We start from the raw sequence: 56,548 nt of genomic DNA, 5'->3' as shown, positions 1-56,548 counted from the left end.
CTCGGGGCTGGGCGCGCGGAGCCTGGTGGCGGATCGCGAAGTGCACCCGGTACAGGGGCAGTTGGTGATCGTGGAGAACCCGGGTGTGCGGGAGTGGTTCGTGGCCGCGGACCAGGGAGCAGCGGAGACCGCTTATGCGCTGCCGCAGCCGTACGGGCTGGTGCTGGGCGGTACGGCATGGGAGGACGCCTGGTCGCGGGAGCCCGATCCGGAGGTGGCCGACGCGATCGTGGCGCGCTGCGCGCGGTACGTCCCGGAGGTGGCGCGGGCCCGGGTCCTGGCCCACAAGGTGGGGCTGCGCCCGGCCCGGCCGTCCGTGCGCCTGGAGGCGGAGCGGCTGCCCGGCGGAGCGCTGTGCGTGCACAACTACGGCCACGGCGGTGCGGGCGTGACCGTGGCGTGGGGCTGCGCGGACGAGGTGGTGCGGCTGGTGCGGGACGCCTGAGGCGGCCCGGATGCCCGCGGCGGGGGCCGGACGGCCTGCGGCCCGTCCGCGGCGCGCGGCCCGAAACCGCAAGCCCGGAGGTCCGTGGAGGGCCGGCGGCATCGGCCACCGGCCCTCCACGGAAAGCCCACGGGCTCGCCCGACGGAGCTTTAGTCGCCTTCCTTCACCTCGATGGTGGCGCCGCTCGTGCCGGCGCCGGGCCGGATCTGGAACTCGAAGTCCCCGTCGTACCGTTCATGTCCTGCGATGACGGCCATCTCGACGGCCTCCTCGCCCTTCTGGCCCCGCACGATCAGCGGATCGCTGCGCAGATCCCGCATCAGCGCCCAGCACATGACGATCATCACGAGCAGGAACGGCACCGCGACCAGGATCGTGAGGTTCTGCAGTCCGGTCAGCGCGTCGCCCGAACCACCGCCGATGAGCAGCATGATCGCGGCCACCGCGCCGGTCACCACGCCCCAGAACACCACCACGAGCCGGCTCGGTTCGAAGGTTCCCCGCTGCGAGAGGGTGCCCATGACGATGGAGGCGGCGTCGGCGCCGGAGACGAAGAAGATGCCGACCAGGATCATCACGAGGAGGCTGGTGAGCGTGGCGAGCGGGTACTGGTGCAGCACGTCGAAGAGCTGCCCCTCGGGAGTGCTCGACCCGCTGAGCTGCTTGGAGTCCTGCAGCTTCATGGCCGAGCCGCCGAACACCGCGAACCACAGCAGGCTGACCACGCTCGGCACGAGGATGACCCCGCCGATGAACTGACGGATCGTCCGGCCGCGGCTGATCCGGGCGATGAACATGCCCACGAAGGGCGTCCAGGAGATCCACCACGCCCAGTAGAACACCGTCCAGCTGCGCAGCCAGCCGCCCACGTCGCTGCCGCTGCTGGCCTCCGTACGGCCGGCCAGCTGCGGCAGCTCGCCGATGAACGAGCTGATGGAGGTCGGCACCAGGTTGAGGATGAGGATGGTCGGTCCGACCACGAAGACGAAGACCGCCAGGATCAGCGCCAGCACCATGTTGATGTTGGACAGCATCTGGACGCCCTTGGCGATGCCGGATACCGCGGACAGGATGAAGGCGATGGTCAGCACGGTGATGACGCCGACCAGCAAGGTGGTGCTGACGCTGTCCATCCAGCCGAGCACCTTGATGCCGCTGCCGATCTGCAGCGCGCCGAGCCCGAGCGAGGCCGCGGAGCCGAAGAGGGTGGCGAAGATGGCCAGGATGTCGATGACCCGGCCACCCCAGCCGCTCGCCCGCCGCTCACCGATCAGTGGGCTGAACACCGCGCTCATCGTCTGCCGCCTCCCCCGCCGGAAGCAGCTGTACGCGATGGCCAGACCCACGACGGCGTAGATGGCCCATGGATGCAGCGTCCAGTGGAACAGCGTGGTGGCCATCGCCGTGTCCATCGCCTGGGCGGCGTCCTTGGGATCGGTGCCCGGTGGTGGAGTGGTGAAGTGGCCCAGCGGCTCACTGACGCCGTAGAACATCAGGCCGATGCCCATGCCGGCGCTGAACATCATCGCGATCCACGACACCGTGCGGAATTCGGGCTCCTCGCCCTCCTTGCCGAGGGTGATCCGGCCGTACTTGCTGACGGCCAGCCAGATCGCGAAGATCACGAAGCCGGAGGCGGAGAGCACGAAGGCCCAGCCGCCGTTGTCGATCACCCAGTTCAGCATCGTGGTCGACACGTTCTTGAGCGATGCGGTGGAGGTCGCTCCCCAGGCGATGAACGCCAGGGTGAGCAGTGAGGTCACACCGAAGACCACACGGTCGGTGTGTGGGCGCCCGGTCCGCAGCGGGTCGTCGGGGAGGTCCGCCACCGATGACGCGCCACCCCCGTCTCCCGTCCCCTTGTCTGCGTTCGACACGTAGTCAACCTTTCAATAGCCCATATTTTCCTTACCCGTTACCCCCTACCACACCTCGGCAGACGTCCAGGGGCGTCGCGACCGTAAGGTGATAATCGGCCCGCCGGTCCAGCAGCAGCGGGACGAGTCCGCGCAGCGACTGGCGCAGCGGGACGACCGCGCCGCCGTCCCGGCCCCGCCGGTAGGCCACGCCGTGCAGGTCCAGCTCGTCCTTGATCCCGGCGAACTGGGCGGCGTCCAGGCGGTAGGCGCAGGGCGGGTCGGACAGGATCTTGTCGTCGGGGGCGGGTTCGTTGTCCGCGCCGCCGAGGTAGACCGGGCCGTGGTCGGCGTATCCGGCGAGCCGGGCCGCGGCGGTGGCCGCCTCGACGCGGGCTCGGTGCTGGTCGGCGAAGGTGAACAGGCCCTTCAGCGCGGCCCGTTGGGAGGCGACCCGGCGTCGGTTGTTGAGCGCGGGGTCGGCCTTCTCGGCGTCCGTGAGGGGGTCCACACGGGTCTCGACGAGCAGCCCGACCGATCCCTTCACACCGGCGGTGTTGCGCAGAATGCGCTCCTGGCCGTCACCCGCGACCTGCTGGACGGGGTCGCCGGTCTCCGGGTCGGTCCAGATGCCGTAGACGCCGGTGCTGAATCCGGCCCTGCGGACGGCGGGCCCGAGGAAGTCGGTGAAGAGCGAGCTGGCTTCGCGGTGCACCGCGTCCGAAGTGTTGAGGTTGCGCGGCCACAGCGACAGCACGTCCTTCATGTAGTACGGGACGGTGGGGCCGTACTCGTGCAGGTCGTAGATGGTGTCGGGGCGGTGGTCGCGGATGACCGCGGCCATCGCCCGGCCCTCGGCGGTGCGCAGGGCGAGGTGGTCTCGGTTGATGTCCACCCCCTCGGAGTTGCCTCGGGTGTCGGCGGCCCGGCCGTCGGGGTTGGCGGTCGGTACGACCAGCACGGTGGTGCGCTCCAGGAAGCGCCGGGTCGCCCGGTCCTCGGCGTAGGCGAGGTCGCGGACGGTGGCCAGGCAGGCCTCGCGGCCGGAGGGCTCGTCGCCGTGCTGGGAGCAGATCAGCAGGACGGAGTTGCCGCGCCGCACCTCCGCCGGGCCCCCGGGGGCCGGGGCGCCGATGCGTACCAGCTGCAGCGGGCGGCCCTGCCGGGTGCTGCCGATCCGCTCGATCCGTACGCGCGCGGTGGCGCGGTCGACGGTGGCGAGGAACTCCTGCTCCTCGTGCTGACTGGTCCAGCGGGCGCCATGGCTGGTTTCGAATCCCGTACGGGGCGTCCGGGGTCCGGTCGCACCGGCGGGCGAGGCCGACAGGGCGGCGCTGAGCGCGGCGGTCAGAGCGAGGGCCAGGGGCCCGAGGGCCAGGCGGCGGGAGCGGAGTATCACGAGGAGGTGCCTCCCTTGGTGGAGCGGTGTGGGGGTGGGGGTGCGGTGGGGGTCGGGCCGGGCCGCCCGCTGCGGGGCGGTCCCGGTCATCCGGCGTTCGGCAGCCGGCTGATCGAGTGCGGCGGGGCGATCCCGTCATGCGGCCCCGCGCCGTCCGTCTGCCGGGGCGCGCCCCCGGTGGCCCGTGCGAAGGCCGGGGCGCCGCCGGTCAGCGGCAGTTCGGCGAAGGTGCGGGCCATGTCGAGGGCGAGCCGCGGCCGGGAGGAGGGCGGGTCGATCAGGCCGGCGTCGGTCCCGGCCACGATCAGCGCGAGCCGGTGTCCGGCGGGCACGATGTGGTCACTGGCGGCCAGGTCCAGGGTGATGGTGTAGGGCTTGCCGGGGGTGAGCGGGCGGCCCTTGTGCGGGTCGGCGTAGTTGCCGAGGTCGGCCCAGCCGCGGCTGAAGACCGTGTGGGCGACCTGCCGGGTGTCGGCGGCGGTCTCCTTGAAGCAGCCGGTGTCGCCCTTGGTCCCCTCGCCCCAGCAGGTGCGCCGGTCGAGGGTGGTGATGCCCTCGCCCTCGTCCGCGTAGTCGCGGATGGTGTCGGGGCCGAGGTCCACCAGGACGGCGGAGAGGTGGGCGGTCGTGGTGCTGGGCGTGGCGGTGACGGTCACCGTGCCGGAGCCGGACAGCCGCAGCGGTGCGCGCAGCGGCCCGGTGGTGAACCCGGCCTTGGCCGCCGTGGGTTGGTCGATGTGGGCGGCCCAGTCGGCCTCGCTCAGCCGCGGGTCGTCGGTGAAGGTCTCGGTCGTGCCCGGCGGGGCCTGCTCGGTGCCGAGGACGCCGACGCCGGGGGCGCTGCCGCCGCGCGGCCACACCCTGGTGGCGGAGGTGCCGGGGGCCGGCCACCGCGGGTCGGTGGTCCAGCTGCCCGGGGAGCGTTCGACATCGGCCATCGGGGCGCGGTCGATGCCGTTGTCGTAGCCCATCAAATAGTGGTCGAATCAGTGGTGCAGGGTCTTGACCCAGTCCGCGCGCCGGAAGTCGAAGGGGTCGACGTGCCCGGTCTGGGAGAGCCAGATCTTGCGCTCGACGCCGTGCCGGGCGAGCGCGTCCCACCACTGGCCGACGTTGCGGGTACGGACGTTGAGGTCCTGCATGCCGTGGACCAGGAAGACGCTGGCCCGGACCTTGCTCGCGCCCCGGACGTAGTCCCGTTCGGTCCACAGACCGGTCCAGTCGCCACTGCGCGGCGCGCCCTCGACGAGCTTGCGCTGTACGGCGGCGCAGCCTCTTTGCGCGTCGGGGCTCTCGACCAGGTGCGCGAGGCCGTCCGGGCCCGAGTCGTAGAGCGGGGCGCCCTTGGCGAAGTAGTAGTCGTACCAGGAGGAGATGCCGGCGATCGGGACGATGGTCTTGAGGCCCTTGACGCCGGTGGCCGCGACGCCGCTGGCGATGGTGGCGTCCCAGCTCTTGCCGATCATGCCGGTGCTGCCGTTGGACCAGTCGGCCGTGACGGGTCTGCCTCCGCTGCGGGCGGTGTAGGCGCGGCCCCGGCCGCCCAGCCAGTCGACGACGGCCCTGGCCGACTGGATGTCGTGGCGGCCGCCCACGTCGACGCAGCCGTCCGACCGGTTGGTGCCCGCCAGGTCGACCAGGACCGTCGCATAGCCGCGCGGCACGAAGTAGTTGTCGTAGTAGAGCGGGAACTGGACCGGCCGGCCCTGCTCGTCGTAGGTCTTCTTCTGGCTCTCGTTGCCGCGTCCGCAGCAGGAGTAGTACGGACTGGCATCCATGATCACCGGGACCCGGCGGCCCTGCCGGGCGGGCTCGGAGGGCCGCACGATGTCGACGGCGACGCGGTCGGTGCGCCCGTCCTCGTCGCCGTCGAGCCCGGTGTCGACCCAGACCGATGCGCGTATCGCGCGGTCGTAGGAGTACACGGGACTGCTCTCGCCGGGCGCCGCCTGCGCGGTGGCCGGCCCGATCAGGGCGGACAGCAGGGCGACGACGGCCGCCAGCACGAGCGCTGTGAAGGGCATGCGGGGGAACCGCGCAGGATTCGTCACGGGCGGACGGTAGCGCGGCTCAACTCGCCGGCGTAAGAGCACGGGTGACCGCGGCCGCGTGGTCAGTGACGGATGTGGGGCCGGTGGCGCGAAGGACCACCGGGGCAGATGGTGGTTCATGTCGGTCATGTGTCAGATCGGGCCATGTACATGACTCCGGCCCGGAGGACTGCATAAGGTCTGAAGCGAGCCATCCCCCCTACGAGTTGGAGGACTCGTGCGTCACAGACTCCTCGTCCCGGGCGCGGCCGCGCTCAGCCTGCTGCTGGCGATCCCGGCATCGGCGGCCGACTTCTCGCCCGGCGCTCCCGGTGTGGGCGACACCTACTACCCCGAGAGCGGCAACGGCGGATACGACGTTTCCCACTACGACCTGCGCCTGAAGTACCAGCCGAAGACGGACCTGCTGGAGGGCACGGCGACGCTGCTCGCCAAGACCACCCAGGACCTCTCCCGCTTCAACCTGGACTTCGGCCTGAAGGTCAGCGAGATCCGGGTCAACGGCAAGAAGGCCGCCTTCGCCACGTCCGGCAAGCACGAGCTGGAGGTCACCCCGGCCACGCCGCTGGAGAAGGGCAAGCAGATCAGCGTGGTGGTCCGCTATGCGGGCAAGCCCTCCGAGCTGAAGATAGACGGCTACTCCGCCTGGGCCCGTACGCCCGACGGCGGGGTGGTGGCCCAGGAGCCGGACGCCGCCGTGTGGTGGTACCCGAGCAACGACCACCCGACCGACAAGGCCACCTACGACATCTCGGTGGCGGTCCCGGACGGCACCCAGGCCCTGAGCAACGGCGTACTGGCCTCGCAGTCCTCCAAGCTCGGCTGGACACGCTACAACTGGCGCTCGGACAAGCCGCAGGCGACGTACCTGACGACGCTGGCCGTCGGCAAGTTCGACATCACCACCGACAAGACCGCGAACGGCCTGCCGGTGATCAACGCCGTCAGCAAGGACCTCGGCGCCCACGAGGGCTCGGCGAAGGCCAGCATCGAGCGCACCACCGAGATCACCGAGTGGCTGGAGAGCGTCTTCGGCCCCTACCCGTTCAACGCGGTCGGCGGCTACGTCCCCAACGTGCCGGCCGGGTACGCGCTGGAGACCCAGACCCGCCCCTTCTACGGCAAGAAGGTCTTCGACCGCGGCACGAACGTCTCGGTCGTGGTGCATGAGCTGGCCCACCAGTGGTACGGCGACAACGTCTCGCTCAAGGACTGGAAGGACATCTGGATCAACGAGGGCTTCGCCGCCTACAGCCAGTGGCTGTGGTCGGAGAAGGAGGGCGAGGGCACCGCTCAGGAGCTGGCGGACTACGTCTACGCCCAGCACCCGGCCGACGACCCGTTCTGGAAGGTCAAGCCGGGCAACCCGGGCGCGGAGAACCAGTTCGACGGCGCCGTCTACGATCGTGGTGCGCTGACCCTCCAGGCGCTCCGCAACAAGGTCGGCGACAAGGTCTTCTTCAACATCCTCAAGTCCTGGCAGACCGAGCACACCTACGGCAACGCCTCGGTGGCGGACTTTGTGAAGTTCGCCGAGGAGAAGTCCGGCAAGCAACTGGCCGACTTCTTCGACACCTGGCTGTTCCAGCCGAACAAGCCGGCGGCGGGCGCGGTCAAGCGGACGTTCGGCGCGCAGCTCGGGCCGGTCGCCCAGCCCAAGTCGTGGAAGCAGATCGCGGCCACGCACGACGTGCACCAGGCACACGGCCACTGATCCGGTGGACGGGTGAACCATCCGGAGCCGGCGGCGGGTACCCCGCCCCCGGCTCCGTTCGTGCGCGGCTACTTCCGTGCCGCCCGACGGGCCCGGCGCGCGATCGGCATGAAGCGCAGCCGCTCCGGCAGGACCGGGACCACCGCGCGCACCACCCGCCCGAAACGGCGCAGCCGGCGCTCCTGCGCATCGGTCCACTCCAGGCCGATGGCCTCCCGGGCGTCCGGGGGCATCAGCCCGATCGTGACGAACCGCCGGAAGCGGGCGAACCGCGGGCGCAGCCACGGCCAGGTGAGCCGGAGCAGCAGCCGCAGCCAGCGCGGACCGCGGTCGGGGACCGGCAGTTGCGGGTCGGTCGCGATCAACTCCCGTACCACCACGGTCTGTTCGAGGTCGTTGTCGAGGACCTTGCGGTAGTACGGCCAGAACTCCTCGATGGTCTGCGGCATATCGCGGTCGTGGATACCCAGGATCCGGCCGACCTGGAGCCACTCCGCGTAGAGCCGGCGCTCCTGCGCCTCGGTGAAGGGGCGGCCGAGGTAGCGCTGGGCGTGCCGGAACACGGGGTAGCCGGTGGCGTGCACCCAGGCGTAGTAGGCGGGGGTCAGTGCGTGGTACCTGTGGCCGTGGGCGTCGGTGCCCTGGATGGTCCGGTGCAGCCGCCGCAGCCGCCGCCCCTCCTCGGCCGCGCCCTCGCCGCCGTACACCCACAGCTGCAGCGAGGTCAGCGAGCGCTCGCCGCGGCCCCACGGGTCGGTGCGGAAGACGGAGTGGTCGTCCACGCCGGCGCCCACCGCCGGGTGCGCGACCTGCATCGTCAGCGCCGGCGGCAGGGTGAGCAGCATGCGGATGTCCCCGGCCATCGACCAGAGCACACCTCCGACCGGCGGGGGCTTTGGGTATGTTTCCACCGTATTCATGGCATTAATCATCATACGGCGGCTCCCGGTGGCCCGCGGGTACGGGGGGCCACTCCTGGCCGGCGCGTGTTCCGGCCCGCCACGGTGCCGCCGGCCTGGCGACCCGCCACCGGGCCCCGCGGCCGCTCCACCCGGCTCGTCCCGCTACCGGCCCGGAATCGGCCGCCTCCCCGCGCGGCCGCGGCCGGTCACACACCGCGTGCGGTAAATCCCGTTCCCCTCCATCTCGTTGCCCCCGGACGGTTACCTCGAAGTAACCCCAGCTGATTTGATGTGCGTCGCCGGAACTCACCCCCACCCCACAGGGAGTCCCCGTGTCGCCTTCTCCGCTGCGCGTGTCCCGGGCCGCCGCGGCAGCCGCCGCCCTGGCCGCCGTCACCCTCGCCGCCGCGGCCCCCAGTTCGGCCGCCACCGCCCCTCATCTGAGGGTACTCACCTACAACGCCTTCCTCATGAGCAAGAACCTCTACCCCAACTGGGGCCAGGACCACCGCGCTCGGGCGATCGCGGACGCGGACTTCTTCCAGGGCCACGATGTCGTCGTCCTCCAGGAGGCGTTCGACAACTCCTCCTCCGACGCCCTGAAGTCCCGGGCCGCGGCGCAGTACCCGCACCAGACGCCGGTGGTCGGCCGCAGCAAGGACGGCTGGGACGCCACCGGCGGTGCCTACTCGGCCACCACCCCGGAGGACGGCGGGGTGACGCTGCTGAGCAAGTGGCCGGTCCTGCGCAAGGAGCAGTACGTCTACAAGGACGCCTGCGGCTCGGACTCCTTCTCCAACAAGGGCTTCGTCTATGCCGTGCTGGACGTCGACGGCGCCAAGGTGCACGTCGTGGGCACCCACACCCAGTCCACCGACTCCGGCTGCGGAGCGGGCGAGGCGGCCGCGGACCGCGCCAAGCAGCTCAAGGAGGTGGACGCCTTCCTGGACGCCAAGCACATCCCGGCGGACGAGGAGGTCATGGTCGCCGGCGATCTGAACGTCGACTCGCACAGCGACGAGTACCAGGCGCTGCTCGACAACGGCGACCTGGCTCCCGCCGACAGCCGCACCGGCCACCCGTACTCCTTCGACACCCAGGACAACTCCATCGCGAAGTACCGCTACCCGGACGACCCCCGCGAGGACCTGGACCACGTCCTGCACCGCAACGGCCACGCCCGGCCCGCCGGATGGCGGAACGAGGTGGTCAAGGAGGAGTCGGCGCCCTGGACGGTCTCCAGCTGGGGCAAGGACTACACGTACACCAACCTCTCCGACCACTACCCGGTGGTCGGCGGCTGACCGGCGGCCGGACAGCGCGAGGGCGGTCGCAGAGGCCTCTCGACCCCTGCGACCGCCCTCGATTCCTCGGGTGTCCGCTACACCGCGACTACTTCGCCAGCTCGCGCTCCTGGGCGATCCGGGCCACCCGGCCGCGGACCGCGAACCAGCCGCCGACCAGCGCGGCGCCGATGACCGGGATCAGCAGCACGGTCTGCCGGCCGACACCGCCGTCGAACCACATCAGCACGATGACGCCGACCAGGAACACGATGGTCGCGATGTCGGTGACCGGCGTGCCCGGCAGCCGGAAGCGCGGGCGCTCGACCAGACCGGCCTTGGCGCGGCGCACGAACACCATGTGGCAGATCATGATCGTGCACCAGGTGCTGACGATGCCCAGCGCCGCGATGTTGATCACGATCTCGAACGCCTGGCCCGGCAGCCAGTAGTTGAGCCCGACACCGAGCACACACACCGCGGAGGTGAGCATGATGCCGCCGTACGGCACCTGGTTGCGGTTCATCAGGCCGGCGAACTTCGGCGCGGAGCCCGCCATCGACATCGAGCGCAGAATGCGGCCGGTCGAGTAGAGCCCGGAGTTCAGGCTGGACATCGCCGCGGTCAGCACGACCAGGTTCATCACATCGCCCGCCGCCGGAACACCGACGTTGGACAGCACCGTGACGAAGGGGCTCTCGCTGCCGGTGTACTTGTTCCACGGCAGCAGCATCGCGAGCAGCACCACGGAGCCGACGTAGAAGATGCCCACCCGCCACATGATCGAGTTGACGGCCTTCGGCACGACCTTCTGCGGGTCCGCGGTCTCACCCGCGGTGACGCCGACCAGCTCGACCGCGGAGTAGGCGAAGACGACACCCTGGAGCACGATCACCACGGGGAGCAGGCCGGTCGGGAAGAGGCCTCCGCTGTCGGTGATCAGGTTCAGGCCCGGTGTGTGGCCGTCGACCGGGTGCTGGGTGGCCAGCAGGAAGATGCCGATGAACATGAAGACGACCAGCGCGGCGACCTTGATGATCGCGAACCAGAACTCCAGCTCACCGAAGATCTTCACCGAGATCAGGTTCACCGACAGGACCACCGCCAGGGCGATCAGCGCCATCACCCACTGCGGGATGTCGGTGAACATGCTCCAGTAGTGGGTGTAGAGCGCGATCGCGGTGATGTCGGCGATACCGGTCGTCGACCAGTTGACGACGTACATCCAGCCGGCGACGTAGGCGCCCTTCTCACCCAGGAACTCACGGGCGTAGGAGACGAACGAACCCGACGAGGGGCGATGCACCACCAGCTCGCCCAGGGCCCGTACGACGAAGAAGGCGAAGAGGCCACAGACGGCGTAGGCGACGGCCAGCGCGGGTCCCGCGGAGTGCAGCCGACCGCCGGCACCCAGGAAGAGGCCGGTTCCGATCGCCCCACCGATGGCGATCATGTTGATGTGCCGGCCCTTGAGGCCCTTGCTGTAGCCCGCATCGCCCGCATCCTGCTGCGCGGCGCTCCCCCCGTCAGGTGACCTCTGGGCTGTCTCGGTGACGGTTTCTGTGCTCACTGCTGGTGAATCTCGCTTTCGGGCAGGCGTCGCCTAATGGGGCAGGCGCTCGAGCGATGGCCGGATCCCGCGGATCGCGCGGCGGCCGACGGCACACCTTCCCTGAAGAGTGGCCCCCCGTCTGTGTGCAAGATCACAGCGTGTATAGGCCATCCAAGATTTGTCCGTATTTGGCGGTAATTATCCGGCAGCGCAATTTCAAGGAGGGCGCCAGTTCACCCGATTCCGGACCCCATTCCGCACTCAGCAGCGAAAACTTCTTGACCTGTTCCGTTCGGTTCAGGCGGGAATTCGCCGCCGGGACGGCCCGCTCGACCTCCGCCCATACCTCCGGATGCCCGGCCGGCTCCCGCAGCGTCCCTCCGAACCCCGCCGGAACGCGCCGGTGCCGTTCCAGCACCTGACGAGGTGGGCCTGATCGGCGGGCCGAACCGCGGCGCCGACCTTGGGCGCAGCGCGGTCGGGAAGGTTCCAGAAGGTTTCACAAGAGTGGTGAGACAGCAATACTGTTGAACATGATGGAGTCCGCCACCGGTCTGACCGTCGACGAACTGGCCGCCCGTGCCGGAGTGACGGTCCGCACGATCCGCTTCTACAGCACCCGCGGTCTGCTGCCGCCGCCGGAGCTCGGCCCGCGCCGGGTCGGCCGCTACGGCCCCGACCACCTCTCACGGCTCGCGCTCATCGAGGAACTCCAGCACCAGGGCCTGACGCTCTCCGCGATCGAACGCTATCTGGCGCAGCTGCCGCCCGACCTGAGCGCCCAGGACCTGGCCATCCACCGTGCGCTGGTGGCGAGTTGGGTTCCGGACAAGGCCGAGGACGCCACCCGGGAGCAGCTGGAGCGCCGGGTCGGCCGGCAGCTGACCGAGGAGGACCTGGACCGGCTGGCGGCGATGAGCGTGCTCGTACGGACCGAGGACCCGAAGGTCTTCCGGGTCGATCCCGGTCTGCTGCACCTGGGCACCCGGTTGCTGGACGTGCCGATCGCGCTGGAGACCATCCTCGCGGCGCGCACCGTCGTCATCGAGCACACCCGCTCGGCGGCCCGCGAGCTGAGCCGGCTGTTCAAGGACGAGGTGTGGGAGCCGTACCGGGACGGCGGGCCGGACGCGGAGGAGATGGCGCGGATGAAGTCGCTCTCCGCCCATATGCAGCCGATGGTGGTGCAGGCACTGGTCACCGCCTTCCAGCGGTCGATGAAGCAGGAGCTGCGGGAGTGGTTCGGCAAGGAGGGCGAGGCGAACCGCCTCGACAGCGGCCCGCAGGCCCCGCCGGAGTGACGGGGCGGGCCGCGGCGGCCCGCCCCGTGCCCCGTCAGTCGCTGAACTTCTCGCCCTTCTCGGCCTTTTCGACCAGCAGTGGCGACGGCGCGAACCGGTCGCCGTAGGCCGCCTGCAGTTCGCGGGCGCGGGCCACGAACCCGGGCAGGCCGACGCGCTCCTCCCGCCCCGGCCCGCCCTGGTATCCGTTGATGTACTGGATCACGCCGCCGGTCCAGCCCGGGAAGCCGATGCCGAAGATGGAGCCGATGTTGGCGTCGGCGACGGAGGTGAGCACGCCCTCCTCGAAGCAGCGGACGGTGTCCAGCGCCTCGGCGAAGAGCATCCGCTCCTGCATGTCGATGAAGGGGATACCGGCCCCCTCCTCGGCGAAGTGCTCGCGCAGTCCGGACCACAGGCCCGCTCGCCGGCCGTCCTCGCCGTACTCGTAGAAGCCGGCGCCGCCGCTGCGACCGGGACGCCCGAACTCGTCGACCATCCGGTCGATGACCTCGTCGGCCGGGTGCGGCTGCCAGGTGCCGCCGGACTCCTCGACCGCCCGCCTGGTCTCCTGGCGGATCTTCCGCGGCAGGGTGAGGGTCAGCTCGTCCATCAGGGACAGCACCTTGGCCGGGTAGCCGGCCTGGGCGGCGGCCTGCTCGACGGAGGCCGGGTCGAGACCCTCGCCGATCATCGCCACGCCCTCGTTGATGAAGTGGCCGATCACACGGGAGGTGAAGAAGCCGCGCGAGTCGTTGACCACGATCGGGGTCTTCTTGATCTGGCGGACCAGGTCGAAGGCGCGGGCCAGCGCCTCGTCGCCGGTCCGCTCACCCTTGATGATCTCCACCAGCGGCATCTTGTCGACCGGCGAGAAGAAGTGCAGCCCGATGAAGTCCTGGTCGCGCTCGACCCCCTCGGCCAGCAGCGTGATGGGCAGCGTGGAGGTGTTGGAGCACAGCAGGGCGTCGGGCGCGACGATGTGCTGGATCTCCTTGAACACCTTGTGCTTGAGACCGACGTCCTCGAAGACCGCCTCGATCACGGCGTCACAGCCCGCGAGGTCGGCCGGCTCCGCGGTGGGCGTGATGCGCGCCAGCAGCTCGTCGCGCTGCTGCTCGGTCGTACGGCCCCGGGAGAGCGCCTTGGCCAGCAGCCCCTCCGAATACGCCTTGCCCTTCTCGGCCGCCTCCAGGGAGACGTCCTTGAGGACGACCTGCATCCCGGCCCTGGCGCAGGAGTACGCGATGCCCGCGCCCATCATGCCGGCGCCGAGGACCGCCACCTTCTCCACCTTGCGGGGCGCGATGCCCTTGGGCCGGTTGGCGCCCGAGTTGACGGCCTGCAGGTCGAAGAAGAAGGCCTGGATCATGTTCTTGGAGATCTGGCCGGTCACCAGCTCGACGAAGTACCGCGCCTCGATGGTCTGCGCGGTCTCGAAGTCGACCTGGGAACCCTCCACGGCCGCGGCGAGGATGTTGCGCGGGGCGGGGTACGGCGCGCCGTTGAGCTGCTTCTTGAGGTTCGCGGGGAACGCCGGGAGGTTGGCCGCGAACTTCGGCTGGGCGGGCGTGCCGCCGGGGATGCGGTAGCCCTTGACGTCCCAGGGCTGCTGGGACTCGGGGTGCTCCTCGACGAAGGCGCGGGCCTTGGCCAGCAGCTCCTCGGGGGTGGCCGCGACCTCGTGGATCAGCCCGGCCTCCTTGGCGCGGGTGGCGTTGTACTGCGTGCCCTGCAGCAGCACCTTCAGCAGCGCGTCGGCGATGCCGAGCAGCCGGACCGTACGGGTGACGCCGCCGCCGGCCGGCAGCAGGCCGAGGGTGACCTCGGGCAGACCGATCTTGGTACCGGGGGTGTCGAGGGCGATGCGGTGGTGGCAGGCGAGCGCGATCTCGTAGCCGCCGCCCAGCGCCGCGCCGTTGATGGCGGCGACGACGGGCTTGCCCAGCGTCTCGATACGGCGCAGATCGCGCTTGATGCCGTTGCCCGCCTCGAAGGCCTGCTGCGCCTGGGCGGGTGTGACGGCGATCAGGTCGCGCAGGTCGCCGCCGGCGAAGAAGGTCTTCTTGGCGGACGTGAAGATGATGCCGCGGATGCTGTCCTTCTCGGCCTCCAGGCGGTCGGCGACCGCGGTGAGGGAGGACTTGAAGGCGTTGTTCATGGTGTTGGCGGACTGGTCGGGATCGTCCAGGACCAGCGTGACGATGCCGGTCTCGTCCTGTTCCCAGCGGATGGTCGACAAAGCGGCGGATTCACTCATGGTGCGTACTCCGTAGTGGGGTGGGACGAGGGGTCAGAGGCGCTCGATGACGGTGGCGACGCCCATGCCGCCGCCGACGCAGAGGGTGGCCAGGCCGTAGCGCTTGTCCTGCCGCTCCAGCTCGTCGATCAGGGTGCCCAGGATCATCGCGCCGGTGGCGCCGAGGGGGTGGCCCAGGGCGATGGCGCCGCCGTTGACGTTGACCTTGTCCAGGCTCAGGCCCATGTCCTTGACGAAGCGCAGCACCACGGCGGCGAAGGCCTCGTTGATCTCGACCAGGTCGATGTCGTCGATGGTCAGCCCGGCCTTGGCCAGGGCCTTGCGGCTGGCGGGCGCGGGGCCGGTGAGCATGATCGTCGGCTCGGAGCCGGAGACCGCCGCGGAGAGGATGCGGGCCCGGGGAGTCAGGCCGTAGCGCTCGCCGACCTCCTTGGAGCCGATGGCGACCAGGGCCGCGCCGTCCACGATGCCGGAGGAGTTGCCGGCGTGGTGGACATGGTCGATCTTCTCGACCCAGTGGTACTTCTGCAGGGCGACGGCGTCGAAGCCGCCGGCGTCGCCGATGGCGGCGAAGGACGGCTTGAGGCCGGCGAGCGAGTCGGCGGTGGTGCCGGGGCGCATGTGCTCGTCGTGGTCGAGGACGACCAGGCCGTTGCGGTCGCGCACCGGGACGACGGAGCGCTCGAAGCGGCCGTCCTTCCAGGCCTCGGCGGCGCGCTCCTGCGAGAGCGCGGCGAACTCGTCGACATCGCGCCGGCCATAGCCCTCGATGGTGGCGATGAGGTCGGCGCTGATGCCCTGGGGGACGAAGCCGGTGTCGAAGTTGGTCATCGGGTCGGCGAACCAGGCGCCGCCGTCGGAGGCCATCGGGACCCGCGACATGGACTCCACGCCGCCGGCCAGGACCAGGTCCTCCCAGCCCGAACGCACCTTGGCCGCGGCCATGTTGACGGCCTCCAGACCGGAGGCACAGAAGCGGTTCTCCTGGACGCCGGCGACGGTGTCGGGAAGTCCGGCGGCGATCGCGGCGATCCGGGCGATGTCGGAGCCCTGGTCGCCGACCGGTCCGACGACGCCGAGCACGATGTCGTCGATGGCGGCCGGGTCGAGTCCGGGGAAGCGGCGGCGCACTTCGTGGATCAGGCCGACGACCAGGTCGATCGGCTTGGTGCCGTGCAGGGCGCCATTGGCCTTGCCGCGGCCGCGCGGGGTGCGGATCGCGTCGTAAACATACGCTTCGGTACTCACTGGGTAAGCGCCTTTCGGGAGGACACAGCGGGAGGTCACAGCAGGAGGGTCAGCCGAGCAGGGAGCGACCGATGATCTCCTTCATGATCTCGGTCGTCCCGCCGTAGATGGTCTGGATGCGGCCGTCGGTGAAGGCCTTGGCGACGCGGTACTCGGTCATATAGCCGTATCCGCCGTGGAGTTGGAGACAGCGGTCGGCAACGCGCTTCTGGAGTTCGGTGGCCCACCACTTGGCCATGGAGGCGTGCACGGCATCGAGCGTGCCGTCCGAGTGATCGGCGATGCAGCGGTCGAGGAAGGCGCGGGTGACGGCGCACTCCGTGGCCATCTCGGCGATTTCGAAGCGGATGTGCTGGAGCTTGGCCAGCGGCCGGCCGAATGCCTCGCGTTCCTTGACGTACTGCGTGGTGATCTCCAGCAGATACTCGGCGCCGGCGATCCCGGCGACGGCTATGCCCATGCGCTCCTGCGCGAGGTTGGTCATCAGGTGGACGAACGCGCCGTTCAACTCACCGAGCAGGTTCTCCTTGGGCACCCGTACGTCGTTGAAGAACAGCTCCGCGGTGTCCTGGGACTTCTGGCCGATCTTGTCGAGGTTGCGGCCGCGCTCGAACCCGTCCATGCCGCGCTCGACGACGAGCAGCGACAGCCCGTGGGCGCCGCCCTCCGGTGTGGTCTTGGCGACGACGATGACGAGGTCGGCGAGGATTCCGTTGGAGATGAAGGTCTTGGACCCGTTCAGCAGCCAGTGGTCGCCCCGGTCCTCGGCGGTGGTGCGGATGCCCTGAAGGTCGGAGCCGGCACCGGGCTCGGTCATGGCGATGGCGGTGATGATCTCGCCGCTGCAGAAGCCCGGCAGCCAGCGGCGCTTCTGCTCGTCGGTGGCGAGGGAGGTCAGATACGGGCCGATGATGTCGTTGTGCAGCCCCAGCGCGAGCCCGGCGGCTCCGGCGCGGGTGAACTCCTCGGCGAGGACGGCGCTGTAGCGGAAGTCGGCGTTGCCCCCGCCGCCGTACTCCTCGGGCACCGCCAGGCCCAGCAGTCCCTGCCGCCCGGCCGCCCGCCAGGCGTCCCGGCTGACGATGCCGTCCTTCTCCCACTGCTCGTAATACGGCGTCACCTCCTTGGCGAGGAAGGTGCGCACGGTCTCGCGGAAGGCCTCATGCTCGGCGGTGAACAGCCGGCGCTTCATCTGGGCGTTCATCTCTGCGGGCCCTCCTCAGAGCCAGTTCTTGACGTTTCGGTCGGCTTGGCGGGCTGTGGTCCCACCGGGTGGACGTCGGGCGTCGTCATGCCGTCGTCCCCGAACGCCGTGATCCGCTCGCGGACGTATCCGGCGGACCCGCACAGCGGCGTCTGCCGGCACGTGCCGGCGCTCGACGACCCGCGGGGCCGGGGCGCCGGGGCGCTGGGGCTCTGGGGCCCAGCGGTGACCGGCTGCCGGAGCGGTCGGCGACCGATAGGGCGGGCCCGGCGCGGACCGCCCGCGTGCTGAAGCGCGGTGGACCGTTCCATCAGCCGGCGGTGTCCTGCTGCTCGGCGCGGGCCGGGCCGGAGGCCGGCGTGCCGGCGCGGTCGGCCGGCGGCGGGGCGAGGAGGCCGGGGGCCTGCCAGTCGCGGGCGACCGCCTCGGTGTCCGCGCCGGGCCGGGCGGGCGGTCTGCGTACCGCGCCCGGCGTGTGCGAGAAGCGGGGCGCCGGCGCGGGCTGGGTGATCCCGCCGTGGTCGACGAAGGTGCCGCGGGCGGCGAGGTGCGGATGCTGCGGGGCCTCGCGCAGCGAGAGCACGGGCGCCACGCAGGCGTCGGACTCCTGGAAGACCGCGGTCCACTCCTGCCGCGTACGGGTCTTGAAGCGGGCGGCGATGGCGGTGCGCAGCTCGCCCCAGGCAGCGAGGTCGTCCCGGCCGGGTGCCTCCTGCTCGATCCCCAGCAGCCGGATGAACTCGCCGTAGAACCGCTGCTCCAGCGCACCGACCGCCATATAGCCGCCGTCAGCGGTTTCATAGGCCCCGTAGAAGGGCGTCCCGCCGTCCAGGAGGTTCGCACCGCGCCGGTCCTGCCAGCCACCGGCCGCCAGCATGCCGTGGATCATGGCCGTCAGATGGGCCGTGCCGTCGACGATCGCGGCGTCCACGACCTGGCCCTTCCCGCCGTCGGAGCGGGCGTGCTGCAGGGCGGCGAGGACACCGATGACGAGGTAGAGCGATCCGCCCGCGTAGTCGCCGAGGAGGTTGGCGGGGATGGCGGGCGGGCCGTCGGGCGGGCCGATCATGCCGAGGGCACCGGTGATGGCGATGTAGCCGATGTCGTGTCCCGCGGTGTCGGCCAGCGGGCCCTGCTGCCCCCAGCCGGTCATCCGCCCGTAGACCAGCCGGGGGTTGCGCGCGAGGCACTCCTGCGGGCCCACGCCGAGCCGCTCGGCCACACCGGGGCGGTACCCCTCCACCAGCACGTCGGCGCGCTCGGCCAGCTCCAGTACCTGCGCCACCCCCTCGGGCGTCTTCAGGTCCACCAGCACCGAGCGCTTGTTGCGGTTGGTGACGTCGTACGCCGGATCGATGCGCAGCCCCGCGCCTCCCGGCCGGTCGACGCGGACGACGTCGGCGCCGAGGTCGGCCAGCAGCATAGCCGCGAACGGGCCGGGGCCGATGCCCGCGAGTTCGACCACCCGCACCCCGCTCAGCGGGCCGTTGTCCGGCTCTGTCATCGCGCCCCATGCCCTTCCGCACTGTGACACTTCTGATGTAACACTCGTGATGTTAAGAACGTGTTCCACTTTCCACAAGCCCCCGCACCAAGTGGTACTCGCCAAAAAGGCCCGTGGCGGCGATGCTCAACTGCCATCGCCGCCACGGGCCTTTGCGCGCCTGCTGCCGCTGCGCCGCTATCCCCCGTCGAGCCCGACGATGAGCGTCGCCGGGGCTATGCCGCGCAGGGGCTCCGCCGCCCTGTCGCAGAGCATCCCGGCGAGCCCGAGCCCGAGCCCGAGCCCGACCACGGGCTTGCGCGCCGCCGGATCCGCCGCCTTCGCCATGCGCTCCTCCACGTCCGTTCCCCCGTACGGCACCGCGCCTGTCGCGCGCGGGCCGACCCACGCATCCCACGCTAACGGCGAGCACTGACAACGGCCCGCGCAGCGCCGGACACCCGGCCGACGGAGGGACGAACGGCGTCACGCCGGGTCGGTCGGCACCTCCCCGGCGGCGGAGCCGGCCGGCGCCCCCGGCACGACGGCCTTCGCTTCGCCGGCCTCCAGTACGAGGTGATCGCCGGGGGCCTGTCGGTCCACCAGCCTCCCGAGGCGCTGGGGGACGTTGCCGCCCACCAAGAGGATGACGACGAGCGTCAGCCCGAAGGTGAGCACGGCGAGCGCCTGCCCCAGGGGCATGCCCTCGGCCAGATGGGCGCCGAGAACGGGGGCGACCGCTCCGCCCAGCGCCCCGACGTTGTAGACGAATCCCAGCGACGCGGCGCGGCGCGCGGTCGGGAAGTGGCCGGCGATGTACTTCGGCAGGATGCCGGAGATGCCCTGGCTGAGCGCGAGCAGCACGAACAGCAGCACGCCGAGCGCCGGCAGGCTGTCGTGCACCGCGAAGACCGGGAAGACGAAGGCGAGCGAGGCCAGGAGCGTGCCCGCATAGGCGCGCCGGGTGCCGAACCGGTCACCGACGAAACCGGCCAGCCAGCAGCCCGCCATGGTGCCGAAGCCCGCGTAGAACATCACGTCGGTGACCTGGGCGGGGCTGTATCCGAGGCCGGTCTTGAGGTAGGTGGGCAGCAGGGCCTGGATGGGCCAGCTGTAGAGGAAGGCGCAGAAGACCGTCGCCATCAGGGACACGTACAGCAGCCATCCCCGGCGGCCGCCGAGCTGCGCGGCGAAGGCGATCAGGCAGAGCGCCGCGACGCCCGCCAGCCAGGGGAGCGCCCCCGCCCCGATGGGGGTGAAGACGCAGAACAGCGCGACCGAGGCACCCGCCGCGAGGGCCGCGTTGGCCCACGACCGGATGCGGCCGGTGAACAACGGCCGGAACGGATTCGGACGCTCCTGCTCCGAGCGTCCCGTTGCGGCACCGACGTCCCTCTTCCAGTCCCCGGCCTCCGGCAGCGACCGGCGCACCCACAGGGCGACGAGGACGGGCAGCACGCCGATCCAGAACATCCAGCGCCAGCCCCAGTGCGGAACCACCCACTTGTACAGCTCGGCCGCGAGGACGGTGCCGCCCGCGTAGCCGGAGATCAGGAACCCGGAGGCGCGGTTGCGCCATCGGGTGGGCCAGCTCTCCAGCACATAGGTCACGCTGGCGCTGTACTCCCCCGCCATGCCCAGGCCGATCACCAGCCGGGCGACGAACAGGCTGGTGTATCCCCAGGCGAACCCGCAGGCGAAGGTGCCGAGCGAGTAGAGCAGGATGCTGGCGATCATGGCGGTCCTGCGGCCGTGGCGGTCGCCCAGCGCTCCCAGGACGGCGCCGCCCAGCCATCGGGTGATGAAGGCCCCCGAGATCAGCGAGGCGGCGGTGGCGGTGCTCAGCCGGAAGTCCTCGGCGATCTCGGTCAGCACCAGGGTGATCAGCACGAAGTCGAAACCGTCGAGGAGGTAGCCGATCCAGGCGCCGGCCATCGCCTTCCACTGCCGCGGGGTGACCTCCCGGTACCCGCTCCGTGCCCTGTCCGGTGTCTCCATGGGGCGGTTGGTCACGGCAACCCGGCCTCCTCCAGCAGTCGTGCAACGACCGAAGAGCAGCCACCGAAGGCGGCGAGGAGCGAACAACACCGGCGAACCATGACCGGCGATCCGGACATCGGACGTCCCATGTCATCGGCGCTCACGGCGAATCTGGCGCGACCGCGACGCCCTGTCAAGACCGCACGCCGGCCCCTGCCCGCCACCAGAGGACCAAGGCGGCGGATGGGGCCAATGGGGGTTGCCGGGCCGGTCGTTGACGCGTCGACGGCAACTGCCTAGGGTCCCGGACACCACGTCAACAGGGCGGTCGAGAGGATGCGGGATGCCACGGCAGGACACCTCCGGACGGGCGTACGACCTCGTTCTCTACGGCGCGACCGGCTTCACCGGCGCACTCACCGCCGCGTATCTGGCCGGGCACGCCCCCAAGGACTGCCGCTGGGCGCTGGCCGGACGCAACCTCGCCAAACTGGAGCAACTGCGCGACCAACTGGCGGAGATCGACCCGGCCTGCTCCGACCTGCCGCTGCTGCGGGCCGACAGCGGCGACCCGGACGCCCTGCGCGCCCTCGCCGCGGGCACCCGGGTGCTGGCCACGACGGTCGGCCCGTATCTGATCCACGGCGAAGGGCTGGTCGCCGCCTGCGCGGCCGCCGGCACCGACTACCTCGACCTGTGCGGAGAGCCCGAGTTCATCGACCGGATGTATGTGCGGCACGATGCGGCGGCCCGCGCCTCGGGCGCCCGCCTCGTCCACGCCAGCGGGTTCGACTCCGTTCCGCACGACCTGGGAGTGCACTACACGGTGGGGCTGCTCCCTGAGGGCGTCCCGCTGCGCATCGACGGCTTCGTACGCACCAACGCCACGTTCTCCGGCGGCACGCTGTCCTCCACGCTGACCGCCGTGTCGCGCCCGGTCGCGATGGCGCGGGCCGCCCGCGCCAGACAGCGGGTCGAGCCGCGACCGGCCGGACGTGCGGTCCGGGCGCCGTTCGGCGCACCGGTCAAGAGCGCCGAGACGGGCACCTGGGGTGTGCCGCTGCCGACCCTCGACCCGCAGGTCATCGCCCGCTCGGCAGCGGCGCTGGACCGCTACGGGCCCGACTTCCGCTACCGCCACTACGCCGGCGTGCGGCGGCTGCCGATCGCGGTCGGCGGAGCACTGGGGATGGGCGCCCTGTGCGCGCTCGCGCAACTGCCGCCCGCACGGCGCTGGCTGTCGGGCCGTCTGGAGCCGGGCGACGGTCCGAGCCCGGAGCGCCGCGCGCGCAGCTGGTTCACGGTGCGCTTCGTCGCCTCCGGCGGCGGTGAGCGCTTGATCACCGAGGTGTCGGGCGGCGACCCCGGATACGACGAGACGGCGAAGATGCTCGCCGAATCGGCGCTGAGCCTGGCCTTCGACGATCTCCCGGAGACCGCGGGCCAGGTGACCACCGCGGTGGCCATGGGGGACGCGCTGACGGCCCGCCTCCAGAAGGCGGGCCTCACCTTCCGCGTGGTCCAGGAGCGATGACCCGGCGCCCGGGCCCGGCAAACACGGTCGTCAGGCCCCGGCCAGTGCCTTGCGGCACAGTGAGTCGGCGGCCCGGGTCGTCTCCGGGAGCCGGTATGCCGCCGCCAGCCGGAGCGTGTGCGCGCAGGCCCGGTCGAGGTCGACGCGGTGCCCCACGGAGACGAAGACCGGTTTGACGCCCTTTTGGGTGCGCAGGGCACGTCCGACCTCCTCGTCGCCATCCAGGAGCGGAGAGGTCGCGCCGCGCTCGGGCCCCGGAGGCTCGTACCGGAAGGTGAAGGGGTTCTTGGCCACACCGATCGTGGGCAGCCCGGTCAGCACGCCCAAGTGGCTGGCGAGCCCGAAGCGGCGCGGGTGCGCCAGCCCGTATCCGTCGCACACCACGAGGTCGGGGACCCGGGCGAGGCCGGCGAGGGCGTCGAGCACCGTCGGGATCTCGCGGAACGCCAGCAGCCCCGGGACGTACGGGAAGGAGACCTGCCCGACGGCGGTGGCCTCGTCGACGACGGCGAGGGTATGGGCGTCCAGCGCGACGGCTGCCGCGGCGACCACGTCGCGCTCGTCGTCGTAGGCGACGTCCACCCCGACCACGGTCCCCTCGAAGCCCGGCTCCGGCCCGGACTCGTCGAGCCGTACGTGGGACCGCAACCGGTCCTGGACCGCGCGTGCCTGGGCTTCCTCGGTCGGCCAGTGCCGCAGTTCCTCGTCGCAGGAGATCGTTCGGGAAGTGTCCATGGTGACCACCACGCTACCGAACGGCCGATCGAGCGATGACCGGGCCGACGCCCTGTCAGTGGCGCTCGGTACCGTGAGGAGTGTGCATCCGGCAGGCTGCCCCAGCTGATCGTGAACCCGGCCGGTACGGAGCCCGGCCGGTGCTGACGCCATGGACGTGCACGGCCCTTCCCTGCCGCCCCGTACCCCGTCCGCCGCCCCGTCCGCACGGAGACCACCGGAGGCCCCTATGTCCGACGCTCTCCACGAACTCGATGCCACCGACCTCGCCGCGCGGTTACGCCGTCGCGAGATCTCCGCCCGGGAGGTGGTGCAGGCTCATCTGGACCGCATCGCGCAGGTCAACCCGTCCGTCAACGCCATCGTCACGCTCGACCCCGAGGGCGCACTCGCCGCCGCGTCGCACGCCGATGAACGCCTCGCCCGGGGCGCCGCCGCCCCGCCCCTGCACGGACTGCCGATCGCGTTCAAGGACACCCGTCTCACCCGCGGTATGCGCACCACCTTCGGCTCACCGCTCTTCGCCGACCACATCCCCGACGAGGACGACCTGGTGATCGGCCGGCTGCAGCGGGCCGGCGCCATCCGCCTCGGCAAGACCAACGTCCCGGAATTCGCCGCCGGTTCGCACATCTTCAACCCGGTCTTCGGCATCACCCGCAATCCGTACGACACCACGCGCTCGGCGGGCGGCAGCAGTGGCGGCGCCGCCGCGGCGCTCGCGACCGGGATGCAGCCGCTGGCCGACGGCAGCGACATGGGCGGCTCGCTGCGCAACCCCGCGTCCTTCTGCAACGTGGTCGGTCTGCGGCCGACGCCGGGCCGCGTCCCACCGCACCCGGGCGGCGACCTCTGGGACACCCTGGCGGTCCCCGGCCCCATGGGGCGGACCGTCGCCGACACCGCGCTGCTGCTGTCGGCGATGGCCGGGCCGGATCCTCGCTGCCCCATCAGCCTGGAGACCCCAGGCGATGCCTTCCGGGCAGGTCTCGGCCGCGATCTGCGCGGACTGCGCGTGGCGTGGGCACCCGACCTCGGCGGACACGCACCGGCCGATCCGGACGTCCTCGCCGTTCTGGAGCCCGCGCTGAGCGTCCTGGAGGAACTCGGCTGCCGTGTCGACCCGGCCTGCCCGGACCTCACCGGCGCCGACGAGGCCTTCCGTACGCTGCGGGCGCACAGCTTCGATCTGGCCTTCGGTGATCTGCTCGACTCCGACCGGCCGGCCCTCAAGCCCAGCCTCGTCTGGAACATCGAGCAGGGCCGCCGCCTGACCGCGGCCGATCTCAAGGCCGCCACCGCGACCCGCAGCCGGCTGCACCTCGACGTGGTCGGCTTCTTCTCCCGGTACGACCTCCTCCTGGCCCCGGTCAGCCAGGTCACGCCGTTCGACGCGGAGCTGGAGTATCCGAGGGAGGTCGCGGGCCGCCCCACGCACACGTATCTGGACTGGATGCGGTCCGCCTACCTGATCTCCGTCCTCGGTGTGCCCGCCCTCTCGGTCCCCGCGGGGTTCACTCCCGGTGGTCTGCCGGTGGGCCTGCAGTTCATCGGTGCGCCGCGCGCCGATCTCGCCGTCCTCCAGGCCGGCCATGCCTACGAGCAGGCGACAGGGCACGGCCGGCGCCGCCCCGAACCGCCCATGTCCTGAGCCGCCGCAGCCCGCCCCGTCCGTTCCCGGGCCGCCCGCGAGCCTCCGGCCGCCCGGCCTCACACACCTTCCGGCCTGCGTCTTCACGGTCGGGAGGGGGCGCGGCCGGTGAGCGGGGCCTGCTCTATATTGCAGCCATGTTCGTATTGGAACTGACCTACACCGCGCCCATCGAACGCGTCGACGCCGCCCTTCCGGAGCATGTGGAGTGGCTGCAGAAGGAGTACGCCGCCGGGCACTTCATCGCGGCCGGCCGCAAGGTCCCGCGTGACGGGGGCGTGATCCTGGCCGCCGGGATGGACCGGGCGGCCGTGGAGCGGATCGTGGCCGAGGACCCGTTCACCCTTGCCGGGGTGTGCGAGTACCGGATCACCGAGTTCGTGGCGACGACCACCGCACCGGCACTGGAGGCGTACCGGGAGCAGCTGCCTTCCTAGGGCGTGTCCGGTGGGTCGGGGCCGGGCCCGCGACACCGGGCGCGGCCCCTCGTGCCCAGGCTCCGGTCTACGACGAGGTGGTCGTCGATGCCGGTGACGTACCGAGCGAGCCGGGGCTCACCTCACCGGGCTCGGGTGCCTCGGGCCACCGCCCCCCGTTGCGCCAGTAGCCCTGGATCTCCTCCAGTTGGCGTCCCTTGGTCTCGGGCGCCGTGACGGAGGCGAAGACCAGAGCGGCGAGGGCGAGGGCGCCGAGGCCCGCGAAGGTCCGGGCCGCGCCGGCCCAGGCCATCAGCGAGGGGAAGAACTGGGCGATCAGGAGGTTGGCGACCAGGTCGGCGGTGAGCATCACCGACGCCCCGGTGGAGCGCAGTTGGGCGGGGAAGGCCTCGCTCGCATAGACCCAGATCAGCGATCCGAAGCCGAAGTTGAAGGCCGCGGTGAACAGGAGGATGGCGCCGAAGCCGATCCAGGTCGTGGCGCCCCCCAGATCCCCCGTCCCGAAGACCGCGGTCAGCACGGCGAGCATCATGACCATCGTGCCGATGCCGCAGAGCAGCACCGCGCGGCGGCCGAGCCGGTCGATGACGAGGATGGCGAGAACCGTCGCGGCCAGTGAGGCGAGCTGAACGAAGGACGGCAGCAGGAAGTTCTGGCCGTCGCCCGTGAAGCCCATCTCCTCGAAGATCTGCGGGCTGTAGTAGGTCACGGCGTTGATGCCGGTGATCTGGCAGAAGAAGCCGAGGCCGACGACGAAGAACGCCGCTCGGGCGTACGGCCTGCGCAGCAGCGAGCCTGCCGATCCGCCGCTCTCCTCGGCGAGCGCGGCACTCACGGCCGCGACCTCCGCGCGCGGGTCGACGTCCGGATCGGTCGTCGCCATGACCTCGACGGCTCGCTCCGTGCGCCCCTTGAGGACGTACCAGCGCGGGGTGTCCGGCAACCGGAGCAACGGGATCAGGACGAGCGCCGCGGGGATCGCGGACAGGCCGAGCATCCAGCGCCAGTGGCCGCCGCCGGACAGGCCCCAGTTGACGAAGTACGTGATGACGATGCCGGCGACCGTGGCCACCTGATAGGCGGCGACGGAGGCGCCCCGGATCCGGGCCGGCGTCGATTCGGCGACATAGAGCGGGGCGGCGACGATCGAGATGCCGATGGCGACGCCCAGCAGGAACCGGACGATGTCCAGCACGACGACGTTGGGCGCGAGGGCGGAGAGGGCGACGAACACGGCGTAGGAGCTCGCGACGATCAGCATCGCGGCCCTGCGTCCCAGGGCGTCCGCGAGCTTGCCGCCGATCAGCGCGCCCACGATGGAGCCGAACACCAGGATGCTGTTGACCAGGCCCTTCTCGACCTCGGTGAGGTGGAAGTCCCTGCTCAGGAACACCAGGGCACCGGAGATGCTGCCGGTGTCGTAGCCGTAGACGACGCCGACGACGGCGCCGGTGAGCGCGAACATTCTGCCGCTGCGGCGTGCGGCCCGGGAGGAGGGTGGCGGGGGCGTCGCGGAGAGCGTGGCAATGGACATGCGAAGTCCTTTGTACGGCGGAGCGGTCTACTGCACGACCGACCGATCTGCGTGAGCGCATGAGTGCAGGAGTGCTTGATTGATCTTGCGAATATCCAGCCTCTTTCACGCAGCTGTCAACAGCAAGCTGCTACCCCGCCGCGCGCCCGCCACCCCCACATCCACCGCTTTCACCCCTCCCCGCGCCTCTCCCAACACCCCTGAACGGCCCCCACCAGCACAGACCCATCACCCCTCCCTCTGGCGCATCCACCCATACGAGGGATGGATCCCGAGCAAGATTCTGCGTACAGTCGATTGCAACGAAGCTAAAAGTTGCAGTTTCACGCAGCATCGCAGCACAGGATGATCCAGATCCTTTTCACGCATCACGGGAGGGTGGCCATGAACGACACCTCGTACATGGAGCAGGAGCTGCACAGTCAGCCGGAGACCTGGCAGGAGGCCGCGCGGATCGGAGCGGCGGTGGCCACACTGCCCGCGGCCGGGCAGCGCGTCGCCGTGATCGGCTGCGGCACTTCATGGTTCATGGCGCAGTCGTACGCGGCGCTGCGCGAGGGGGCCGGGCTCGGCGTGACGGACCCCTTCGCCGCGTCGGAGGCGTTCCTCGGCGGCGACCGCGGCTATGACGCGGTGGTGGCGATCACCCGCTCGGGCACCACGACCGAGGTGCTGCGCGTGCTCGACGCGGTCAAGGGGCGCATCCCGACGGTGACGATCATCGGCGACCCCGAGACGCCGGCGACGGCGATCTCCGACGACACGGTCGCGCTGCCCTTCGCCGACGAGAAGTCGGTGGTGCAGACCCGCTTCGCGACGACGGCGCTCACCCTGCTGCGCGCCCACCTGGGTGAGGACGTCTCGCAGGCGGTGGCCGACGCCCGGGAAGCGTTGGCCGCGCCGCTGGACCAGGAGTGGGTGGACGCCGAGCAGTTCTCGTTCCTCGGCACCGGCTGGACCTTCGGCCTCGCCAATGAAGCAGCGCTCAAGATGCGGGAGGCATCGCAGAGTTGGACGGAGTCCTACCCCGCGATGGAGTACCGCCACGGTCCGATCGCGATAGCCGCCCCCGGCCGGGTGACCTGGCTGTTCGGCCGGGCGCCCGAAGGGCTGGAGGCCGATGTGGCGCGGACCGGTGCGCGCTTTGTGTGCCATGCCCGCGATCCGCTGGCCGATCTTGTGCTGGTTCAGCGGGTCGCGCTGGAACGGGCCCGAGCCCGCGGCCTGGACCCGGACAACCCGCGCAGCCTGACCCGTTCGGTGATGCTCGAGGCGCCGGCCGCCTCCTAGGACACGCCCCAGCCACCGCCTGTGCCCCGCACGCCAATCCACCCCGCACGCAAGGGAGTCAGCGCGCCATGCCCCTCGTTCCCACCTCATCCATCGTCGACGCCGCGCGTGAGGCCCAGGTCGGCGCGGCGGCCTTCAACGTCATCCATCTGGAAACCGCCGAGGCGCTGGTCACCGCCGCCGAGCACACCGGCACCCCACTGATCCTGCAGATCAGCGAGAACTGCATCCGCTACCACGGCAGTCTGCTGCCGATCACCCGCGCCACCCTCGCTCTCGCCGAGGACTCCAGCGCCGGGATCGCGGTACACCTCGACCACATCACCGATGCGGACCTGGTCCGCCAAGGCATCAGGGCCGGAGTGGGGTCGGTCATGGTGGACGCCTCCGCGCTCCCGTACGAGGAGAACGTCGCCACCACCGCTGAACTCACCGTCTGGTGCCACGAGCGGGGCGCCTATGTCGAGGCTGAGCTCGGCGAGGTCGGCGGCAAGGACGGTGTGCACGCACCGGGGGTGCGCACGAACCCTGACGAGGCCCTGGCCTTCGTCCGTGCCACCGGTGTCGATGCCCTCGCTGTGGCCGTCGGCTCGTCGCATGCCATGCACGAGCGCACGGCCGTGCTGGACAAGGACCTCATCAGGGCGCTGCACGCCGCCCTGCCGGTGCCGTTGGTGCTCCATGGCTCTTCCGGAGTGCCGGACGAGGAGCTGCGCCGAGCCATCGCCGCCGGAATGACGAAGATCAATATCTCCACTCATCTGGTCTCCGTCTTCACCCACTCGATACGCCGGACGCTGGGCGCGGATCCGTCACTGGTCGACTCCCGGAAGTATGTGAAGCCGGCCCGCGAGGCTGTGGCCGAGGAAGCCGCGAGGCTGCTGGGCGTGCTGGGCACTCCGACGACGGTTCCGGTCCAGTACGCGGCCCAGGCACCGGCTCGGGGGTGAGCGGGCGGCCGCCCCAGGACGGGGGTGCGCACTGGGCGTCACGGTGGCCGAGGGAAACGAATTAGGCTCGCGCTATGAAGCGCCATGAACGGATGAACGCACTGCTCGAGCTGCTCGGGGACCGGGGTCGGGTAGACGTGGAGGAGGCGGCGACCGCTCTGGAGGTCTCGGCAGCCACGATGCGGCGCGACATGGACGCCCTCGCCGAGCAGCAGTTGCTGACCCGCACACGGGGCGGGGCGGTGCTCAGTTCGGTGGCGTACGACCTGCCGATCCGCTACAAGCACGCGCACCGGTCGGAGGAGAAGGAGGCGGTGGCGAAGGCCGCGGCCAAGCTGGTCGAGCGGGGGGATGTGGTCGGTCTGAGCGGTGGCACGACGACCACGGCGATCGCCCGGGTGCTGGCCACCCGTCCGGACTTCGCCGAGGCGGGGCCGCAGCCGCATCTGACCATCGTCACCAACTCCCTCAACATCGCCAACGAGCTGGCCGTGCGGCCGCAAATCAAGATCGTGCTCACGGGCGGGGTGGCGCACTCGCGGTCGTTCGAACTCGTCGGCCCGTTCAGCGAATTGGTACTGCAGCAGATCTCGATCGACATCGCGTTCATCGGGGCGAATGGGATGGACCCGCTGATGGGGGCCACGGTGCACGATGAGGCGGAGGCCCGCGTCAACCGCCTGATGGCCGAACGTGCCCGGCGTGCCGTCGTCGTCGCGGACTCGTCGAAGATCGGCGAGCGCTGCTTCGCACGGGTCGGCGATGCGGATGTCTTCGACACCTTCATCACCGACGGCGGCGCGAAGGAGGCAACCCGTCGCGAGTTCGCCGACCGGGGGCTGAGGGTGGTGACGGCACGTCCGTCTCCCGGCGAGTGAGGGTTCCGGGCCCGGTCCGCCCTCTCCGTCCACCACTCGCCACTCACCGCTCGCCACTCACCGTTCACCGTTCACCGCTCGCCACTCGCCACTCACCGCTCACCGCTCACCGCTCACCGCTCACCGCTCGCCGCTCGCCACTCGCCGCTCACCGCTCACCGCTCGCCGCTCACCGCTCACCGCTCACCGCTCGCCGCTCGCCGCTCGCCGCTCGCCGGAGCATGCGGGTTCGGTCCGGTCCCCCCTCGCTACGCCGCGTCCTTGTAGTAGCGGGGTGGCGATGCCGCGCCATTGCCTGAGGAGGTCGACGCGCCGCTCGACGGTGTCGCTCACCTTGTAGACCTCGGGTCGACGGCAGGCGCCCGGCTCGGCCGGTCGGCTCCGGGGCTTGGGCCTCGTTGGCAGACTCCGCGGCCCGGCCCGGCCCGGCCCGGCCCGGACACGGAGACGAGTGGCGGTCGCGGTGGCGGTGGCGGTGGCGGACGGTGACGGCACCCCGGCAGGGTGCGATCGGGCGCCCAGCCGTTTGCCCCGTTTCCCCGCGTTTCGCTACCGTCCCACCCGGTATCGAAAAGGTCGCTCTTGTGTCGCACTTGTGTCCCCGCGTGGCACCCGGGGCTGATTTTGCGGTGCGGGTGTGGACAATGGGGAATGAACGTGCGAAGCCAGAACGGGTTTCGCAGGGGGAGTCTGAGTCTGAGTTTCTCTCGGGGGAGATGACGTGCGGAAGTTTCTGGCCATAGCGCTGGCAGCAGTGGCATGCAGCGCCTCACTGACACTGACCACCGCCGCGGAAGCGGCAGCCGCCGGCCATCCGCCGCGGTGCGTCAAGGTGCGCAAGTACTTCGACAAAGGCGGTCAGCGGTACGTACGCCTGGCGAACCTGTGCGCCCTGCGCACCTCGTGCTTCACCGTCGTCATCCCGCACCACAAGGACCCGCGCGGCCGCCTCTCCGGGGGTACGACGAAGGACGTCCGCTACGGCAAGACGGCGACGACGCCGCGGGCGCTGTACGTGAAGAACGTCTCCTGCTGAACGGCCTCACCGCCGTGCGACGGCCGAGCCCGGGGGCCTGAGAGCGCGCCGCCGCGGCTCGGGCCGTTGCTCCTCGCCCGGCCGGCTGATCATTCGCGTACGGCGATGCCGTCCAGGACCATCGACAGGTACTGCCGGGCGATCTCCTCGGGGCTGTGCAGACCGCCCGGCCGGTACCAGGAGGCGGCCACCCAGACGGTGTCGCGGACGAACCGGTACGTCAGCCGGATGTCGAGGTCGGCGCGGAAGACCCCGTCGGCCACTCCCCGCTCCAAGGTGCCCAGCCAGGCCTTTTCGAACTTCTGCTGGGAGTCGGCGAGGTAGCCGAAACGGGGCTGACCGGCGAGGTGCTTGGCCTCCTTCTGGTAGATCGCGACGGCCGCGCGGTGCCGGTCGATCTCCCTGAAGGACTCGGTGACCAGCGCCTCGATCGTCTCCCGCGGCCCGAGCCGCGCGGCGAGCACCGCGTCGTAGCCGTCCCACAGCTCCTCCAGGAACGTGGAAAGGATCTCGTCCAGCATCGACTCCTTGGAGTCGAAGTGGTAGTAGAGGCTGCCCGCGAGCATCCCGGCCTCGTCCGCGATCCGGCGGACGGTGGTGGCGTTGTAGCCCTGCGCGGCGAAGACCTCGGCCGCGGTGTCGAGCAGTTCGCGGCGGCGCTCCGGTGACGCGTTCGCGGTGGTCGTCTTCTTCTTGGCGGCTGGCACCCGCACATTGTCGCTCTCCGCCGGGCGGTGTCCGCTCCCGGGCGGGGCGGTGCGAAACCACGAAACACTTCACGAGTAAAACACCTGCTAATCTTCCTTCCATGGGGAAGCATGCCAGGCCCGCCGGGAAGCGTGGGAGGACAGGGAGCGTCGAGCCGACGGGCGTGGTGCGCACCCGGCCGTTGCCGATCAAGAGCACCGTGCGGCTGCGCCGCCCCGCCGACATCTGGCACAAGCCGGCGCTCAGCGCTGTCGCCGCCCTGGCGATCCCCGACCTCACGCTCCTCGTGCTGGGCCGGCTGGATCTGATCCTCTACACCTCGGCCGGGGCGATGTGCGCCCTGTACGCGCACGGTCTGCCGTACGCCGCTCGCGCCCGCACGCTGTCGTGGGTCGTGCTCGGCATGGTCACGAGCCTGGGTGTGGCACTGACCGCGGCCTCGCTGATCTCCTCGGCCGCGCTGCTCGTCGTACTCGCCTCGCTGCTCGCCGCGGTCCACAAGATGGTCTGCGACGCGACGCGCATCGGCCCACCGGGGAACCTCATCCCGACCTTCGTCGCCGCGTCGGCGTTCTTCGTTCCGCAGCGCCTGGGGCAGGTCCCCTGGCACCTGGCGCTGGCGCTCGGCGCCGGCGTGCTCGCCTGGCTGGTGTGCATGGCGCCGGCGCTGGTCCGTCCGCAGGGTCCGGAGCGGATCGCGACCGCCCGTGCGCTGGAGGCCGCCGCCGGTCTGCTGCGTACGAAGCCGGGTTCGGGCGGCGCGGCGGCGGCCCAGTCGGCGCACGCCCGGCATGCGGCCGCGACCGCCGTGCACGCGGCCTGGCACACGTTGTTCCTGGTTCCGGCGGCCCGCACCCCGAAGAAGGCGGCGGCGCGGACCGGGCTCGAACGGATGCTGGTGCGGGCGGAGGCGGTACTGGCGGATTCGGGTGACCGGGAGCCCGGAGGCACCGAAGCCCGAGCCGGAGCCCGACCGGGGGCCCGACCTGGAACCCAGGCCGAGGCCCGATCCATAACCCGAGCCCAAGCCGAGGCCCGAGCAGAAGCCCAAACTCACGCCCAAGCCGCCGTCCTCGCCGCCTGGGCCCGTGACCTCCGGCGCGGGCGCCCGCTCCCCCCTGTTCCGCTCTCGGTGGCACAGGCCGGGGAAGGGATCGGCGTCCCCGTCGAGGCGCGGGGCGGCACCCGGCCCGGGGAACCCATGGCGGGCGCCGTCGCCGAAGCGGTGGGCCCGCGGCGGCCCGCCCCCGATCATCCGCGTGGGCTGCGTGCGGTGGCCTCCCGGCTGGCGCCGGGTTCACCGCTGCTGCCCATAGGAGTACGGGTCGCCGCCGGGTGTGTACTGGCGGGCTGGGCCTCGATGGCGGTCGGTGTCGGGCACCCGTACTGGGCCGTGGTGACCGCCGCCTCGATCTACCAGGCCAACACCACCCTCTCCTGGCAGCGCGCGCTGCAGCGCACCCTGGGCAATCTGCTCGGTCTGCTGCTGTTCACCGCGCTGCTGCCGGTGATCCGCACCGGGCCGCTCGCGATGGTCGCCCTGGCGCTGGCCTGCCAGCTCGGGGCGGAGGCCTGCATCAGCCGCAATTACTGGCTGGGCTCCGTGTGGGTCACGCCGATGGCGCTGCTGCTGACGGAGTTCGGCGGTCATCGGCCGGCGGCGACGCTGATCACGGACCGCTGGATCGACACCGTGGTGGGCGCGACGGTGGGCCTGGCGTGCTGTGTCGTGGTCACCAACCGGCGGGCGGCGGACCGTGTCGAGGGTGCGCTGGAGCGGCTGGCGGAGGCGGAGGCCGCCGTCCTCCGGCTGCTCACGGCGGGACCGACGCCCGAGGGCGACGAGACCCGGGAGGTCTGCTGGGCGCGCGACCGGCTGGCCGGTTGCCTGGTCGAGCTCCGTGAGGCCGCGGAGGCGGCGGCCGGCGAGTGGTGGCAGCGCGCCGTCCCGCAGGAGCGGATCGCCGGTGCCGAGCAGCGAGGGCACCGCGCGCTGGCCGGAGTCGTCCGGCGGCTCGGGGCCTCTCCGGTGGCTCTTGGGGCCTGTTCGGTGGGCCGGGGGCGGCCGACGGGTGCCGCGGCGCCGTCACCGGCCGCCTGACCCGTACGCCCGCCCGCGCGGCGGACGGCGCCGTGCGGCAGGCACAATGAGGTCCTGTCCGGGTGATCAGCAGCGGACCGGGTGACCAGCAGCGGACGGGCCGCGCCGGACGCCGCGGTCCCGGACCTGACCCCGGCGCCGACCGCTCGGAGGGGACCGAGTGGCGGACGGCCTGGCCGAGAGGAGAGTGCGGGTGACCGAGGACATCGTCGCAGGGGTGCTGCGCCAGTGGCAGCAGGTGCACCCGGGGCTGGACACCGGCCCGATGGCGGTGATCGGGCGGCTCAACCGCTGTTCCGCCCTGCTGCAGCAGGCGGCCGACGCACCGCTGCGGCGGGCCGGGCTGACCCGGCCGGAGTTCGACATCCTCGGCACCCTGCGCCGGATGGACCGCGAGCTGACCCCTGGGCGGGTCGCCCGCGAGACCTTCGCCTCCGGTGCGGCGGTGACCAAGCGCGTACGGCAGCTGGAGGAGCGGGGGCTGATCGCCCGTCGGCCGGACGACCGGGACCGCCGCGTGGCGCACCTCTCGCTCACCGACGAGGGCCGCGAGACCATCGACCGGCTGCTGCCGGAGCAGCTGCGGTACGAGGCGGCGCTGCTCGACGGCATCGGTGATCAGCGGCAGGAGGAACTCTCCGAGGCGCTGGGTGAGTTGCTGGTCGTGCTGGAGGGACGGCTCGGCAGTCTCTTGGAGTGACCGCGAGTCCCGTGGAGCGCGGTGACGGCGCGGGGAGGACGCCCCTGGGCGCTCCGGCCCGCCGCTCCGAGCGGCTCCCGCCCGCCGCCTCGGCCCACCGCCCCGCCCGTACCGCTCACCAGCCCAGTCGTGCGACCCGGCCCCGCTCCCCCGCTGCCCAACATCCCAGGTCGGGGGCGCAGTCGACGGTGTCGTACGAGCCCTGGTCGAACGGGTGCCAGGTGCGGCCGCCGTCGAGTGTGAGATCACTGCCGGACGGGCCGACCGCCAGGGCCAGGCGCCGGGAGTGCGGGAGCCAGGCGGCGCCGGAGCGGTAGGCCTCGGGGGGTTCGGCGGAGGCCGTCCAGGTGGCGCCGGCGTCGGCGCTGACCGCGGCGGCGCGGGGCGAGGGCTGGTCGGGGCGGTAGTCCCCGCCGACCGCGAGGCCGTGTGCCCGGTCGCGGAAGGCGAGGGCGAAGACACCGCGTGCCGGATCACCCGCGGGGAGGGGAGCGTCGGCGACCAACCAGGTCCGCCCGCGGTCGGCGGTGTGCAGCACGCGGGCGGTGGTGGCGCCGCCGGTCGCGATCCAGGCGTCGTGGCTGCCGGCGGAGACCAGGCACTGGCCACTGGCGGCGAACGCGGCCTCGCCGTGCTGCGCCGGGGGCATCCCGTCCGACGGCAGTACGCGCCAACTGCGGCCGCCGTCCCCGGTGGACAGGATGCGGTACCTGCCGTCCACGGGGTCGCTGAGCGCGATGCCGTGCCGCTGGTCGAAGAAGGTCAGGCAGTCGTAGAAGGCGCGGGGGTCGGTGTTGCGGAAGCTTTCGCGCCAGGTGGCGCCGGCGTCGTCGGTGCGCAGGACGCGCGAGGCCTCGCCCTCGCCGATGGCGAGGACGACCGCGCGGCGTCCGTCGAACGCCTCGACGTCGCGGAACTCCAGCGCGCCGGCACCGGGCGGGGAGACGTCGCTCCAGTGCTTGCCGCCGTCGTGGGTGCGCAGCACGGTGCCGCCCGTACCGGCGACCCAGGCGGTGCTGCGGCTGACGGCCGCCAGGCCTCGGAAGCGGGCGGTGCTGCCGCTGTCCTCGATGTGCCAGCCGGCGCCGGCGAGCGGGGTGGTGCGCACGGCCGCCGTCGGCTCATGGGTGCCGGCGGCGGCCACGGCCGAGGGGCCGGGCGCGGCGGCGACCACGCCCGTCACCGCCAGCGCCGCTGCCGCCGTCCGGCGCGCCACCCGCCGCCCGAGCAAAGCCCCGCTCCGCACCCTGCCGAAGAACGACCCGCTGTGCACCATGCGCCGCATTCGCCCCACCCCGCTCGTGTTGTCCGCTGGAAGCTAGCCCAGCGCGGCGGCTCCGTCCAGGCCACCGGGCGGCCGCCGAGGGCGAGTTCATGATGTCCGTCCGAAAACTGACGTACCGTCATGTCGCCGCATCGTGCACGGGGGCCTTGGATCCCCGGACAGCAAAGAGGGCATATGGCGGCGCATGGGGATACATTCCTCCGCCTCGTGATGCAGGTCACGCAGGAATCCATGGGATTCCAATGCACCCGTGGCAATGGCCTTGCCGTCCTAGTGGTTGTACACCCAGGGATCCGCACCAATTGCAAGGGAGCCGGCGATGTCCAGCGTCATCGACCAAGCCGTTTCGGCCCGTCTCATCGCGACCACTCCCCGGTCGCGGGTGATTCCGGCGAACCTGCGTTACGAACGCGCCGATCCGTTCGCGGTGCGCCTGGTCTTTCCGCCCGTCGCGTCACTGGACGGCGCGGAGGTGGTCTGGACGTTCGGCCGGGAGCTGCTGGAGGAGGGGCTGTACAGGTCGGCCGGCGCGGGCGATGTGCAGATCTGGCCGAGCAACCCCGACGGTGAGCACGACGTCGTCGTGGTGGAGCTGCACACCACGGGCGGAATGGCGGTGGTCCAGTTCGACGCGCCGGATCTGCGCGGCTTCCTGACCCGGTCGTACGAGGTCGTCCCGAAGGGCGACGAGGCGCGGCATCTGGATGTCGAGGCCGATCTGGACGCCCTGTTGCGCGAGGCGTAAACCCCCGGCCACCCGGGCCGCCCCCCTGACGCCGACTCACCCCCGGCTCACCGCGGCGCCGGCGCCCGCCCCTCGGCGGCGTCCCCGAAGAGGTTCGCCAGGTGCAGGTCCAGCAGCCGTACCGCGGCCTGCGGCTCGTGCACTTCGAGCAGGACGTAGCTGGCGAGCCCGTCGGCGACGCTGATCAGCAGCATCGCCTGGTCCTCGGTCGCGCGCTCCGGCGGCAGCTCCCCGCGTTCCGCGGCGCGCCGGAGCTGGTCGGCGAGGAAGGCGCCGAGCTGGGGAATGCCGTTGCGGGCCTCGGCGCGCAGGGTGGCGTCGTGGACGGCGCGGGCGTAGTAGGCGGCGCCGACGAGCACGCCGATGCGACTGTTGTCGTCCAGCGGCAGCATGCCCGTCAGGCAGGCGCGCAGGACCTCGCGCGGCGCCGGCTCCTCGGCGAGCGCCTCGATCCTGGCGCGGATGCGGTCGGCGGCGAGCTGGTTGATGTGCCGGAGGGCGAAGATCAGCATCTCGTCCTTGGTGCGGAAGTAGTGCTGGAGCCGGCCGAGCGAGATGCCGGCCTCCGCGGCGACGTCGCGCAGGCTCGCGGCGTCCAGTCCGCGGCTGCCGGTGATCCGCCAGAGCGCCTCGGAGATCTCCCGCCGTCTGGCTTCGTGGTCCACCTTCTTGGGCACGGACGAGCCCTTCCTTCTCACACCGCGCGCCCTTCGGGGGGCGCCGTTCTTCCCGTATGACTCCGGCTGCCGCGACCCCTGCCGGTTTTTACAAGTCGCTTGTACCGTTATAACGTACCGCTACTCAATACGCTTGACTTGGAAACCGGTGACACCTGATGCCCGAGCACGCCACCCCGCTCCTGCGCCCGCCCCGCCACCGTGTCGATCCCCGGGCCCGCAACTGGTGGACCCTCCAGGCCCTGCTGACGCTCAGCGGCCCGATGCTGCTCACCGCGCTCGTCATGGCGGTGCTGTCCCTGCTGTTCTTCCCCGGCGCGCTGCCCTGGCTGGGGCCGCTGCTACTGGTGGTGCTGGTCCTGCCGGCCGTCGGCTATCTCGTGGTGATGCCGCGCTGGCGGTATGCGGTACACGCCTGGGAGCTGGGCGGCCGCGCGGTCTACGCCGCGGGCGGCTGGTTCTGGCAGAAGCGGCGGATCGCGCCACTGTCGCGGGTGCAGACGGTGGACACGGTGCGCGGTCCGCTCCAGCGGCGGTACGGACTGGCGACGGTGACCGTCACCACCGCCTCGACCGCCGGCGACATCAAGATCGCGGGACTGTCCGACGCCGACGCCGAGGAGCTGTCCCGGCTGATCGGCGAGGCCGCGCAGGCCGTGCCGGGTGATGCCGCATGAGCGCCCCGCTGCCTCCCGAGGTGCCCGGCGTGCCCGACGGGTACCGCGACGCCCGCACCGCACCCGGCGCCGCCCCGTCCACCGCCCCCACGTGGCGGCGGCTGGATCCGCGCACCCTGCTGGTGCACTGCGGCTGGATGGGAGCGCCGCTGGCCTCCCTGGCGCTGACCGCGCTGGCCACCGGGGGCCGGATCGGCACCAAGGCCTGGATCACCCTCGCCGCCATCGCCGCCTCGTTCGCCGTCGTCACCACGGCGGGCCTGATCCGCTGGGCGCGTACCGACTTCCGGGTCACCGCCGACACCCTCGACGTACGGACCGGGCTGCTGAACCGGCGGCTGCGCAGTGTGCCGCTGCACCGCATCCGCACCGTCGATCTGACGGCGACGCCGCTGCACCGGCTGCTGGGCGTCACCGTGCTGCGGGCCGGCACGGCGGGCTCGGGGAACGGAGGCGGCGAGCTGTCGCTGGAGGCGCTCACGACCCGGGAAGCCGACCGGCTGCGCGCGGAGTTGCTCGCCCGCGCCGACACCGAGGGGGCCGCGCAGGATCCGGTACTGGCCCGCATCAACTGGCGCTGGCTGCGCTACGCACCGCTCACCTTCTGGGTCGTCGGCGGGGTGTTCGTGGTGGCCGGATCGGTCTACCGGGTGCTGGACGGCATGGGCGTCGAGCCGTGGAAGATCGGATTCGTCCGGCAGGCGTTCGTCGACTTCGGCGCGAGCGCGCTCTGGCTGACGATCCCGGCGGCGCTGCTGGCCGTCCTCGCCCTCGGCTCGCTCGGCGCGATCGCCCTGTACGTCGAGAACTGGTGGAGCTACCGCCTGGAGTGGACCGACGCCCGCACCCTGCGGGTCCGCCGCGGGCTGTTCACCACCCGCTCGGTCACCATCGAACGGGCCCGGCTGCGCGGCGTGGTGCTGCGCGAGCCCCTGCTGCTGCGGGCCGGCGGCGGCGCGCTGGTGCGCGCGGTGGCCGGCGGGCTGGGCAACCGCGAGGAGAACCGCAAGCGCAGCGGGCTGCTGCCGCCGGCGCCCCGCGCGCAGGCGCTGCGGGTGGCGGGCGGGGCGCTCGGCGCACCGTTCCCCGGCAGCCGCGCAACGGCACCGCTGGCGCCGCATCCGCGCGCCGCCCTGCGCCGACGCCGGGTGCGCGGCCTGCTGTTCGTGGTGCTGCCCGGTACCGCGGTCCTCGCGGGTCTGGGCGCGGCGTTCACGCCCGTACTGCTGCACTGCGCGTGGATCCACGCGGTGCTCGGCACGCCGCTGACGCTGTGGCTGGCCGGGGACGCGTACCGCAGCCTGGGGCACGCCGTCGAGGGCCGGTACCTGGTCGGGCGCTCGGGGACCTTCAGCCGCGACACCTTCGCCCTCCAGCGCGCGGGGGTCGCCGCCTGGACGTTCTCCACCTCGCCGTTCACCCGCCGGTCGGGCCTGGTCACGCTCACCGCGGCGGTCGCGGCGGGTGAGGACGGCTACCGCATCCGGGACCTCGCGGCCGACGACGCTCCGGCGTTCGCCGCGGCGGCGGCCCCGGGCATCCTGGACGAGTTCCTGGTCCGGTCCGGGGAGCGGCACCAGGCCCGGGGGCAACTGCCGTAGTGGGCCAGGGCAGTAGACCGGCACACCCCAAACGTGACGCACCTCACACGCCCTTCGCGTGCACGGCGGGAGTGGGCACGGCGTCCTACTGGACGAGCCATCGCCCATGACCGACAGCCGTGAGGGAGCAGCGCGATGAACACCGTCATCGACCACGCCGTCCAGGTCCGCCTCATCGCCACCACCCCCGGCACGTACGCGGTCCCCGCCGTGCTGCGCTACCACCCCGCCGACCCGCTGGCGGTGCGGATGTCCTTCCCGCCGGAGATCTCGCTGGACGGCTCCGCGGTGGACTGGACGTTCGCCCGCGAACTGCTGGACGAGGGGCTGCGGACACCGGCCGGGCGGGGCGATGTCCGGGTGCGGCCGTGCGGCCCGGACCGCACGGTGATGGAGTTCCACGCCGACGAGGGCATCGCGATGGTCCAGTTGAGGACCTCGGAGGTGCGGCGGTTCCTCGCCCGGTCCTACGCGGCCGTGCCCGCCGGCGGCGAGTCGCCGTACCTGGGTCTGGAGCGCGGACTTGCGGAGCTGTTCGGCGCGGCCTGACGCGCGGGCCCGCTCGGCACGCGTCGGAACGCCGTGCGGGCCGCCGCCCCGGGTACCCGGGAGTGCGACGGCCCGCACGGCGTTCCGGCCAGGGCCCGACCCATCGGACCGGACCTCGGACGGGCCAAGGCTCCCTACCGCTCCGGGAATCCGAACCCGTAACCCTGCAGCTTCATCCACGGCAGCAGCCGCTCCAAAGACTCCACGGTCCGGGCGCGGTTGCCGCCGCCGTCGTGGAAGAGGACCGTCGGCCCGTTGGTGAGTTCCCCGCGCACCGTCGCCTCGATCGACTCGACGCTGCCGCCCTCGAAGTCCTTGCTGTCGACGTTCCAGCCCAGCGGGCGCATGCCGTGGTCGGCGGCGAGCTGCCGGCTGTAGGGGGTGAAGGCGCCGCCGGGGGCGCGGTAGTACTCCACCTTCGCGCCACCCGCCGCGTCCTCGATCATCTTCTGCGCGTCGAGGATCTGCTGGGACTGGTAGCCCTGCGGCTGGTGGTCCATGCCGGTGTTGTGGCTGGTGGTGTGGTCGCAGAGCTTGTGCCCGGCGGCCACCACCTGCTTGACCAGGTCCGGGTGGGCCTCGGCCTGCGGGCCGATCATGCAGAAGACCGCCTTGACGTCGTGCCGCTTGAGCACCTCCAGGACCTTCGGGGTCCAGACCGGGTCCGGTCCGTCGTCGATGGTGATGTTCAGGCTGCGGCCGGGGCGGTCCGAGGCATGGGCGATGGACGGGTCGACGGGCGCGATCTTCGGCGCCCGCTCGGGCCGCTGCTGGGCGGAGCCGGGGCTGTCCGCCTCGGCCTCGGAGGCCTGCGGCTGGGCGAAGGCCAGCGCCCCCGCCACCGCCAGCGACACCACTGCCGCCGCGGCCACTCCGATGATCCCGCCCTCGATTCCGAAGCGCCGTGCCATGCCGATCCCGTCCCCTCACGCCGTGCTGGTGTCCATAGCGGACGCGGTGGGCGATGCCGGTGCCCGCCGCCTTCCACCACGACAGAGGGGCCCGGGACCGGGCAGGCTGCTCCTGTTACGGATCCATCATGAAACTGATTGATACTCGACCCATGCCACGTGTACTTCTGATCGAGGACGACGCCGCCGTACGCGACGGAGTGACCCTCGCGCTACGGCGGCGCGGCCATGAAGTGGCGGCCGCGGCCAGCGGCGAGGCGGGCCTGGCGACCCTGCCGGCCTTCCGTCCCGACATCGTGCTGCTGGATCTGATGCTCCCGGGGAAGGACGGCTTCGAGGTCTGCCGGCTGATCCGGGCCGAACGGCAGCTGCCGATCATCATGCTCACGGCGCGTGGCGACGATCTGGACGTGGTGCTCGGGCTGGAGGCCGGGGCCGACGACTACATCGTCAAGCCGGCCCGCGGCGAGGTCCTCGAAGCCCGCATCCGTGCCGTGCTGCGCCGCACCGCGCTGCCCGCGGACGGTGCTCCGGCCGCCGCGGAGCCGGGCCCCGCCCCCGTGGAGACCTACGGCGAACTGGCCATCGACCGGGCCGGTCTGGTCGTCGCCAAGGGCGGCCAGGACCTGGCCCTGGCGCCTTCGGAGATGAAGCTGCTGCTGTTCCTGTCCGCCACCCCCGGGCAGGTCTTCAGCCGCCAGCAGCTGCTGGAGCATGTGTGGGAGCACAGCTACCACGGCGACGCGCGACTGGTCGACGCCTGCGTGATGCGGCTGCGGACGAAGATAGAGGACACCCCGCGCAGCCCCCGCTACGTCCAGACCGTGCGCGGCTTCGGCTACCGCTTCGGGCCCCTGTGAACCGCCTGGTGCCCTCCCGCACCCTGCTGCGCGGTCTGCGGGCCCGGCTCGTCGTGGGGTTCCTGGTGGTGGCCACGGTCAGCGCTCTGACCACCGCGCTGCTGACCTACCGCGAGGCCCGCAACGCGATCCTCCAGCGCTCCCAGGACATCGCCGTCAACGATCTGCGGGCGCAGGTCAACTCGCTGGCGCCGGAGCTCACGGTGCCGCCGGCCCAGGCCGACCTGGACAACTTCCGGGTGCAGCTGGAGCGCTCCGGGAAGTCCCGCGACTGGGACATCTCCGTGCACTACCGCGGGGTCCCGGACAGCGACGAGGGCGGTCTGCGGCGCAGTGTGGTGATCCCGGCCGACCTCAAGGCGAGCGTGGAGCAGCGCCATGTCCCGGCGTTCCAGCGCATCGACCGCGGCGGCGACCCCTGGCTGCTGATCGGGATGCCGGTCCGGCAGTCCGACGGCCAGGCCTCGGCGCTGTCCGTCTACGCCCAGCTCCCGCTCAGCGCCGAGGAGTCCAACGTCGAGGCGCTGGTGACCGCCGCGCAGCGCGGCGCGCTGCCGGTGCTCATCCTCGCCGTGATCCCGGCGCTGCTCGCCGCGCGCGGGGTGCTGCGGCCGGTACGGGGCCTGCGGCAGGCCGCCGGGCGGATCGCCGAGGGCAAGCTGGACACCCGGCTGGAGGTCAAGGGCGCCGACGAGCTCGCCGAGCTGTCCCTGACCTTCAACGACATGGCGGCCCGGCTGGAGGAGAGCATGGCCGAGCTGCGCCGTCTGGAGTCCAACTCCCGGCGGTTCGCCGCCGACGTCTCGCACGAGCTGCGGACACCGCTGGCGGCTATGACCGCGGTCACCGACGTGCTCGACGAGGACGCCGACTCCCTCGACCCCGACACCGCCTCCGCGGTCCGGCTGATCAGCCAGGAGACCGGCAAGCTGGCGCGGATGGTCGAGGACCTGATGGAGGTCTCGCGGTTCGACGCGGGAGCCGCCGCGCTGCATCTGGACGAGGTCGATGTCGCCGAGACCATCCGCAAGACGCTGCAGGCCAGGGCCTGGCAGAAGCGGGTGGCGGCGGACCTGCCGGCGGATGTGCGGGCCCGGCTCGACCCGCGGCGGCTCGACGTGGTGGTCGCCAACCTGGTCGGCAACGCGCTGCACCACGGCGGCGAGCCGGTCCGGGTGGCGCTCAAGGCACCGGAGGAGGGTGCCGACCGGCTGCTGATCGAGATCTCCGACAGCGGCCCCGGCATCGACCCCGAGGTCCTGCCGCATGTCTTCGAGCGCTTCTACAAGGCGGACTCCGCCCGTGCCCGCTCGGAGGGCAGCGGCCTGGGCCTGGCCATCGCGATGGAGAACGTACGGCTGCACGGCGGCACCCTGCGCGCCGCCAACCGCCCCGACGGCGGGGCGGTGTTCACGGTGGATCTGCCGCTGCGCCACGACGAGCCCGGCGAGACGGGCGAGACGGGCGCCGAGGCGGCCGGCGGCGCGAAGGAGAACGACGCATGAGCACGACGCGGACCCCGAACGCCGCGCGCACGGCGCGGTCCCGGCGGCGGGTGCTGGGCGGCGCGGCCACCGGCGCGCTCGCCGTGGCGCTGGCCGGCTGCGGTATCGCGCCCACCGATGTGATCGACGCCGGTGAGCCCGCCAGCGGCGTGAAGTCGCCGGGCCAGCAGGTGGCCGATGTCCAGCTGTTCTTCTACGGGCCGTCCGGACTGCGCTCCGCGACCCGCCCGGCGAAGGCCCCGGTCGATCCGGAGCAGGCCATCGAGCTGCTGATGGAGGGCCCGAACCACGCCGAGCGGATGCGGGGCCTGTCCAGCGTGCTGCCGAAGTTCCCCGCCCCGCTCACCGCCTCCAGCAGCGAGGGCAAGGTCGTGATCACCCTGCCGGTGAACGCCAAGCTGCTGGACTCCGCCTCCCTGAACCAGCTGGTGTGCACCGCTGCCAATGCCCGGGTGCCCGGGGACCGGCCGCCGGGGCAGGTCGCCGTGACCGTGGTGGGCGATGCCGTCCGGGTCGGCCCCATGGTGTGCGGCGGGAACAACGCCTTCCCGGTGGTCCAGCCCACACCAGGGGGCTCGGCGAACAGCGGCACCGGCGGCGCGGGCGGCAGCGGCGAAGCGGGCGGCAGCGGCGTAGGCTGACAGCGCTGACGTAAGGGCCGCATCCCGGGGAGGGGCGATGACCGAGCGCAAGCCACCCGGAGTCACCTTCGAGACCTGGGTCGACAAGCAGATCCGCGAGGCGACGGAACGCGGCGACTTCGCCGACCTCCCCGGGGCCGGCAAGCCCCTGCGCCATCTCGACCAGCCGTATGACGAGATGTGGTGGATCAAGGAGAAGATGAGCCGGGAGCACCTGTCCTACCTGCCGCCGAGCCTGGCTCTGCGCAAGGAGGCCGAGGACGCCCTGGAGGCCGCGGCGAACGCCCCCACCGAGGCCGCGCTGCGACGCATCCTGACAGCGGTCAACGCGCGCATCCGCGCGGCGCTGCGGACCCCGCTCGAAGGCCCCCCGCTGAACCTCGTGCCGTTCGACATCGACGAGCAGGCCGGTAAGTGGCGGGAGCGGCACGGGAGTTGACCGCGCCGGCTCACCGCCCGGTGTCCGCCATCCGTACCCGCACGAACCGCGGCCGGTACAGCGTCACGTCGCCGTTGAGCCGGGCATCGGCCGGCACCCCGGGCGGCCCCAGCCAGTTGATGTCGTAGCTGAGCAGCAGCCCGCCGTCCGTGGTGAGTTCCGGGTGCGCCTGGGGGTTGTAGGCGGCGACGTACTGCGGGTCGGGCGCGGGCGGGCGGGGCGGGGTGAGCCGGCCGGCCGGGCCGTGCCAGGGGCCCCGCGGCGAGCAGGCCCAGTAGCCGGTGATCGTCCGCAGGCCGGCCGTGCCGCCCCGCCCGGTGTCCATGGTGAACAGCACCCAGGTGGCGGGGCCGTCGCGCAGGACGGTGAAGGCGCTGCCGACGCCGCGCCGGCCGCCGTCGCGCAGCACCGGCCGGGCCCGCTCGGCCCGCCGCTGCCAGCGCGCGCCGTCCCAGAACCGCCAGCCGGCCCGGTCCGCGAGCCGCCCCGCCGGGACCCGGGCGACGAAGGCGCTGGAGCCCGGCGCGGACGGCGGGTCGTCGCCGCCGAAGACATAGGTCCAGCCGCCGTCCCGCACCGCCGCGGCACCGTAGAGGACCCGCCGCCCCGGGGCTGCGACGGCGCCGGGGCCGACGGTCTCCTCGATGCCCTCCAGGCGCAGGCCGGGCAGCGAGAGGGTGGCGACCTCGGTGCTGCGCGGCACCCCGAAGAGCCACGGTCCGGTGCCGGGGGCGCGGTTCCACAGCAGCACCCGGACGACCTTCTCGCGCGCCCCGGGCGTACGGGACTCCACGCTCGCGTGGACCGGCCAGCGCCAGCCGCCGTCGGGCGGATCCGGGAAGAACGGTCCGGCGGCGGCCGGGCTTCCGCCGGTCAGGGTGCGCTCCAGCCGGCCCGAACGGGACATCAGCACGGCGGAGTTGTGCCGCAGGAAGGGGGTGCCGCCGGTGTCGGCGGTGCGCCAATGTCGCCTCTCCCCCTGGGAGTTGGGCGGTGGCTGGATCCGGTCGAGGAAGGTGTCGGAGAAGAGCCAGAGCGTACGGCCGTCGGGGAGGCGCACCGAGTGGGTGCCGTCGCCGCCGGTCCAGTCGTCCACCCGGGTGTTGTCGTTGCCGTAGCGGGCGAATTCGGCGTTATGCCGGGAATCGACCGACCAGGAGGCGATCCGGCGTCCGGCGCAGCCGCCGGCGCGGTCCGGGGCGGCCGCCCTCGGCAGGGCCCACAGGAGCGCGGCGAGCGCCAGGAGCAGGACGGCGACGGCCGTGGTGCGGAGGACCGGCGCCTTGGACATCGCGCTCCTTGCTCGGGTGCCGGGCCCACCGTAGCGAACCGGTCACCGGCGCATAGATATGAACATCAATGAGAGGTCAACGAGTGCAACGTCACAGCTGGAGCCCCTGCTCCAGCTAACGGTCGTTCGCCTAGCCTGCTGCCATGACCGCCGAGTCCCCCGAACTCCCCCTGGCTGCCGCATTCCCGGATGCCGACCGAGCGCAGTGGCAGCGCCTCGTCGAAGGCGTGCTGCGCAAATCGGGCGTCACACAGGCAACGGGCGCCGCCGCCGAGGACGCGCTCGCCACGGATCTCCAGGACGGGATCCGCATCCGCCCGCTGTACACCGCCGAGGACGGCGCGGCCGCCCCGGGCCTTCCCGGCTTCGCGCCCTTCGTACGGGGCGGCCGCCCCGAGGGCACCGCCGTCGCCGGGTGGGACGTACGCCAGCGCCATGTCCAGACCGATCCGCGGCGCGCCAACGAAGCGGTGCTCGCCGACCTGGAGAACGGCGCCACCTCGGTCTGGCTGACCGTCGGGGACGGCGGGGTACCGGTGGCCGGTCTCGAAGAGGCGCTCAAGGGCGTCTATCTGGACCTGGCCGCGGTGGTCCTGGACGCGGGTGCCGATTTCACCCCGGCCGCCGAGGAGTTGCTGCGGCTGTACGCCGCGTCCGGTGCCCCGCTGCGGGAGGCCACCGGCTGCCTGGGCGCCGACCCGCTCGGCCTGCTGGCCCGTACGGGCGACGACAGCAAGCTCCGGGTCCAGCTGGAGGCGGCGGCCCGGCTGGCGCAGCGCTGCACCACCGAGGCGCCCGTGCTGCGCGCGCTGGCCGTCGACGCGCTGCCGTACCACGAGGCGGGCGGCTCGGCCGCCGAGGAACTGGGCGCGGCGCTGGCCACCGGCGTCGCCTACCTGCGCCGGCTGACGGGTGCCGGGCTCGACCTCGACGAGGCCTGCCGGCAACTGGAGTTCCGCTTCGCCGCGACCGCGGACCAGTTCCTGACGATCGCCAAGCTGCGCGCGGCCCGCCGGCTGTGGGCGCGGGTGGCGCAGGTGTGCGGGGCCTCGCCCGACGCGTCCGCGCAGGTCCAGCACGCGGTCACCTCCACGGTGATGATGACCCGCCGGGACCCCTGGGTGAACATGCTGCGCACCACCGTCGCCGGGCTGTCGGCCGGTGTGGGCGGGGCGGACGCGGTGACGGTGCTGCCGTTCGACGCGGCGCTGGGCCTGTCCGACGCCTTCGCCCGCCGGATCGCCCGCAACACCCAGTCGGTGCTGCTGGAGGAGTCGCACCTGTCGAAGGTGATCGACCCGGCGGGCGGCTCCTGGTACGTGGAGCACCTCACCGACGAACTGGCCCGCGCGGCCTGGGCGTTCTTCCAGGAGATCGAGGGCGCGGGCGGTCAGGCCGCGGCGCTGCGCTCCGGGATGCTCGGCGAGCGCCTCGCGCGCACCTGGCAGCGCCGCACCGAGGACCTGGCGCACCGCCGCGAACCGATCACCGGGGTCAGCGAGTTCCCGCACCTCGCCGAGGCGCCCGTGCGGCGCGAGCCGGCACCCGCGCCGGTCGGCGGGGAGTCGCCCCGGGCGGAGTCGGGAGGAGGGCTGCCGCGGGTGCGCAGGGACGACGCGTACGAACGGCTGCGGTCGCGCTCCGACGCGCATCTGGCGGCGACCGGGGACCGCCCCAAGGCGTTCCTGGCCGCGCTCGGCCCGGTGGCGGCACACACCGCCCGGGCGGCCTTCGCCGCCAACCTCTTCCAGGCGGGCGGCATCGAGACCGTTCAGGAGACCGTGGACGCGGCGTCGGTGACCGAGGCGTTCGCCCGCAGCGGCGCGAGCATCGCCTGCCTGTGCTCCGCGGACGCGGTGTACGGCGAGCAGGCGGCGGCGGTGGCGGCCGCGCTGAAGGCCGCGGGTGCGCGGCAGGTGCACCTGGCCGGCAAGCCCGGCGAGCACCGGGAGGAATTCGTGGCGGCCGGGGTGGACGGCTTCGTCTTCGCGGGCTGCGACGCGGTCGAGGCGCTGTCCTCGGCCCTGGACGTCATGGAGGTGGCGTGATGGTGAACATCCCCGACTTCAGCGGGATCGAGCTGGGGGAACCGGCCGGAGCAGCCACCTCGGCCGACGCCGGGCGGTGGGCCGAGGCCGTGGCGCAGGCCACCGGCAAGGACGTCGAGGCCCTGACCTGGGAGACGCCGGAGGGCATCGACGTCAAGCCGCTGTACACCGAGGCGGATCTGGCGGGCCTGGACTTCCTGGGGACGTACCCGGGCATCACGCCGTATCTGCGCGGCCCGTACCCGACGATGTACGTCAACCAGCCCTGGACGATCCGGCAGTACGCCGGCTTCTCCACCGCCGAGGAGTCCAACGCCTTCTACCGGCGCAATCTCGCGGCCGGCCAGAAGGGCCTGTCGGTCGCCTTCGACCTGCCCACCCACCGCGGCTACGACAGCGACCATCCGCGCGTCACCGGCGATGTCGGCATGGCGGGCGTCGCCATCGACTCGATCTACGACATGCGGCAGCTCTTCGAGGGCATCCCGCTGGACAAGATGACCGTGTCGATGACGATGAACGGCGCGGTGCTGCCCGTGCTCGCCCTCTACATCGTCGCCGCGGAGGAGCAGGGCGTACCGCCCGAGAAGCTGGCCGGGACCATCCAGAACGACATCCTCAAGGAGTTCATGGTCCGCAACACCTACATCTATCCGCCGCAGCCCTCGATGCGGATCATCTCCGACATCTTCGCGTACACCTCGCAGAAGATGCCGCGCTACAACTCCATCTCCATCTCCGGCTACCACATCCAGGAGGCGGGCGCGACGGCCGACCTGGAGCTGGCGTACACCCTCGCCGACGGCGTGGAGTATCTGCGCGCGGGCATGGCGGCCGGTATGGACGTGGACTCCTTCGCCCCGCGCCTCTCCTTCTTCTGGGCGATCGGCATGAACTTCTTCATGGAGATCGCCAAGCTGCGCGCGGCCCGGCTGCTGTGGGCGCGCCTGGTCCAGCGCTTCGAGCCGAAGAACCCCAAGTCCCTCTCCCTGCGCACCCATTCGCAGACCTCGGGCTGGTCGCTGACCGCGCAGGACGTCTTCAACAACGTCACCCGAACCTGCGTGGAGGCGATGGCCGCCACCCAGGGCCACACCCAGTCGCTGCACACCAACGCGCTGGACGAGGCGCTGGCCCTGCCCACCGACTTCTCCGCCCGCATCGCCCGGAACACCCAGCTGTTCCTGCAGCAGGAGTCGGGCACCTGCCGGGTCATCGACCCGTGGGGCGGCAGCGCTTACGTCGAGAAGCTCACCCACGATCTGGCGCGGCGGGCCTGGCAGCACATCGAGGAGGTCGAGGCGGCCGGCGGGATGGCCAAGGCGATCGACGCGGGCATCCCGAAGCTGCGCGTGGAGGAAGCCGCGGCCCGTACGCAGGCGCGGATCGACTCGGGGCGGCAGGCGCTGATCGGCGTCAACAAGTACCGCGTGGAGTCCGACGAGGAGATCGAAGTCCTCAAGGTCGACAACTCCGCGGTGCGCGCCCAGCAGATCGACAAGCTCAAGCGGCTGCGCGCCGAGCGCGACGAGGCCGCCTGCCAGGACGCGCTGCGGGCCCTGACGCAGGCGGCGAAGTCCGGCCCCGGCAAGGGACTTGAGGGCAATCTGCTGGCGCTGGCCGTGGACGCGGCCCGCGCGATGGCGACCGTGGGCGAGATCTCCGACGCACTGGAGGAGGTCTACGGGCGGCACTCCGGCCAGATCCGTACGATCTCCGGTGTGTACCGAGACGAAGCGGGGCCCTCCTCCGGTGTCGAGCGCACCCGGGCGCTGGTGGCCGAGTTCGAGCGCGCCGAGGGGCGCCGGCCGCGCATCCTGGTGGCCAAGATGGGCCAGGACGGCCATGACCGCGGCCAGAAGGTGATCGCCACGGCCTTCGCCGACCTGGGCTTCGACGTGGATGTCGGCCCGCTGTTCCAGACGCCGGCGGAGGTGGCCCGCCAGGCGGTCGAGGCCGATGTGCACATCGTCGGGGTGTCGTCGCTCGCCGCCGGCCACCTCACCCTGGTGCCCGCGCTGAAGGAGGCGCTGGCCGCGGAGGAGCGCGAGGACATCACGATCGTGGTGGGCGGGGTGATCCCGCCGCAGGATGTGCAGCCGCTGCGCGACATGGGCGCCGCCGCGGTCTTCCTGCCCGGCACGGTCATCCCCGACGCGGCCCACGACCTGGTGCGGGACCTGGCGTCGGTCCTCGGCCACGAGCTGTAGAGCGGGGGGTCATGCCTGCGACGATCGATGTCGAACGGTACGCCCAGGGGGTCCGCGCGGGCTCCCGGGCCTGGATCGCCCGCGCCGTCACCCTGGTGGAGTCCACCCGGCCCGACCACCGGGCGGCGGCCCAGCGGCTGCTGGTCGAGCTGCTGCCGTACTCCGGTTCGGCGCGCAGGGTGGGCATCAGCGGGGTGCCGGGCGTCGGCAAGTCGACGTTCATCGACGCGCTCGGCACGCTGCTGACCGGGATGGGGCACCGGGTGGCGGTGCTCGCCGTCGACCCGTCCTCCAGCCGGACCGGCGGCTCCATCCTGGGCGACAAGACCCGGATGGAGCGGCTGGCGACCGATCCCGCGGCGTTCGTACGCCCCTCCCCCACGTCCGGGACGCTGGGCGGCGTGGCGCGCGCGACCCGCGAGTCCATCGTCGTCATGGAGGCCGCGGGCTATGACGTCGTCCTGGTGGAGACCGTCGGCGTCGGCCAGTCCGAGACCACGGTGGCCAACATGGTCGACACCTTCCTGCTGCTGACCCTGGCGCGCACCGGCGACCAGCTCCAGGGCATCAAGAAGGGCGTACTGGAGCTCGCGGACCTGGTCTCGGTCAACAAGGCCGACGGTCCGCACGAGCGGGACGCCCGCTCCGCGGCCCGCGAACTGGCCGGCGCGCTGCGGCTGCTGCAGCCCGCCGACGCGGTCTGGACGCCGCCCGTACTGACCTGCAGCGCCCGCGAGGGCACCGGCCTGAAGGGGCTCTGGGAACGCGTCGAGCAGCACCGCACCCTCCTCGAGTCGACCGGTGCGCTGGCCGAGCGCCGCCGCACCCAACAGGTCGACTGGACCTGGTCGATGGTCCGCGAACAGCTCATCGACCGTCTCCAGGAGCACCCGGAGGTCCGCCGGCTGAGCCCGGACGTCGAGCGCGCGGTACGCGAGGGCGAGATCACCGCGACACTGGCGGCTCAGCGGCTGCTGGCGGCGTTCGGGTTGGCGGACGGTGCACAGGAGTGACGACCGGCGGAGCCGTTGCGGCCGCCGCCCGGCGGCTCCGCCGTCCCGCTGTGACGGGTTTCGTGCTACTCAGCCGCGGACCTGAGTAGCCGCACTCATGACGCCCCCGCGCCCGGCCCCGAGTATGTCGATGACTGTAGGGGCGGGACGCTTTCCGCATCTTCCATGGGGGCCACCATCAATCCGCAGGACGTCACTCACGGGCTGTACGACGACAATCCGCTGGCCGAGCTGATCGAGGGCTTCTGTCTGGCACCGGCCGCGGACGGTGCGCTGGAGTCCCGGCCGGTCATCCACGTCCAGCTGCGTCCCGGTGTGCGGCTGTCGGCCGTCGAGGCCGACCGGCTGGCCAAGGCCTGCCAGCACGGCGTGCGCCGCCGACTCGCGGCATCCGCACGGGAGACGGGCCAGCTGCCGGAGGACTGCCCGTCGGCCCACGAGATCGCGATCACTCTGCATCCCTACGGCGCGGGCCCGTTCTCCGGCGGACCCGCGGGCGACCGGGGCCGGCCCGGACCTGACGCGCCGGACCGGCCCTGAGCGACCGGACGGCCTCCTGGCCTACCCATCCCCGTCAGGACGCAGCGCCGCCCGTGCGGCGAAGTGGGCGACCGCCATGTCGCGGAACCGCTCGGCGGCCGTGGAGAGATAGCCGTCCTCACGGCGGACCAGGTTCAGGGTCCGTACGCAGTCGGGGGCGTCCAGCCGCAACCAGGCCAGCGGCGCCCGGTCCAGATCGGGACGGGCGAGCGAGGGCATCAGGCCGACGCCGAGGCCGGCCGCGATCAGATGGTGGGTGGCGCCGGGCTCGTCGCCCTCGCAGGAGATGACCGGACGGCGCCCGATGGACGCGAACAGCCGCTCCAGCAGCGCGCGTTGCCAGTGTCCCGGCCCGGTGGTGATGAAGGGCTCCTGGGCGATGTCGGCCACCGCGATCCGCCCCCGCCCGGCCAGCGGATGGTCGGCCGGCACGGCCAGCAGCACCTCTTCGTGCAGCAGCCGCACCGCGCCGAGCCCGGGCCCGGTCAGCGGCTGCGAGGCGACGCAGAAGTCGACCTCTCGCGACCGCAGTTGATGGTGCATCACCTCGGGCGTGGACTGGAAACAGCGGACGGCCACTCCTGGGTAGGCGGCCCGGAATCCGGCGAGCAGCTCGGTGAGCGGCAGCAGGGTCTCCGCGGCGACGGCGATGCTGCCGTGGTCGAGTCCGGCGGTGTCGGCGAGCTCCCGCCGTGCGTCGTCGAGTTCGTCCAGCGCCCGCTCGACCCGGGTCAGGAACGCGGCGCCGTAGCGGTTGAGGCGGATGGCCCGTCCCTGCCGGTCGAAGAGCGGCACACCCAGCTCGGCCTCCAGGCGGGCGATCGTACGGCTCACCGAGGGCTGGGCGACCCGTAGCTCCTCGGCGGCCCGGCTGATGTGCTCACGGCGCGCGACCACCCGGAAGTAGCGCAGGGACAGCAGATCCATCGGCTTCTCGGGCCTCCCGCTCGGGTGTCGGCGACCCGGGAATGGTCACACACCGCCTCAGCCGTGCGGCGACACCGTGGCCCACACCGTCTTGCCCGAACGGTCCGGCGAGGTCCACCCCCAGGCCTCGCTGAGCCGGTCGACGAGGTGCAGCCCGCGGCCGGACTCGGCCATCGGGTCCCGGGGCCTGACGACGGGGACGCCGGAACCGGCATCGGAGACCGCACACAGCACGGCGTCGTCCTGCCGGGTCAGCGCCAGCCATGCGGGGCGGCAGCGCGCGAGGACACCGGGGTCGTCGGGCGCACCCGGATCGGCGGGGGCGCCGTGGCGCAGCGCGTTGCTGACGAGTTCGGTGACGACCAGCGCCGCGTCCTCGGTGACTCCGGTGCACAACTGCCAGTGTTCGAGCGTCGCCCGGGTGAACCTGCGGGCCTCCGCGACGGTGTGCGCGGAGCTGCTGAGCGCGCAGGCGGCGAAGTCGTCGGGGCCGGGCATCCACCAGGACTCCTCACACGGTTCCTCCCGAAGGGCGTCGTGCACGGTCTCTGCCGGATATGCGGTCATCAACGTCTCCGCGAGGGATTTCGGGTCTGGGCCGAACTGCCTGGGACGGCTAATATCCTCGTCAACCGTCCCTCGGTGCAAGTGCATCTGCAAGTACATCGGTAAGGACGGCCGCACAGGGGCTCGGTTCACGCCACCGTGATCGCGGGCCCGGGATCGGTCGGAGGACTCTCCTCCAGCAAGGGAGCAGCAGTTATGGAGCCGGTGACCAACGGCATGCGGGCGACCAGTATCGAAGGCGCCGTCTGGCGCAAGAGCCGCCGCAGCAACCCCAGCGGCAACTGTGTTGAACTGGCCGTTCTTTCGGACGGCGGAGTGGCGGTGCGCAACTCGCGGTTCGCCTCGGGACCGGCGTTGATCTACACCCGCGACGAGATCGCGGCCTTCGTCCAGGGCGCCAAGGACGGCGACTTCGACGACCTCGTGGCGCGCGACTGAGGCATATGCCGCTGAGATTGGCGCATATGTCGTTCGGATAGTCGCCGCAACTGTACGAACCCTCACGGCGATGGGACACTGGGCGTTCGCCCGACCACTCAGGGGAGTCAGCATGTGCGCCGCGCAGTCGAGCAGTGATACGTCCCTGCGTCGGTACCTCGAACACCCGCGGGGCGGACCGACCGTCCTGCGCATCGTGCTGGGCACCCAGCTGCGCCGGCTCCGGGAGGCGGCTGGCATCACCCGTGAGGCCGCCGGGGAGGCGATCCGCGGTTCACACGCGAAGATCAGCCGCCTGGAGCTCGGCCGGGTGAGCTGCAAGGAGCGGGACGTCGCCGATCTGCTGACGCTCTATCACGTCACGGACGAGGCGGTCCGCTCCGACTTCCTCAAGCTGGCCGGCCGGACCAGCAGCCCGGGCTGGTGGCATCAGTACGGCGATGTGCTGCCCGGCTGGTTCGAGACGCATCTCGGCCTCGAAGAGGCCGCTTCGGTGATCCGTACCTACGAGGTCCAGTTCGTCCCGGGCCTGTTGCAGACGGCGGACTACGCCCGTGCGGTGGCACAGCTCGGCCACCCGCGGTCCACGCCCGAGGAGATCGAGCGGCGGGTGCAGCTGCGCGTCCACCGCCAGGAGCTGCTGACCGTCCCCGACGCGCCGCGGGTGTGGGCGGTGCTCGACGAGGCGGCGCTGCGCCGTCCGTTGGGCGGGCCGGAGGTGATGGCCGGGCAGCTCAGACATCTGCTGAAGCTGGCCGAGCTGCCCAATGTCACGCTGCAGATCGCCCCGTTCAGTCTCGGCGGTCTGGCCGCGGCCGGTGGCCCGATCACGATCCTGCGGTTCCTGGAGCCGGATCTGCCCGACATCGTCTATCTGGAGCAGCTGACCAGCGCGCTCTATCTGGACAAGCGCGATGACGTCGATCACTACCTCGCGGTGATGGACCGGCTCAGCGCGCAGTCGGAGTCACCGCGCGAGTCGCTGACGATGCTGGAACGGATGCTCAAGGAGAGCTGACCAGCCGCGACGGCCGTCCGGCCCGTGCCGTTCGGTGACGGGGAGCGGCTGCCCGAGGACCACCGCCCCCGCCACCACCGTCGACCGCCGCCGCGCACCTACGGCTTACGGGCGATGCCCCCGAACTCGATCCACTCCTGGGTGAGCTGCTTGGGGCCGATGTCCGCGTCCGGCTTCCAGGTGGAGACCTCCACCAGACCCGGCTCCACCACCTCCAGGCCCTCCAGGAACCCGGCCAGTTCGTGCGCCTGGCGCACCCGGCCCCACTGCCCGTGGGTGCTGACCCGCATGAACTCGGTGACGAAGTCGCGTGTCGCGGCATCCTCGCTCACCAGCTGGCACACCACCAGGAAACTGCCCGGCGCCAGCCGGTCGGCGACCCGCTTGATCAGACCGGCCGGGTCGTCGGCGTCCGGGATGCAGTGCAGCACGGAGACGAAGAGCGCGGCGACGGGCTGGTCGAAGTCGATCAGCCGCTCGACCTCGGGGCTGCTGAAGATGCCCTCCGTGTCCCGCATGTCGGCCTGGATGACGGCGGTGTGGGCGTTCTCCTCCAGCAGCGCCCGCCCGTGCGCCAGCACGATCGGGTCGTTGTCGACGTACACCACCCGCGACTGCGGATCGATCCGCTGCGCGACCTGGTGGACGTTGTCCTGGGTCGGCAGGCCCGATCCGTGGTCGATGAACTGCCGGATGCCGTGTTCACTCGCCAGCCAGCGGACCGCCCGCTGCAGGAAGCGCCGGTTGTTGATCGCCAGCACCTGCGTGCTCGGCACCACCTTGCTCAGCTCGTCGCAGGCCTCGCGGTCGACGGCGTAGTTGTCCTTGCCGCCCAAGTAGTAGTCGTACATCCGCGCGACGCTCGGGATGGTGACGTCGACGGTGCTCGACCGCGGTGGTGTCTCCTGGCTCATTCCACACTTTCCCGTCGCTTCGACAGCCATCGGCCATGGCGCCGCTGAACCCGTTCCGTGTCGGAACGACCACGCGGCGCAGCGTCCAACATACCCACGCAGGGGCGGTTGCTGCAGACGAGCAGCGGGATAATTCCGGTTCGCGGCCGCGAACCCGGCGTCGGACCGCCGGCGCGGGGCGGCCGCGGCCCGCCGTTTCTCATCCCCCTCTCACCCGGCGCTTATCGGCCGGTCACCACCGGTTCGTACGGTCGCCGAAGGCTCGTCGCGCACCCCGGCCGGGGCCCGGAGCGGGTCTTGGAGGAGGGGGCACCGTGTACCACCTGACCGGCGTGACCAAGTGCTACCGCGGCGCCGGGGACGGCGAGGTGGTGCGGGCGCTGGACGGTGTCGGGCTCTTCGTCGAGGACGGTGACGGCCTCGTCGTGCGGGGGCCGGCCGGCGCGGGCAAGTCGACGCTGCTGCGGATCCTGGGCGGGCTGGAGCGGCCGACCCGCGGCAGCGTCGTGCTCAACGGCACGGATCTGGCCGTGGTCACCGAGTGCCGGCTGGCCCGCATCCGCGCCGAGTCGGTCGGCACGGTCTTCGGCACCGGAGGCGGCCTGCCGCCGGGGCTCACCGTCCGGCAGAGCGTGGCCGGTGCCCTCGTACCGCTGGGGCTGCGCCCGGCCGACTGCCGGGAGCTGGCCGATCAGGCGCTGGCGGAAGTCGGGGTCACCGGCGAGCAACTTACCTGGCCGACACAGGAGTTGGACGTCGGCTCGCAGCGGCTGGTCGCGCTGGCGCGGGCGCTGGTGAAGCGGCCGTCGGTGCTGCTGGCGGATCAGCCGACGGCCGGTCTGGCGGCCGACGCCCGCGCCGGCGTCGTCGCGGTGTTCGCGCGGCTGTGGAGCGAGCGGCGGCTCAGCTGCGTCGTGGCCACGGAGGACGAAGCCCTCACCCGGCACGCACCGCGGCTGGCGACGCTCTCGCGGGGACGGGTGACGGCCCTGGAGCACCGACGAGGCGCGGGACCGGCGGTCCCTTCTGGCCGCCCGGCCACCCGGCCGGTACAAGGGAGGGATGACGGAAGAGATGAGTGAGCCGGCGGCCATGGCCGAGGCGTTACCCGGCGTCGCGGAGATGGTCCGGGCCAATCAGGCGAACTGGGACGCCCGCACGCCGATCCATGTGGCGAGCGCGTTCTACGGGCTGGACGGCTCCCGGACCGCCGAGGACTGGTTCGCGCCGTTCGAGTGGAGGGACCTCGGCGATCTGGCCGGGCGGGAGGTGCTCCATCTGCAGTGCCATCTGGGCACCGAGACCGCCGCGTTCGCCGAGCGGGGCGCCGCGCGCACCGTGGGGCTCGACTTCTCCGCCGCGGCGGTCGAGGCGGCCCGGGGGGGGGGCGAGGAGGGGGGGGGGAGGGTGGGGGTTTTTCCGGCGGAGGTGTACCCGGCCACGGGGGCACGGGGAGGGAACCCATTTTCCATTGGTTCCC

At 72.0% G+C, this 56,548-nt stretch carries 48 protein-coding genes and 3 pseudogenes (1 of these 51 cut by a window edge); 29 read left to right on the top strand and 22 right to left on the bottom strand.

Translation table 11 applies throughout. The features are described from left to right. Positions 1-445, top strand: a pseudogene (locus tag AC0680_RS01175) (FAD-dependent oxidoreductase) (it extends 540 nt beyond the left edge of the window). Positions 446-595: 150 nt separating this feature from the next. Here the strand turns inward: AC0680_RS01175 and AC0680_RS01170 are convergent. The 3 genes and pseudogenes from AC0680_RS01170 to AC0680_RS01160 all read right to left on the bottom strand — a co-directional run bounded on the left by AC0680_RS01170 (position 596) and on the right by AC0680_RS01160 (position 5,725). Next, complete coding sequence (locus AC0680_RS01170; protein ID WP_478624456.1) at positions 596-2,275, bottom strand: BCCT family transporter; 1,680 nt, start codon at positions 2,273-2,275, stop codon at positions 596-598. Between the two features lie 79 nt (positions 2,276-2,354). Beyond that, positions 2,355-3,701, bottom strand: a complete 1,347-nt coding sequence (locus AC0680_RS01165) for a M14 family metallopeptidase (RefSeq protein WP_478623827.1) — start codon at positions 3,699-3,701, stop codon at positions 2,355-2,357. A gap of 86 nt (positions 3,702-3,787) precedes the next feature. Next, a pseudogene (locus tag AC0680_RS01160) lies at positions 3,788-5,725 on the bottom strand (Xaa-Pro dipeptidyl-peptidase). 244 nt (positions 5,726-5,969) lie between these two features. On the opposite strand from AC0680_RS01160, the gene AC0680_RS01155 reads away from it, so the two are divergent. After that, positions 5,970-7,466 (top strand): M1 family metallopeptidase, encoded by a 1,497-nt coding sequence (locus tag AC0680_RS01155; protein WP_478623825.1) that lies wholly within the window; start codon positions 5,970-5,972, stop codon positions 7,464-7,466. A gap of 68 nt (positions 7,467-7,534) precedes the next feature. Here AC0680_RS01155 and AC0680_RS01150 read toward each other — a convergent pair whose 3' ends face one another. After that, complete coding sequence (locus AC0680_RS01150; RefSeq protein ID WP_478623822.1) at positions 7,535-8,386, bottom strand: oxygenase MpaB family protein; 852 nt, start codon at positions 8,384-8,386, stop codon at positions 7,535-7,537. A gap of 314 nt (positions 8,387-8,700) precedes the next feature. Here AC0680_RS01150 and sph point away from each other — a divergent pair, with 314 nt between their 5' ends. Then, positions 8,701-9,672, top strand: a complete 972-nt coding sequence (gene sph, locus AC0680_RS01145; RefSeq protein WP_478623819.1) for a sphingomyelin phosphodiesterase — start codon at positions 8,701-8,703, stop codon at positions 9,670-9,672. An 88-nt stretch (positions 9,673-9,760) separates the two neighbouring features. Here sph and AC0680_RS01140 read toward each other — a convergent pair whose 3' ends face one another. Together AC0680_RS01140 and AC0680_RS01135 are read right to left on the bottom strand one after the other, a co-directional pair. Next, a complete protein-coding gene (locus AC0680_RS01140) occupies positions 9,761-11,221 on the bottom strand; it encodes an amino acid permease (RefSeq protein WP_478623816.1) in 1,461 nt (486 codons plus the stop codon). Positions 11,222-11,354: 133 nt separating this feature from the next. Then, positions 11,355-11,564, bottom strand: a pseudogene (locus tag AC0680_RS01135) (long-chain fatty acid--CoA ligase); the annotation flags it as partial. A gap of 172 nt (positions 11,565-11,736) precedes the next feature. Between AC0680_RS01135 and AC0680_RS01130 the strand changes: the two are divergent. After that, positions 11,737-12,504, top strand: coding sequence for a MerR family transcriptional regulator (locus AC0680_RS01130; protein WP_478623814.1), 768 nt, complete (start codon positions 11,737-11,739; stop codon positions 12,502-12,504). Between the two features lie 34 nt (positions 12,505-12,538). Here AC0680_RS01130 and AC0680_RS01125 read toward each other — a convergent pair whose 3' ends face one another. From AC0680_RS01125 to AC0680_RS01100, 6 genes are all read right to left on the bottom strand, one after another. Next, positions 12,539-14,743, bottom strand: a complete 2,205-nt coding sequence (locus AC0680_RS01125; protein ID WP_478623811.1) for a 3-hydroxyacyl-CoA dehydrogenase NAD-binding domain-containing protein — start codon at positions 14,741-14,743, stop codon at positions 12,539-12,541. 33 nt (positions 14,744-14,776) lie between these two features. Then, complete coding sequence (locus tag AC0680_RS01120; RefSeq protein WP_478623808.1) at positions 14,777-15,991, bottom strand: acetyl-CoA C-acetyltransferase; 1,215 nt, start codon at positions 15,989-15,991, stop codon at positions 14,777-14,779. A 49-nt stretch (positions 15,992-16,040) separates the two neighbouring features. Then, the gene (locus tag AC0680_RS01115; RefSeq protein WP_478624454.1) at positions 16,041-17,183 is read right to left on the bottom strand and encodes an acyl-CoA dehydrogenase family protein; all 1,143 of its coding nucleotides are present in this window, start codon (positions 17,181-17,183) and stop codon (positions 16,041-16,043) included. Positions 17,184-17,505: 322 nt separating this feature from the next. Then, positions 17,506-18,699, bottom strand: coding sequence for a CaiB/BaiF CoA transferase family protein (locus tag AC0680_RS01110; protein WP_478623805.1), 1,194 nt, complete (start codon positions 18,697-18,699; stop codon positions 17,506-17,508). Between the two features lie 177 nt (positions 18,700-18,876). Beyond that, complete coding sequence (locus AC0680_RS01105; protein ID WP_478623802.1) at positions 18,877-19,059, bottom strand: hypothetical protein; 183 nt, start codon at positions 19,057-19,059, stop codon at positions 18,877-18,879. Positions 19,060-19,164: 105 nt separating this feature from the next. After that, the gene (locus AC0680_RS01100) at positions 19,165-20,676 is read right to left on the bottom strand and encodes a sialate:H+ symport family MFS transporter (RefSeq protein ID WP_478624452.1); all 1,512 of its coding nucleotides are present in this window, start codon (positions 20,674-20,676) and stop codon (positions 19,165-19,167) included. Positions 20,677-21,001: 325 nt separating this feature from the next. Here AC0680_RS01100 and AC0680_RS01095 point away from each other — a divergent pair, with 325 nt between their 5' ends. Further along, positions 21,002-22,192, top strand: coding sequence for a saccharopine dehydrogenase family protein (locus AC0680_RS01095; protein WP_478623799.1), 1,191 nt, complete (start codon positions 21,002-21,004; stop codon positions 22,190-22,192). A gap of 30 nt (positions 22,193-22,222) precedes the next feature. Here the strand turns inward: AC0680_RS01095 and AC0680_RS01090 are convergent, their stop codons facing one another. Next, positions 22,223-22,927, bottom strand: coding sequence for an endonuclease V (locus AC0680_RS01090; protein WP_478623797.1), 705 nt, complete (start codon positions 22,925-22,927; stop codon positions 22,223-22,225). A 229-nt stretch (positions 22,928-23,156) separates the two neighbouring features. On the opposite strand from AC0680_RS01090, the gene AC0680_RS01085 reads away from it, so the two are divergent. Further along, entirely contained in the window at positions 23,157-24,578 is a 1,422-nt protein-coding gene (locus AC0680_RS01085) for an amidase (protein ID WP_478623795.1), read from the top strand. 137 nt (positions 24,579-24,715) lie between these two features. After that, positions 24,716-25,015, top strand: a complete 300-nt coding sequence (locus AC0680_RS01080) for a YciI family protein (protein WP_478623793.1) — start codon at positions 24,716-24,718, stop codon at positions 25,013-25,015. Between the two features lie 67 nt (positions 25,016-25,082). Here the strand turns inward: AC0680_RS01080 and AC0680_RS01075 are convergent, their stop codons facing one another. Next, positions 25,083-26,549 (bottom strand): sugar porter family MFS transporter, encoded by a 1,467-nt coding sequence (locus AC0680_RS01075; protein ID WP_478623791.1) that lies wholly within the window; start codon positions 26,547-26,549, stop codon positions 25,083-25,085. Between the two features lie 384 nt (positions 26,550-26,933). Here AC0680_RS01075 and AC0680_RS01070 point away from each other — a divergent pair, with 384 nt between their 5' ends. The 4 genes from AC0680_RS01070 (at position 26,934) to AC0680_RS01055 (ending at position 30,703) form a co-directional block, all read left to right on the top strand. After that, positions 26,934-27,839 (top strand): SIS domain-containing protein, encoded by a 906-nt coding sequence (locus tag AC0680_RS01070; protein WP_478623788.1) that lies wholly within the window; start codon positions 26,934-26,936, stop codon positions 27,837-27,839. Positions 27,840-27,907: 68 nt separating this feature from the next. After that, positions 27,908-28,789 (top strand): class II fructose-bisphosphate aldolase, encoded by an 882-nt coding sequence (locus tag AC0680_RS01065; RefSeq protein ID WP_478623785.1) that lies wholly within the window; start codon positions 27,908-27,910, stop codon positions 28,787-28,789. A gap of 74 nt (positions 28,790-28,863) precedes the next feature. Then, on the top strand, positions 28,864-29,667 hold the full coding sequence (locus tag AC0680_RS01060) for a DeoR/GlpR family DNA-binding transcription regulator (RefSeq protein ID WP_478623782.1): 804 nt from the start codon (positions 28,864-28,866) through the stop codon (positions 29,665-29,667). A gap of 721 nt (positions 29,668-30,388) precedes the next feature. Beyond that, positions 30,389-30,703, top strand: coding sequence for a hypothetical protein (locus AC0680_RS01055; protein WP_478623779.1), 315 nt, complete (start codon positions 30,389-30,391; stop codon positions 30,701-30,703). 89 nt (positions 30,704-30,792) lie between these two features. Here the strand turns inward: AC0680_RS01055 and AC0680_RS01050 are convergent, their stop codons facing one another. Next, the gene (locus tag AC0680_RS01050; RefSeq protein WP_478623776.1) at positions 30,793-31,410 is read right to left on the bottom strand and encodes a TetR/AcrR family transcriptional regulator; all 618 of its coding nucleotides are present in this window, start codon (positions 31,408-31,410) and stop codon (positions 30,793-30,795) included. A gap of 101 nt (positions 31,411-31,511) precedes the next feature. Between AC0680_RS01050 and AC0680_RS01045 the strand changes: the two genes are divergently transcribed. Then, complete coding sequence (locus AC0680_RS01045) at positions 31,512-33,512, top strand: FUSC family protein (protein WP_478623773.1); 2,001 nt, start codon at positions 31,512-31,514, stop codon at positions 33,510-33,512. Positions 33,513-33,705: 193 nt separating this feature from the next. Beyond that, on the top strand, positions 33,706-34,212 hold the full coding sequence (locus AC0680_RS01040) for a MarR family winged helix-turn-helix transcriptional regulator (RefSeq protein ID WP_478623770.1): 507 nt from the start codon (positions 33,706-33,708) through the stop codon (positions 34,210-34,212). 115 nt (positions 34,213-34,327) lie between these two features. On the opposite strand, the gene AC0680_RS01035 is transcribed toward AC0680_RS01040, so the two are convergent. After that, positions 34,328-35,488, bottom strand: coding sequence for a WD40/YVTN/BNR-like repeat-containing protein (locus tag AC0680_RS01035; protein ID WP_478623767.1), 1,161 nt, complete (start codon positions 35,486-35,488; stop codon positions 34,328-34,330). A 328-nt stretch (positions 35,489-35,816) separates the two neighbouring features. Between AC0680_RS01035 and ssgD (AC0680_RS01030) the strand changes: the two genes are divergently transcribed. Beyond that, on the top strand, positions 35,817-36,242 hold the full coding sequence (ssgD, locus tag AC0680_RS01030; RefSeq protein ID WP_478623764.1) for a spore wall synthesis regulator SsgD: 426 nt from the start codon (positions 35,817-35,819) through the stop codon (positions 36,240-36,242). Between the two features lie 47 nt (positions 36,243-36,289). Here the strand turns inward: ssgD (AC0680_RS01030) and AC0680_RS01025 are convergent, their stop codons facing one another. Then, the gene (locus AC0680_RS01025) at positions 36,290-36,919 is read right to left on the bottom strand and encodes a TetR/AcrR family transcriptional regulator (RefSeq protein ID WP_478623761.1); all 630 of its coding nucleotides are present in this window, start codon (positions 36,917-36,919) and stop codon (positions 36,290-36,292) included. Between the two features lie 158 nt (positions 36,920-37,077). Between AC0680_RS01025 and AC0680_RS01020 the strand changes: the two genes are divergently transcribed. From AC0680_RS01020 to ssgD (AC0680_RS01010), 3 genes are all read left to right on the top strand, one after another. Next, entirely contained in the window at positions 37,078-37,596 is a 519-nt protein-coding gene (locus AC0680_RS01020; protein WP_478623759.1) for a PH domain-containing protein, read from the top strand. Continuing rightward, a complete protein-coding gene (locus AC0680_RS01015) occupies positions 37,593-39,197 on the top strand; it encodes a PH domain-containing protein (protein WP_478623756.1) in 1,605 nt (534 codons plus the stop codon). The genes AC0680_RS01020 and AC0680_RS01015 overlap by 4 nt, the downstream gene beginning before the upstream one ends. 135 nt (positions 39,198-39,332) lie before the next feature. Beyond that, positions 39,333-39,746 (top strand): spore wall synthesis regulator SsgD, encoded by a 414-nt coding sequence (gene ssgD / locus AC0680_RS01010; protein WP_478623753.1) that lies wholly within the window; start codon positions 39,333-39,335, stop codon positions 39,744-39,746. A 134-nt stretch (positions 39,747-39,880) separates the two neighbouring features. On the opposite strand, the gene AC0680_RS01005 is transcribed toward ssgD (AC0680_RS01010), so the two are convergent. Then, entirely contained in the window at positions 39,881-40,657 is a 777-nt protein-coding gene (locus AC0680_RS01005; protein WP_478623750.1) for a polysaccharide deacetylase family protein, read from the bottom strand. Positions 40,658-40,809: 152 nt separating this feature from the next. Here AC0680_RS01005 and AC0680_RS01000 point away from each other — a divergent pair, with 152 nt between their 5' ends. From AC0680_RS01000 to AC0680_RS00985, 4 genes are read left to right on the top strand one after another with little or no spacing between them, the layout of a single operon-like run. Beyond that, positions 40,810-41,517, top strand: coding sequence for a response regulator (locus AC0680_RS01000; protein ID WP_384432714.1), 708 nt, complete (start codon positions 40,810-40,812; stop codon positions 41,515-41,517). Between the two features lie 8 nt (positions 41,518-41,525). Next, complete coding sequence (locus AC0680_RS00995) at positions 41,526-43,022, top strand: ATP-binding protein (RefSeq protein WP_478623747.1); 1,497 nt, start codon at positions 41,526-41,528, stop codon at positions 43,020-43,022. Next, positions 43,019-43,663: a hypothetical protein gene (locus tag AC0680_RS00990; RefSeq protein WP_478623744.1), complete on the top strand. Its 645-nt coding sequence runs from the start codon at positions 43,019-43,021 to the stop codon at positions 43,661-43,663. The genes AC0680_RS00995 and AC0680_RS00990 overlap by 4 nt, the downstream gene beginning before the upstream one ends. A 37-nt stretch (positions 43,664-43,700) precedes the next feature. Continuing rightward, the gene (locus AC0680_RS00985) at positions 43,701-44,102 is read left to right on the top strand and encodes a DnaJ family domain-containing protein (RefSeq protein WP_478623742.1); all 402 of its coding nucleotides are present in this window, start codon (positions 43,701-43,703) and stop codon (positions 44,100-44,102) included. A gap of 10 nt (positions 44,103-44,112) precedes the next feature. Here AC0680_RS00985 and AC0680_RS00980 read toward each other — a convergent pair whose 3' ends face one another. Beyond that, entirely contained in the window at positions 44,113-45,393 is a 1,281-nt protein-coding gene (locus AC0680_RS00980; protein ID WP_478623739.1) for a DUF4185 domain-containing protein, read from the bottom strand. A gap of 143 nt (positions 45,394-45,536) precedes the next feature. Here AC0680_RS00980 and AC0680_RS00975 point away from each other — a divergent pair, with 143 nt between their 5' ends. The 4 genes from AC0680_RS00975 to AC0680_RS00960 all read left to right on the top strand — a co-directional run bounded on the left by AC0680_RS00975 (position 45,537) and on the right by AC0680_RS00960 (position 51,204). Beyond that, positions 45,537-47,441 carry a methylmalonyl-CoA mutase family protein gene (locus tag AC0680_RS00975; protein ID WP_478623736.1) on the top strand — a complete coding sequence of 635 codons (1,905 nt, stop codon included), beginning with the start codon at positions 45,537-45,539 and terminating at the stop codon, positions 47,439-47,441. After that, positions 47,441-49,651 (top strand): methylmalonyl-CoA mutase, encoded by a 2,211-nt coding sequence (scpA, locus tag AC0680_RS00970; protein ID WP_478623734.1) that lies wholly within the window; start codon positions 47,441-47,443, stop codon positions 49,649-49,651. The genes AC0680_RS00975 and scpA overlap by 1 nt, the downstream gene beginning before the upstream one ends. A gap of 11 nt (positions 49,652-49,662) precedes the next feature. Further along, on the top strand, positions 49,663-50,664 hold the full coding sequence (meaB, locus tag AC0680_RS00965; protein WP_478623732.1) for a methylmalonyl Co-A mutase-associated GTPase MeaB: 1,002 nt from the start codon (positions 49,663-49,665) through the stop codon (positions 50,662-50,664). A gap of 165 nt (positions 50,665-50,829) precedes the next feature. Further along, positions 50,830-51,204, top strand: a complete 375-nt coding sequence (locus AC0680_RS00960) for a coenzyme f390 synthetase (RefSeq protein ID WP_478623729.1) — start codon at positions 50,830-50,832, stop codon at positions 51,202-51,204. A gap of 21 nt (positions 51,205-51,225) precedes the next feature. On the opposite strand, the gene AC0680_RS00955 is transcribed toward AC0680_RS00960, so the two are convergent. Both AC0680_RS00955 and AC0680_RS00950 read right to left on the bottom strand, forming a co-directional pair. Then, complete coding sequence (locus tag AC0680_RS00955; protein WP_478623726.1) at positions 51,226-52,131, bottom strand: LysR family transcriptional regulator; 906 nt, start codon at positions 52,129-52,131, stop codon at positions 51,226-51,228. A 57-nt stretch (positions 52,132-52,188) separates the two neighbouring features. Next, positions 52,189-52,698, bottom strand: coding sequence for an ATP-binding protein (locus AC0680_RS00950; RefSeq protein WP_478623723.1), 510 nt, complete (start codon positions 52,696-52,698; stop codon positions 52,189-52,191). Positions 52,699-52,893: 195 nt separating this feature from the next. On the opposite strand from AC0680_RS00950, the gene AC0680_RS00945 reads away from it, so the two are divergent. Both AC0680_RS00945 and AC0680_RS00940 read left to right on the top strand, forming a co-directional pair. Continuing rightward, a complete protein-coding gene (locus AC0680_RS00945) occupies positions 52,894-53,136 on the top strand; it encodes a DUF397 domain-containing protein (RefSeq protein ID WP_399150264.1) in 243 nt (80 codons plus the stop codon). A 112-nt stretch (positions 53,137-53,248) separates the two neighbouring features. Further along, a complete protein-coding gene (locus AC0680_RS00940) occupies positions 53,249-54,154 on the top strand; it encodes a helix-turn-helix domain-containing protein (RefSeq protein ID WP_478623720.1) in 906 nt (301 codons plus the stop codon). Positions 54,155-54,252: 98 nt separating this feature from the next. Here the strand turns inward: AC0680_RS00940 and AC0680_RS00935 are convergent, their stop codons facing one another. After that, positions 54,253-55,068 (bottom strand): SAM-dependent methyltransferase, encoded by an 816-nt coding sequence (locus tag AC0680_RS00935; RefSeq protein ID WP_478623717.1) that lies wholly within the window; start codon positions 55,066-55,068, stop codon positions 54,253-54,255. A gap of 314 nt (positions 55,069-55,382) precedes the next feature. Between AC0680_RS00935 and AC0680_RS00930 the strand changes: the two genes are divergently transcribed. Next, positions 55,383-56,150 (top strand): ATP-binding cassette domain-containing protein, encoded by a 768-nt coding sequence (locus AC0680_RS00930; RefSeq protein WP_478623714.1) that lies wholly within the window; start codon positions 55,383-55,385, stop codon positions 56,148-56,150. Continuing rightward, positions 56,131-56,548, top strand: a 418-nt coding sequence (locus tag AC0680_RS00925) for a class I SAM-dependent methyltransferase (protein ID WP_478623711.1), incomplete at its 3' end; no start/stop codon positions are given. The genes AC0680_RS00930 and AC0680_RS00925, both read left to right, overlap by 20 nt.

Source organism: Streptomyces sp. NPDC043738 (assembly GCF_056436545.1).
Note: the sequence above shows the minus strand (reverse complement) of the source record. Positions and strands in the feature narration are given on the sequence as shown.

What these genes read in the sequence shown, in the direction of transcription:
- meaB (WP_478623732.1), top strand. Translation starts at nt 49,663, where the DNA reads ATGCCTGCGACGATCGATGTCGAACGGTACGCCCAGGGGGTCCGCGCG.
- AC0680_RS00960 (WP_478623729.1), top strand. Translation starts at nt 50,830, where the DNA reads ATGGGGGCCACCATCAATCCGCAGGACGTCACTCACGGGCTGTACGAC.
- AC0680_RS00935 (WP_478623717.1), bottom strand. Translation starts at nt 55,068, where the DNA reads ATGAGCCAGGAGACACCACCGCGGTCGAGCACCGTCGACGTCACCATC.
- AC0680_RS00985 (WP_478623742.1), top strand. Translation starts at nt 43,701, where the DNA reads ATGACCGAGCGCAAGCCACCCGGAGTCACCTTCGAGACCTGGGTCGAC.
- AC0680_RS01005 (WP_478623750.1), bottom strand. Translation starts at nt 40,657, where the DNA reads ATGGCACGGCGCTTCGGAATCGAGGGCGGGATCATCGGAGTGGCCGCG.
- scpA (WP_478623734.1), top strand. Translation starts at nt 47,441, where the DNA reads ATGGTGAACATCCCCGACTTCAGCGGGATCGAGCTGGGGGAACCGGCC.
- AC0680_RS01035 (WP_478623767.1), bottom strand. Translation starts at nt 35,488, where the DNA reads ATGGTGCACAGCGGGTCGTTCTTCGGCAGGGTGCGGAGCGGGGCTTTG.
- AC0680_RS01000 (WP_384432714.1), top strand. Translation starts at nt 40,810, where the DNA reads ATGCCACGTGTACTTCTGATCGAGGACGACGCCGCCGTACGCGACGGA.
- AC0680_RS01015 (WP_478623756.1), top strand. Translation starts at nt 37,593, where the DNA reads ATGAGCGCCCCGCTGCCTCCCGAGGTGCCCGGCGTGCCCGACGGGTAC.
- AC0680_RS01110 (WP_478623805.1), bottom strand. Translation starts at nt 18,699, where the DNA reads ATGACAGAGCCGGACAACGGCCCGCTGAGCGGGGTGCGGGTGGTCGAA.
- AC0680_RS01150 (WP_478623822.1), bottom strand. Translation starts at nt 8,386, where the DNA reads ATGAATACGGTGGAAACATACCCAAAGCCCCCGCCGGTCGGAGGTGTG.
- AC0680_RS01100 (WP_478624452.1), bottom strand. Translation starts at nt 20,676, where the DNA reads ATGGAGACACCGGACAGGGCACGGAGCGGGTACCGGGAGGTCACCCCG.
- AC0680_RS01045 (WP_478623773.1), top strand. Translation starts at nt 31,512, where the DNA reads ATGGGGAAGCATGCCAGGCCCGCCGGGAAGCGTGGGAGGACAGGGAGC.
- ssgD (WP_478623764.1), top strand. Translation starts at nt 35,817, where the DNA reads ATGTCCAGCGTCATCGACCAAGCCGTTTCGGCCCGTCTCATCGCGACC.
- AC0680_RS00975 (WP_478623736.1), top strand. Translation starts at nt 45,537, where the DNA reads ATGACCGCCGAGTCCCCCGAACTCCCCCTGGCTGCCGCATTCCCGGAT.
- AC0680_RS01095 (WP_478623799.1), top strand. Translation starts at nt 21,002, where the DNA reads ATGCCACGGCAGGACACCTCCGGACGGGCGTACGACCTCGTTCTCTAC.
- AC0680_RS00955 (WP_478623726.1), bottom strand. Translation starts at nt 52,131, where the DNA reads ATGGATCTGCTGTCCCTGCGCTACTTCCGGGTGGTCGCGCGCCGTGAG.
- AC0680_RS01020 (WP_478623759.1), top strand. Translation starts at nt 37,078, where the DNA reads ATGCCCGAGCACGCCACCCCGCTCCTGCGCCCGCCCCGCCACCGTGTC.
- AC0680_RS00950 (WP_478623723.1), bottom strand. Translation starts at nt 52,698, where the DNA reads ATGACCGCATATCCGGCAGAGACCGTGCACGACGCCCTTCGGGAGGAA.
- AC0680_RS01060 (WP_478623782.1), top strand. Translation starts at nt 28,864, where the DNA reads ATGAAGCGCCATGAACGGATGAACGCACTGCTCGAGCTGCTCGGGGAC.
- AC0680_RS01080 (WP_478623793.1), top strand. Translation starts at nt 24,716, where the DNA reads ATGTTCGTATTGGAACTGACCTACACCGCGCCCATCGAACGCGTCGAC.
- AC0680_RS00945 (WP_399150264.1), top strand. Translation starts at nt 52,894, where the DNA reads ATGGAGCCGGTGACCAACGGCATGCGGGCGACCAGTATCGAAGGCGCC.
- AC0680_RS01115 (WP_478624454.1), bottom strand. Translation starts at nt 17,183, where the DNA reads ATGAAGCGCCGGCTGTTCACCGCCGAGCATGAGGCCTTCCGCGAGACC.
- AC0680_RS01130 (WP_478623814.1), top strand. Translation starts at nt 11,737, where the DNA reads ATGATGGAGTCCGCCACCGGTCTGACCGTCGACGAACTGGCCGCCCGT.
- AC0680_RS01075 (WP_478623791.1), bottom strand. Translation starts at nt 26,549, where the DNA reads ATGTCCATTGCCACGCTCTCCGCGACGCCCCCGCCACCCTCCTCCCGG.
- ssgD (WP_478623753.1), top strand. Translation starts at nt 39,333, where the DNA reads ATGAACACCGTCATCGACCACGCCGTCCAGGTCCGCCTCATCGCCACC.
- AC0680_RS01085 (WP_478623795.1), top strand. Translation starts at nt 23,157, where the DNA reads ATGTCCGACGCTCTCCACGAACTCGATGCCACCGACCTCGCCGCGCGG.
- AC0680_RS00980 (WP_478623739.1), bottom strand. Translation starts at nt 45,393, where the DNA reads ATGTCCAAGGCGCCGGTCCTCCGCACCACGGCCGTCGCCGTCCTGCTC.
- AC0680_RS01065 (WP_478623785.1), top strand. Translation starts at nt 27,908, where the DNA reads ATGCCCCTCGTTCCCACCTCATCCATCGTCGACGCCGCGCGTGAGGCC.
- AC0680_RS01090 (WP_478623797.1), bottom strand. Translation starts at nt 22,927, where the DNA reads ATGGACACTTCCCGAACGATCTCCTGCGACGAGGAACTGCGGCACTGG.
- AC0680_RS01125 (WP_478623811.1), bottom strand. Translation starts at nt 14,743, where the DNA reads ATGAGTGAATCCGCCGCTTTGTCGACCATCCGCTGGGAACAGGACGAG.
- AC0680_RS00940 (WP_478623720.1), top strand. Translation starts at nt 53,249, where the DNA reads ATGTGCGCCGCGCAGTCGAGCAGTGATACGTCCCTGCGTCGGTACCTC.
- AC0680_RS01070 (WP_478623788.1), top strand. Translation starts at nt 26,934, where the DNA reads ATGAACGACACCTCGTACATGGAGCAGGAGCTGCACAGTCAGCCGGAG.
- AC0680_RS00990 (WP_478623744.1), top strand. Translation starts at nt 43,019, where the DNA reads ATGAGCACGACGCGGACCCCGAACGCCGCGCGCACGGCGCGGTCCCGG.